Below are 57,671 nucleotides of genomic sequence, written 5' to 3'. Positions count from 1 at the left end.
TAGGTTCGTTGTTCCTTCGTTCATCGTTCGTCTTTTGTTCGTTGTAGACCCACTGTAGACCCACTGTAGACCCACTGTAGACCCACTGTAGACCCACTGTAGACCCACTGTAGACCCACTGTAGACCCACTGTAGACCCACTGTAGACCCACTGTAGACCCACTGTAGACCCACTGTAGACCCACTCATTGTTCGTCTATTCTATAAGTTTCCTATAAGCTCCATCTAATTAACCATTAATCATTAACCATTAACCATTCACCATTAATCTATTTTCAATGTCGATAAATCCAAGTGATTTTTAATATAATCTTTATCAATAGCTGAACTTATAAACTTCGATAAAACATCTTCTTTATGTCCGTATTTTTTAGATAAATTACCTATCTCAGCAATATAAGGCAGAAACAAGATTTGTCCATTCTCCAAAACTTCCTTATAAAGAATACCTACATCATTACCACAGTGAGTGTCGTCTCTTAAAATAATATCGTAAAAACATTTATCGTTTTCAGGTATACTGAAGTAATCTTTGTAATTTACATTTGTAACATCACAAGTGGCTATATATTGTAGAGCTCTAAATATAGCCATAGCAATATATACTCTCGTTTGTTCACGGTTGTAATCATTAGAAAAGTGCCCTGCTTCAAAAAGAATAGTGGGAGTACCTAATTGTGTATACTTATCTCCCGTACAATTGATATTAAAACTATCGTCAAAACGCGCTACCTGATTAGGTATATGGTGCTGTAAAGTGTTATTCATTACTACAATCACTTCCATTGCCTTCTGGCGTACTTCATTAATACTGCGCTCTTCGTTATAAGCAGGTGCTAAGAAAGAAACTGTAGCTGGCAAAGCGGTCTGTCCTACACTGAAAATAGTGCGCTGGTCGTGCAGATTAAAGCAATAATCGGGCTGTACAAGTTCATAAGCTATCCGTAAACACTTGCTCTCAGGTTGTGTAAGTTCATTGGCATCACGGTTAAGGTCTATACCGTTATGATTTACACGTGTAAACACCTCAGCACCGTCAGGATTAAGCATAGGAATGCAATAGACACTTAATTCCGATAAGAAATCAGCTGTTTTAAGCTCGTTTAAAACATCAAAAAGCGCTTTGGTAGTAGTTGATTCATTACCGTGCATTTGCGACCACATAAGTATCTTTTTATGGCCTTTCCCTACTCTGTACAGGTCAATAGGTGTCCCTTTAACTGAAGTACCTAAGGATATTACCTCCTCAAAAGGGTATTTATTTAAAAGTGGGGCTATCATCGGATAAGTGATATAACGCCCAGAAAGCTGTTTTTTCATCTGTATATTAATATTTAAAAGCAAAAGTAATAAATATTCATTAAAGTACAACCTGTAATAAAGTAAAAGTTCCTTTATATTTCAGAGTTACATTTGTATCACTTAGTATTTACACTTGTAAAAATATTAACAATACTAAATATACTAATCAACGATTATTATGCTTTATAAAAAAGCTTTTCTTTCTATTCTGAAATAGCATTTTCATAATGATTACACTTATAGATTATTCTTATAGTAGTTTTATATAATACTATAAACTAATAATTTGCGTTGTAATTATAAACAAACACTTTAATATGATAAAAAATATCCTTGTTTATACTTGTATATCTCAAAATATTGATTTACATTTGTGCATTCTTAGAAAAATAAACAAACGTTACAATGTTAAACACATCAGACTTTGCCATTCGCTTACAACAAGTGATGGATTATTACGGTTTAAATGCTGCAGCCTTTGCTGATAGCTTAGAGATTCAGCGTTCAGGGATTTCTCATCTCTTATCAGAACGCAACAAACCGAGCTTGGATTTTATCCTAAAGCTCATCGAAAAATTTCCTGAAGTAGATATGTATTGGATTACACAAGGAAAAGGAAGTTTCCCTCGTAAGGAAGATAAAGAGCTTGCCAGCGCTAAAAAAACGCAACAACCTGACCTTTTCAGTGATATTCCCGAAATAGAAATGCAAGCCCCTACTCCTGCTCCACCTTCTGTTGCAATAAAAGAAAAGCAAATAGAGACAAAAGCTTTACCATTACCCACTAATAAGCATATTAAACGAATTATTTTCTTTTATGAAGATAATCGCTTTGAGGTTTTTGAAAATTAGTAGATTGATAGTAATGAAAAAATCACTACATTTGCACCAATTTTCAATAACATAGAATGAAGAGAGATAATTCTTTATATATAAATGATACGATTGTAGCTTTGGCAACTGCTTCAGGGGTCGGTGCTATTGCTGTAATTCGCTTATCGGGAAAAGAAGCCATTGCCATTGCCGACTCGGTGTTTAAGCCTCATAGTGGAAGATCTTTACTTGAAGCTCCATCACATACAGTTCATTTAGGAACTCTCGAAAGTAAAGACCAAGTAATCGACGAGTGTTTGGCTACTATTTTCAAAGGAACTAAATCTTATACAGGTGAGCCCGTAGTTGAGTTTTCGTGTCACGGAAGTAATTATATCGTAGAAGAAGTTATCAAGTTGTGCTTGGCAAAAGGAGCTCGTTTAGCCGATGCAGGGGAGTTTACCAAACGCGCTTTTCTCAATGGTAAATTAGCGCTCAATCAAGCGGAAGCCGTTGCCGATTTGATTGCCTCCGATAGTAAGGCTTCTCATCAGGTAGCATTACAGCAAATGCGAGGTGGGTTTACTTCTGAGATAGAAGGATTACGACAAGAATTATTGAACTTTACCTCATTAATAGAACTTGAATTAGACTTTTCGGAAGAAGATGTAGAGTTCGCCGATAGAACTCAGTTTAAGTTGCTTTTAAGCACTATTAAAACCACTGTTTTATCTCTCTTACAATCATTTTCAGTAGGTAATGTACTAAAAAATGGTATTCCTGTGGCTATTGTAGGCAAGCCTAATGCAGGTAAATCTACTTTATTAAATGCCCTTCTGAACGAAGAACGCGCTATTGTATCGGATATTGCAGGTACTACCCGCGATACTATTGAAGAAACGCTTCATATAGGAGGCATTGCTTTTCGTTTTATTGATACCGCAGGAATTCGTGATACTCAAGACCAAATCGAGGCTATAGGCGTACAAAAAGCTAAAGAAAAGATAGAAAAAGCCTCTATTGTGCTCTACTTATTCGATGTAAAAGATAGCTCTGCCCAAGAGATCATCTCTTTTGTAAAAGAAAATTACCGCGAAGGAACTAAATTTGTACTATTACATAACAAAACTGACTTATCAACAGAAAGTAATATAACTCCTTTTGATAATGAGATTTTACAATCCTTGAAAGGCTATACCGATACACTACTGAGAATATCAGCTAAAGAAGGAAATAATATTTTAGCCCTTAAAGATTTTCTCTCTCACTATGCTCAAAGTCTTAATAATACAGGTAAAGCAACTATTATTACTAATATCCGCCACTACGAAGCTCTACACAATACCTTACAAAGTATTGAAAGAATAGAACAAGGATTACAATTACAACTTTCAGGTGACCTATTAGCTATTGATATCCGCGAAGCTCTCTATCATTTAGGTACTATTACAGGAGCTGTAAGCAATGATGAGGTCTTAGGGAACATCTTTTCCCGCTTCTGTATCGGCAAATAAGATATCTTGCTGAATATTATTCTTTTTTTTCTTATTCTTGAACAACAAATAATAAAAACAAGTGATAAACCACCCTACCCAAAAGAGATAAAACCCTAAATGAAAGCTTAATCTCATCATTTTGTGTGAAGTAGTTGTGAAGTCAATATAGGTAAAGTAAGCTCCTATTCCCCCTAAAACAATAAGTAAAAAGGCTAATAATCTACTAAACGATACGCTTACTTTTGTTCTAAACAGTTGTAATACAACAATAAGTACTAACTGTATTACCAATAATAAAAGAGCCGTTTTCCACCAAGTTTTGAAAATGGTATACTCACGGTACATTGTACTTATGCCTATTTTCCCTATAAACGACATTTTGGATATTAAAACCCCAGATATAAGGCTTAATAATGCTTGTGCCAAACCAAGTATAGTTACGTTTTTCATAAGTTTATTTCTTTATAATCTTCCAGCCATTTTTCTCATTGTATTTCAGCTTAAATTTCTGAGTAATAAAGGTTGTATTAGGATACGGGTCTTTACCAAAATTATAAAAAGGTGTTTTCTCTTTATCTAATACTACATTACAAATAACCACCTTTTCTGAGTTCTTCTCAATAGTAATCCCTTTATCATTTAATTTATAAATGATTGTTTTAACATTAGCACTGTTCTTGTTCTGTTTCACAAGGTAAGGAAGTGCTTCTTTAGTAAGAGTAGGAGAGATTACATATACACTATCCTTTGAAAACCATCTCTTCCTACTTTTCTCATTATTAATATCAATAAGCCCTTCATCTGCTAATTCCTGTATAGTAATTAGCAAATCTTTGTCTTTAGTACTGTCTAACTTCTGCTTATTGGTATTAAATTTCCCTGTCTCAAATAAAGGGTTCTCTTCTAAATAATCAGCAATAAGGTTAGACACCTCATCTTTACTTATTTGATTGCTCGAATTACAAGCTGTAAAAAAGCTTAAAGCTAAAACTATGAGTGAAAAATAAAACTTCATATATCTAAATTTTTAATTATTATCTTATTAAATACTTGCCATTGCCTCATAAAAGTCGGCTTCGTCTATGCCCATATTCTGGCATACCCATTTGGCTGCTTCTATATAGCTCAATTGTTCAGCACTTGTTTCACCTAAGGGTAATTCACCTTCGGGGGTAATGAGGTAAGTCTCTCCATTATGAGTTTCAAACGCAGGAGTACCATACTCCATCTTGCGAATAGGACTCTCATTATTCCCTACTAACTCATTTAATAGCAGGTCTTCTTCATTGTAAATGAGTATTCCTCCTTTGGTTATCCCCTCTATAAATTGTTTATAAATATCTTTATTTTCTTCTATCATATCGCTGATAAGAGCTACTGTGGGGTGCAACATAGCTCCCTCTTCATTGCCTTCTATAAGCACAAATTCAGTATCAGCAAAATGCACTTGCTTCCCTTCGATAGGACTTTCAAAGTAGTAGCTCACTGGTTGATTACAAAAATCCATAGTGTGAAGCACCTTTGCCAATACTTCTTTTCTTCCTTTGTTACCTGTAATTACTACACGAGTTTTGTGTTTAAAGTATTCGTATAGAAAAGAAGTAGGTGATAGAATGTTAAGTCCTAAGTGTTGCGCTTGTAATAAGTCTGGGTGTGTATGAGAAAGATGCGGGTCTACCACCACGTAATCAATTGTAGCCGTCATCTCTTCGGGGAGTGTAGTGATATGATGTCTTTTGTGTAGCTCAGCCATTAACGGACGCAAATGCGTACTGGGAGCTACTATAAAATGAATGTTCATAATTTACGAATCTACTAATTTGCTAATTTTGAATATTAAAGACTCCAAAGGCGCTATATCTACTCGCAATCTTCCTTTGCCATTTGCAATCTGTAAGGTAGTGTGTTTTTCATTGTAAAGAGCATCGATAAGCGTATAAGTACCATCGTTTAAGAACCAACTACCCAACAAGTAATCTGGCAACTGTAAGTCAAAACCAAAGTAGTCGTGCTCACTAAAGTTGCTCACAATCACCCACTGTTCGTCCTCATTGCCTCTTGCAAAACTGTACACCCTATCGTTGTAATACTCAGTATTCTGCCGATTGTATTGGTGCAAATCAATATAAGCCCCATTTACTTTTAAGTTGAGTAATCGTTGGTAGAAATTGCGTAAAGAACGTTCTGCCTCTGATAACTGACCGCCGTCAAAGCGCTTGTTATTCACCCAACGCTGGTGTGCAGGAACACCTATATAATCAAAAATAGACGTACGCGACGGACTACCAAATCCTGCTACTTCTGCTGCTTTCTCCCCTACTTCCTGACCAAAATACAGCATCACCGGCGACTCGCTAATAAACATAGAGACTGTCATCGCTGGTTTAGCTTTTTCAGCATATCCCGCAAACTCAGGCGAGGCTATGCGCTGTTCGTCGTGGTTCTCCAAGAAGTGTAACATACGATGTGCAATATCAGCAAGACTGCTTTGTATAGCCACAATGGCATCAGTGCTGTGTCCGTGAGTCACAATATTGCGCAAAGTGTCGTAAAGTTGCACTTTGTCGTATAGATAGTCCATCTTGCCTAAATGCAGATAAGGACGATATTCATTAGGATTGTATACTTCAGCCAATAAAAATGCCTTTGGATTTTGGTGCTTGATAGCCGAATTGAGATAACTCCAGAACTCTACCGGCACCATTTCAGCCATATCATAACGGAAGCCGTCTACTCCTTTCCCGAGCCAATACAAGGCTATATCTTTAAATTTTCTCCAAGTGTCGGGTACTGTTTTATCAGCCCAAAAGTGGTAATGTGCTTCAGTATCTTCATTTTCAAAGCTTGCAGGTAGTTCAGCAAAATCTTTAGTGCCGTCAGGTCGTACCCCGTAGTTGAGTTTTACCGTTTCATACCAGTCATTGCGGTCGGGTTTAGAAGCGCGTGTCCCATTGCCCGTCCATTTGGCAGGAAACTCGTGATACTCACCATAAATACCCTCAGGCAACTGAAAAGCTTCATTAGGATTGTAATAGAAATTGTTATTTACCGCATATTGTACGGTGGTATCATCGTCTTCGCCAAAACCGCGTGTGCCTTCCGGCTTGGCTATACTCTCATACCGACGCGCCACGTGGTTAGGCACTATGTCCATTATTACTTTCAGTCCGCATTGGTGGGTACGGGCGATAAGGGCTTCCCATTCCTCCAAGCGTTGTGTAGGGTCATCGGCAAGGTCGGGGTTTACAGTGTAGTAATCCTTAATGGCATAAGGCGAACCCGCACGACCTTTTACCACTGCGGTAAAGTCGTTACTGATACCATAAGCCGTATAGTCAGTAGTAAGGGCGTGGTGTAACACCCCTGTAAACCAAATATGTGTTACTCCTAATGCTTTGAGTTCTTCAAGAGCTTTTGTAGTAAAGTCAGCAAACTTACCTACACCGTTCTCTTCTATCGTCCCCCAAGGTTTATTAGTGGTATTAGTATTGCCAAAAAGCCTTGTAAGCACCTGATATACTACTATTTTATTATCATTCATTACAGCCATATTCTAAAAGTATTAACCACAAACCATTAATCATTAACTATTACAAATCGCCCGTACGGCTCGTACCCATAAGCATTAGGTAGGCTTTGAGAAACTCATCTAATTCACCGTTCATTACGCTATCTACATCAGTAGATTCGTAATTGGTGCGCACGTCTTTCACAAGTTTGTAGGGGTGCATTACATAGTTGCGTATTTGTGAGCCCCATTCTATCTTCATCTTTCCTGCCTCTATCTCATCACGCTTGGCTTGACGCTTTTTGAGCTCTATCTCATACAACTGCGATTTGAGTAGTTGCAACGCCTTGTTTTTATTATCAAGCTGACTGCGGGTTTCGGAATTCTCAATAATGATACCCGTAGGGTGGTGACGCAAACGTACAGCTGTCTCTACCTTGTTTACATTCTGCCCGCCAGCACCACTGGAGCGCATCGTCTCAAAGGTAATATCAGCGGGATTAATGTCTATTTCAATAGTATCATCTACCAAAGGATACACGTATACCGAGGCAAAAGAAGTATGGCGTTTAGCATTACTATCAAAAGGTGAGATACGTACCAAACGGTGTACGCCATTTTCACCTTTTAGGTAGCCAAAAGCGTATTCGCCTTCAATTTCTATGGTAACCGTTTTTATTCCTGCCACATCACCTTCTTGGAAATTAAGTGTTTTTACCTTATATTTTTGGTTATTGCACCACATCGTGTACATACGTAGTAGCATCGATGCCCAGTCACAGCTTTCAGTACCACCTGCCCCTGCCGTAATTTGCAATACGGCACTCATCGTATCGCCCTCGTCCGAAAGCATATTGCGGAACTCCAATGCTTCAATAGCGTGTAGGGCTTGGGTGTATTGGTGGTCTACATCCTCCGCAGTAGCTTCGCCTTCTTTAAAAAAGTCAAGTAGTACTTCTATATCCGAGGTAAGATTTTCGGCTTCCTCATAGTCTTCCACCCATTTCTTTTTAGTGCGAAGCTCGCGCATCACTTTCTCAGCTTCTTTCGCATTATCCCAAAAGTCAGGTGCAAAAGTCTTTTCTTCTTCGTTGCTTATTTCAATGCGTTTAGCATCTACGTCAAAGATACCTCCTTAACGCACCCAGGCGATTCACTAAATCCTTTACTTGTTCGTTGTTTGTCATTTCTTATTACTTATTGTATTACTATACCCTCTTACCTCTTATCTCTTACCTAAACTAAACTTTTAGGATCTCAGCTTCTTTTACAGCTAATACTTCTTCTACTTTCTTGATGTATTTGTCGGTGAGCTTTTGTACACGCTCTTCAGCTTCTTTCTTCACATCGTCCGAAGCTTCTACCTTTTTAATCTCTTTATTAGCGTCTTGGCGGGCGTTGCGCACACTTATTTTAGCGTCTTCACCTTCACCTTTGGCTTGTTTCACGAGCTCTCTACGGCGTTCTTCGGTAAGTGGTGGTACGGTAATAATCACCATTTCGCCATTGTTCATTGGGTTAAAGCCCAAATTAGCTATTTGGATAGCTTTCTCAATAGGCTGAATCATTTTCTTTTCCCAAGGTTGAATAGAGATAGTACGTGAGTCGGGAGCTGATACATTGGCTACCTGACTAAGGGGAGTTTGCGCACCGTAATAGTCCACCATTACACTGCTTACCATTTGCGGACTCGCCTTGCCAGCGCGGATATTGGCTAAAGCCTTATCTAAGTGTTGCAAAGCCTCTTGCATCGCTTCGCTTGTAGTTTCTAAGATAATATTAATTTCTTCGTTCATTGTATATTGTTTTTAATTATTTGTTAGTTGTTAGCCTTCAATTGTTAAAGAAGCATCGCAATATAACCATTAATCATTGACCGTCGTTCCTACGTTTTCGCCTGCTACTACTTTAGCGAGGTTGCCTTTTTTGTTCATATCGAATACGATGATAGGCAAATGGTTTTCTTGGCTAAGGGTAAAAGCCGTCATATCCATCACTTTAAGGTTTTTATCAATACACTCATTAAAAGAGATATGGTCGAACTTCACCGCATTAGGGTCTTTTTCAGGGTCGGCATTGTAGATACCATCTACACGAGTACCTTTAAGGATTACATCGGCATTGATTTCGATAGCGCGAAGTACTGCTGCCGAATCGGTCGTAAAGTAAGGATTACCCGTTCCCGCTCCAAAAATCACTACGCGTCCTTTTTCTAAGTGGCGTACTGCACGGCGTTTGATAAAAGGCTCGGCTATAGCTTCCATCTTGATAGCTGTTTGCAAACGGCTAAAAAGTCCTTCGTCTTCTAAGGCACTTTGTAGGGCAAGCGAGTTGATAACGGTAGCCAGCATACCCATATAGTCGCCTTGCACTCTATCCATACCATTGCTAGCACCAGCTACCCCGCGGAAGATATTCCCCCCGCCAATTACTATGGCCACTTGCACGCCTTGGTTCACTACCTCCTTAATTTCGGCAGCGTATTCTTTTAAACGTGCGGGGTCAATGCCGTACTGGCGACTTCCCATAAGGGCTTCTCCGCTGAGTTTTAGTAAAATTCGTTTGTATTTCATATATGAAAAATGTATTTTATCTAAAGAGTCTGTTTTATAACAAATCGTATATACGTACTTATTTTGGGGGCAAAGATAATGATTAATTAACAATTAACAACATACCATTGAGAATTAAATTCGCAAAATGCGTTCTTTTTTTCTTTCATTTCCACTTTATTCCCCTCTTATTCTTAATTTTTCTTCGTCTTTCCCCTATCTATCCGTGTGGCTCGCACCCTCATTTGTTCGTTTTTCCTATAAGCTCTCTATATCTACATTATTTTATTCTCCCACCCTCATTTGCTAATTTGCTAATTAACTCATCTACTAATTTTATGTGCCCGTGTGGCTCGCACCGTCATTTATATAAACTTTGCCAAAGTTTCAAATCTTTGGAAAAGTTGAAATCCACTAATAACCTTCTTTTTATCTCTGCCTTAGCTTCAACTTTCCTTCTACTTAGGTTCGTTATTCCTTCGTTCATCGTTCGTCTTTTGTTCGTTGTAGAGCCACTGTAGAGCCACTGTAGAGCCACTGTAGAGCCACTGTAGAGCCACTGTAGAGCCACTGTAGAGCCACTGTAGAGCCACTGTAGAGCCACTGTAGAGCCACTGTAGAGCCACTGTAGAGCCACTGTAGAGCCACTGTAGAGCCACTGTAGAGCCACTGTAGAGCCACTGTAGAGCCACTGTAGAGCCACTGTAGAGCCACTCATTGTTCGTTTATCCTATAAGCCTTCTTAATTTCACCATTAATCATTAACCATTAATCATTAATCAATATTTGCTTATTTAATAATTACTTCGTACCTTTGCACTATCATTTAATGAAAATAAGAAATAAAGAAGTATAATGCAACAGTCTGTTTTCAGTACTGATATTACACATCAAGATGAGAATGTACTATTGAAAAACGTTACTAATGCTAAAGTTAGCTTTTTCGTGTAAACAAATAACTAAAAATTAAATACATATGAAAAGAATTTATGTTTTATTATTCGTAATGCTCTTGTTAGCTTGCAAGAATGATGACCAAGCACAACCTCTCCCTGTTGTACCTCCTGCTCCTAACCCTCCTACCACCACTACTCCCACTACTGAGGAGCCCATTCCTCCTGTAAAGATTACAGTACCCGAGGAGTTAAAAACTTACTATAAAGGGTTTGATTTCACTAAAACGGGGACAGCTTTGTATGATGATTTAGCAGTTCTTACTATTAGTAAGCATAAAAATCAATTAGGTTATGGTGAGCGCCATAAATATCTTTATAAAGCCGATGCAAGCCTTAAAAATCCTCAAAATGTTGTACTGGTTTATACAGGAGAAGAACGTTTCTGGAGAGAGTACAATAGTGGAAGTAACACTTATAAACCCCAAACATTCAATACAGAACACATCTATCCACAATCAAAGTATAAGGGAGATGCTAAAGGTGATTTACATCATCTAAAAGCTTGTGATAGTAAACTAAATGGTAGTAGAGGAAATATTCCTTTTACCGATGGTAAAGGGAAAGCTGGTCGTACAAAAGGCGCTTGGTATCCAGGAGACGAATGGAAAGGAGATGTTGCACGAATGATTATGTATATCAACTTACGATATCACGACAGAATAGACGATGTTATTGTATTAGGAGGACTTCAAGTTCTCCTAAAATGGAATGACGAAGATCCTGTTTCTGACCTTGAACGTCAGCGTAACAATGTGATTGAAAAGGCACAAGGTAACCGTAATCCGTTTATTGATTTTCCTCAATTGGCGCGTCCAGCATACAAAGGTTATAAGCAGTAGTATTTATGGAGAATGAACCTCTGTACATACTCAAAAAGTATTGGGGGTACGACGGTTTTCGCAACTCTCAAGAAGCTGTTATCAACTCGGTATTATCCGGAAAAGATACCTTAGCCTTATTGCCTACGGGTGGAGGAAAGTCTATTACCTTTCAAGTGCCTGCTATGATGAAAGAAGGCATCTGCATAGTTATTTCTCCCTTAGTAGCCCTAATGACAGACCAAGTAGAGGCTCTTAAAAATAGGGAAATACGTGCACTATCGTTATCGGGAGGTCTCCCCTACCCTGAGCTGGAACGCTTGCTAAACAATGCTCTCTATGGGCAATACAAATTCTTATACCTGTCCCCTGAACGTCTGCAACAGGAATTGGTGCGCTCTTATCTCAAAGCAATGTCTATTAACTTAATAGTGATAGACGAAGCACATTGTGTATCACATTGGGGTAAAGATTTTCGTCCTACTTATTTACAGTGTAAATGGCTGAAAGAAGAATTTCCTAACGTCCCATTATTGGCACTCACAGCTTCGGCAACGCATCAAGTACAGCAAGATATTTTACATCATTTAGGTATAGAAAATGCTACTGTTATCAGTACTTCTTTAGCACGCCCTAATATCGCTTACAAAGTGTATAAGGTTTCCGATAAATGGCACGAGTTACTACAACTGTTAAGAAAGACCGAAGGGAGTGCTATCGTATACTTGCGCAGTAGAAATGGTTGCATACAATTGGCTGAACTATTGCAGAATCACGGTATCTCAGCAGCCTATTTTCACGGAGGTCTTCCTGCCGAAGAAAAGAATAAAAAGCTCAGTATGTGGTTGCTCAACGATGTACGTGTAATGGCAGCTACCAATGCTTTCGGTATGGGGATAGACAAACCTGATGTGCGCTTCGTAATTCATTGGGATATACCTCAAACCTTAGAGGACTATTTTCAAGAGGCTGGACGTGCAGGTCGCGATGGTAATCCAGCCGAAGCTATCCTATTCTATGGTAAAATCGACGTTGAAAATGCTAATAAACTGCTAAAAGATTACTTGGTAGACATTCCTTTTCTCAAGCTACTTTATGCAAAACTTAATGCTTATTTTCAAATAGCAATAGGTGAAGGACAAGAAGGGGTATTCAGTTTCTTCTTCCCCGACTTCTGGAAGCGTTATCAGCTATCGCCTATAAAGTCCTATAATGGTTTGCAGGTGTTAGACCGAATGTCTATTATTTCACTCAGCCAGCAATTTTACAAGAAGGTTACTTTGCATATTACAGCTCCTGCCCCTCAACTTATTACTTATTTACAAACGCATCGTTATCTAAAAAATCTTGTTATCTATCTCATAAGGTCTTACCCTCTTATCTACAGTCAGCCTATAACTTTGGAGATGGAAAAAATCACTGAACTCACAGAACTCGACTATCGTGATATCATCAAGAATTTAGAACATTTGCACAACGATGGAATGGCTATCTTAAAAAATGAAGCTTCTGATATTCAAATTGTCTTTAATGTGCCTCGTGATGATGACCGCACTATTAATAGTATTTCTAAAAACTTAAAAGAGTACAATCACACCAAGCTAACCTTGCAAGAAGCAGTATTCCGCTATCTTCAAAATGAGGATACTTGTCGCAACATTCAGCTCTTAGAATACTTCGGTGAAAAATCCGAAAAACCTTGTGGAGTATGTTCAAATTGTATTGCCAAACTACCTCCTCCAAAAGTTGATAAAAAAGAGGTTAAAGAAGCAGTTTGGAGTTTATTGAAGTCTAAACCTATAACCCCCAATGAGCTCCTTATCGCATTGCCGTTCCCTGAAAAAGATATCAATAAGGTTTTGGAAGAACTTTTGTATATGCAAAAAATAGCTTATAACAACTGTAATGAATTAGTTGTTAATTCCTAATTTATGCGTACCTTTGCACTTTGTAATCATAATCCCTATTTGTGAAAGAGTTATTACAATTATTTGCAGAAAATAGTACTTATAAAAGTTTATTAACTGAAATTAAAGCACATCATAATACCGTTGCCAATGGTTTGGCAGGGGCTTCTCTGTCCTTACTCATAGCTAATGTTTATACTAATACCAAGCGTCCGCTATTGGTACTCTTGCCCGACAAAGAAGAAAGTGCCTATTTGCTAAACGACTTAGAGACCTTAGTAGGCGAACAAGTACTCTTCTTTCCTGATAGCTATCGTCGCCCGTATCAAATTGAAGATACCGATAACGCCAACGTGTTACTACGTGCTGAAGTACTCAATCAGCTGAGCAATAGTGGGCAACCACTGATAGTAGTCTCCTACCCCGAAGCGCTCTTCGAGAAAGTTATCACTCGTAAGCAATTAGAGCAAAATACCTTAAAGATTAGCAAAGGAGACCAACTAACCATTGAGCTCTTGAACGAAGTGCTTTTCTCCTATAATTTCAATCGCACTGATTTTGTAACCGAACCTGGCGAGTTTTCAGTACGCGGGGGGATTGTTGATGTTTTTTCTTTCTCAAATAACGAACCTTACCGCATTGAATTCTTTGGCAATGAAGTAGAAAGTATTCGCACTTTCGATGTCGAAACACAGCTCTCAACAACACAGCTTTCTACGATTACCATTATCCCTAACGTCGAAAACAAAGAAGGTAATGAGGTACGTCAGTCATTTTTAGAGTATATCAGCGAACAGACTCTTTTAATATCTAAGGAAACATCTACTTTTGGAGCAAAAATTGACAAGCTCTTCACTAAAGCTACTGACATTTACGAAAAGCTCACTAATGAAGTAAAACACAGTACACCCGATGTGCTATATTGTCAATCAGGAGATTTATTAAACCAAATGGGGAGATTTCAGCAAATAAATATAAATCTTCCCTCATCTTTCTCCAAAGGCGAAAAAGAGATTGTTTTCCGCACTACACCACAGCCCTCATTTAACAAGCAATTCGAGCTTCTTATCAGTTATTTAAACGATAAACACACTGAGGGATACCAAAACTATATCCTCTGTGGTAGTGAGCAACAAGCCAAACGCTTCCACGACATCTTTGAGGAGATGGAACAAAAAGTGCATTACAAAACACTACTGATTTCTCTACACGCGGGCTTTATAGATAATGAGCACAAGCTGAATGTCTTTACTGACCATCAAATATTTGAGCGTTACTACAAATTCCAGCTGAAGAACGGATATGCTAAAAAGCAAGCGATTACGCTCAAAGAGTTAATGCAATTAGAAGTAGGCGACTATGTAACCCATATCGACCACGGTATTGGTAAGTTTGCTGGATTACAGAAGATAGAGGTTGAAGGCAAGCAACAAGAGGCTATCAAACTGATTTACGGCGACCGCGATGTCCTATTTGTAAGCATTCACGCCCTACATAAAATCACTAAATACAACGGTAAGGACGGCAAGCCACCCAAGATATACAAATTAGGTTCTGGAGCCTGGAAGGCACTCAAGCAGAAGACAAAAACAAGAGTGAAGGAAATAGCCTTCAACTTGATTCAGTTGTATGCTAAACGTAAGGAATCTAAAGGGTATGCATACTCTCACGACAGCTATATGCAGAACGAACTGGAAGCCTCTTTCCTATATGAAGATACACCCGACCAAAGCAAAGCTACTGCCGATGTAAAAGCTGATATGGAGAGCCCAAAACCTATGGACAGATTGGTATGTGGTGATGTTGGGTTTGGAAAAACCGAAGTAGCTATTCGCGCTGCCTTCAAAGCGGTAGACAACGGCAAGCAGGTAGCGGTATTGGTACCTACTACGGTACTCGCTTTTCAGCACTTTCAAACCTTTAGTCAGCGTATGAAAGACTTCCCTGTGCGCATCGATTATCTCAACCGTTTTCGCACAGCTAAAGAAAAGAAAATCATCTTAGAAGAACTTGCAAATGGTCAGTTAGATATCATCATCGGAACTCATCAGATAGTAGGCGAAAAAGTAGCTTATAAAGATTTAGGTCTACTGATAGTAGACGAAGAGCAAAAGTTTGGTGTAGGCGTGAAGGATAAGCTCAAAACGCTCAAAGAAAACCTTGATGTGCTCACCCTCACTGCTACACCTATCCCCCGAACCTTACAGTTCAGCTTAATGTCAGCCCGCGACCTATCAGTAATCAATACACCTCCCCCTAACCGCTACCCTATCGATTCTCAGGTAGTACCTTTCAGCGAAGAGATAATACGCGATGGTATTCGTTATGAAATTCAGCGAGGCGGACAAGTGTTCTTTATGCACAACCGTGTAGAGAATATTCAGGAAGTAGCAGGTATGATTCAACGCCTATTACCCGATGCACGTATAGCCATTGGTCACGGACAAATGGACGGAAAAAAATTAGAAGAAACAATGTTAGCCTTTATGAATGGTGCTTACGATATATTAGTAGCTACTACTATCATTGAAAATGGTTTAGATGTACCCAATGCTAATACCATCTTTATCAATAATGCACATAATTTCGGCTTATCCGATTTACACCAAATGCGTGGACGTGTAGGTAGAAGTAATAAAAAAGCATTTTGTTACTTCATCACCCCTCCGTTGGTAGCGATGAGTGATGATGCCCGCAAGCGTATTGAAGCTATAGCTCAGTTCTCTGATTTAGGAAGCGGGTTAAATATTGCTATGAAGGATTTAGAAATTCGTGGAGCTGGAGACCTCTTAGGCGGGGAACAAAGTGGATTTATCAATGAGTTAGGCTTCGAAACTTATCAGAAAATATTGCAAGAAGCTATAGTAGAGCTCAAAGAAAATGAGTTCTCAGAACTATATCACACTGCCGAAGAAGATAAAACTTACCTCACCGATACTCAAATAGACACCGATTTTGAATTGCTTTTTCCTGATACCTATGTCAATAGAGTGGCAGAACGGCTCAATCTTTATAACGAACTGAGTAATTTACCCAATGAGGAAGCTTTACAGCAGTACCAACGCAATCTTACCGACCGTTTTGGCAAACTTCCTCCCCAAGCTATCGACTTGCTCAACAGCGTGCGAGTGAAATGGATAGCTACTCGTATGGGAATTGAAAAGCTCGTGATGAAAAACGGTAAGATGACAGGCTATTTTATCTCCGACCAAAACAGTCCATTTTACCAAAGTGAGCGTTTTCAAAAGGTGCTACTCTTTGTACAACGTTACCCTAACAAGTGTCGTATGCAAGAGAAAGAAACCCGTAACGGGTTGCGTTTGCTCCTTATTTTTGAAGGAATCAATACTGTGTATCAAGCCTTAAAAGTAATGCAGTTATTAGATGCATAGAAAGATTAGTATCACCTAATTATTTAATCATAGGCTACTTATGGTAGCCTCTATAATAGTCACTAAATGAAAAAGAAAACGAATAATGTAGCTCCCACTGATGTACTTGAAGTTCAAGGCGCAAGGGTGCATAACCTCAAAAATATAGACCTTTCCATACCTCGCGAAAAGCTTGTAGTCTTCACAGGGCTTTCTGGTAGTGGCAAGTCCTCATTGGCATTCGATACTATCTATGCCGAAGGACAACGCCGTTATATCGAGACTTTCTCGGCTTATGCTCGCCAATTTCTCGGGGGATTAGAGCGCCCCGATGTAGATAAAATCGACGGACTCTCGCCTGTAATCGCTATCGAACAGAAAACTACCTCCAAATCACCGCGCTCTACAGTGGGTACAATCACCGAAATCTACGACTTCTTGCGCCTGCTATTTGCCCGTGCTTCCGATGCTTATAGCTACGTAACGGGCGAAAAGATGGTAAGTTATACCGATAGCCAAATTCAGGAACTCATTACCAAGGAATACAAAGGCAAACGCATTAACCTATTAGCTCCTGTGGTACAATCGAGAAAAGGACATTACCGAGAGCTTTTTGAGCAGATTGCCAAACAAGGCTTTGTAAAAGTGCGTACCGATGGCGAAATTCGTGATATCGAAAAAGGTATGAAGCTCGACCGTTACAAAACACACGATATTGAAATCGTGATCGACCGTATGCAAATTGATGATACTGATGACACCCAAAAACGCCTGCAAGAAAGTATCAAAATTGCAATGAACTACGGCGACGATGTGCTAATGGTTTTAGAACACGACCAAAAAAAAGCTCACTATTTCAGCAGACATTTGATGTGTCCTTCTTCGGGCATTTCATATCCTCTTCCTGAACCTAATACCTTCTCTTTCAATTCTCCCAAAGGAATGTGTCCGCACTGCAATGGGTTGGGTGAAGTGCAAGAAATCAACCTCTCCAAGATTATCCCTGATCCTTCTATCTCTATCAAGAACGGCGGGATTACAGTAGTAGGAGAGCAAAAGAACACTTGGATATTCAAACAATTAGAGCTCATTGTACAAAAGTTCGGTCATAAACTCTCCGACCCTATTGAAACACTTCCTAAAGAAGCGATGGATATTATTCTCTATGGTGGTAAAGATAAATACGCTATCAAATCGGATGTATTAGGCATTACGCGCAATTTTGAAATTGATTTCGAAGGTATCATCAACTTCATCAAAAGCCAGCACGAAAATGCCGATATGGTAGCTATCAAGCGCTGGGCTGAAGAGTTTATGGATACCATTCCTTGTGAGGAATGTCACGGCACTCGCTTGCGCAAAGAGGCGCTTTACTTTAAAATAGCTGATAAAAATATAGCTGAACTATCTGCCTTAGATATTACAGATTTATTGGCGTGGTTCAAATCTCTACCTGAGCATCTCTCTACCAAACAGCGCAAAATATCTGAAGAAATCATCAAAGAAATCACCACCCGACTCCAATTCCTCATAGATGTAGGGCTTACTTATTTAGCTCTTAACCGAAGTTCTAAATCGTTATCCGGAGGGGAGGCACAGCGTATCAGACTGGCAACACAGATAGGTTCACAACTCACTGGAGTACTCTATATACTCGATGAACCTAGCATCGGTTTGCATCAGCGAGATAACAAAAGACTTATCAACTCGCTGAAATCGCTCAGAGATATTGGCAACTCAGTAATTGTGGTAGAACACGATGAAGAAATGATACAAGAAGCCGATTATGTAGTAGATATAGGACCTAAAGCGGGCGTAAATGGAGGGGATATCATCTTCCAAGGAACGCCTAAAAAGTTGCTAAAAGCAAATACCATCACCGCCGACTATATGAGTGGGAGAAAAAAGATTGAAATACCTACCCAAAGGCGCAAAGGCAATGGCAAAGAAATTATCTTAAAAGGCTGTACGGGCAACAACTTGAAGAACATAACTGTAAAGTTCCCTTTAGGGGTAATGATAGGGGTAACAGGTGTATCGGGAAGTGGCAAATCAACACTTATTAACGAGACTCTGTATCCTATCTTGAATGCTCATTTCTTTAATGGCGTAAAAAAACCGATGCCTTACAAGAGCATTGAGGGCTTAGAATATATTGATAAGGTAATCGACATCGACCAGTCACCTATTGGGCGTACTCCACGTTCAAATCCTGCTACCTACACAGGTGTTTTCAGTGAGATACGCAACCTCTTCACCCAAGTACCCGAAGCGCAAATACGTGGCTACAAACCAGGTAGATTTAGTTTCAACGTGAAAGGCGGTAGATGCGAAACTTGCGAAGGCTCAGGCTTAAAGGTGATTGAAATGAACTTCCTACCCGATGTCTATGTACCTTGTGAGACTTGTAAGGGAAAACGTTTTAACCGTGAAACGCTTGAAGTGCGATACAAAGGAAAATCTATTGCCGATGTACTGGATATGACTATAAGTGAGGCAGTAAAATTCTTTGAACCTATACCTAAAATATACCGCAAACTAAAAACTATTGAAGAGGTAGGTTTAGGCTACATCACTTTAGGGCAACAATCTACTACTCTTTCAGGAGGGGAAGCCCAACGGGTGAAGTTAGCTACTGAGCTATCGAAAATTGATACAGGAAATACTTTTTATATATTAGATGAACCTACTACAGGACTACATTTTGACGATGTGAAAGTACTCCTCGAAGTACTCGACCGTTTGGTAGATAAGGGCAATACTGTTCTGGTGATAGAGCACAACCTCGATGTTATCAGAAAAGTAGACTATATCATAGATATAGGGCACGATGGAGGTAAAGCAGGTGGCGAAGTAATAGCCTTTGGTACTCCTGAAGAAGTAGCTAAAAACAAGAAGAGTTTCACTGCTGAGTATCTGATTAGTTTTCTTACTCTCTTACTTTCTTTATTCTACCTCTGAAAATCGTATTTAGTAATAAGTAATAGAGCTTATATTTAAAAAAATGTGTAAAAATTTTGTATAAGTGAATAAAAGTTGTACCTTTGCAGGGTATATTTATATGTAAACGCTATGAAACAGAAAATACAACTTGTGTTAGTCTTGCTATTCTTATTTGCAGGAGTAGTTCACGCCCAGATGAAAAGCATTACTGGGGAAGTTCTCGATGAGAACAATCAACCTATGCCATCGGTTGCAGTAATTATTAAAAACACACGTTCAACAAAAGCTTCTAAAGGTGTTTCAACGAATACTGATGGTAAGTTTGAACTCAAAGCCAAAGTAGGTGATGTACTTGAGTTTAGTTTTTTAGGATATGAATCCCAGCAAAGAAAAGTAGAGGGTAAAAATAAGAATATTAACTTTAAGGTAGTCTTAAGACCCCAAATAATAGAGCATATTGATCATATCCTAATAGGTAAGCCAAAATATTCTACTGCTCTAGGAATTTATCAAGAAGAGGAAGTTTTACCCTATCAACAACAAAAAGTTTCAGACAAGGACCTCACTCAAGTCAAGCAAGCAAATTTTGTGAATAGCCTTGATGGAAGAATAGCAGGGTTGCATAGCCAGCGAAGTGCTACGGGTATTGGTGGGGCTACTAAAGCTACTATGCGTGGAGTTCGCTCACTCTTTGGTGATAATAATGTACTGTACGTGATAGATGGAATGCCCATCGCTAACCAAGCTGAAAGAGGTATTGGAGGTGATGGTAGAGATACCAGCGAAGGTATTTCCGACCTCAATCCTGAGGATATTGAAGAAGTAGTTGTATTACAAGGAGCGCAAGCAACGGCACTCTATGGAGCTTCAGCTGCCAATGGTGTGCTACTCATTCGCACTAAAAAAGCTGAAAGTAACCAATTTAAAATTAACCTTTCTTCTTCAATAGAGTTTGTAAATAAACTCACAAAACCTGAGTTCCAAGAAACCTATGGCAATGAGTTAGGGCAATACACTTCACTGTCCACTCGTGTTTTGCCTAAGGGTACTTCTTTTAATATAAATGATTTTTATAAAACTGGACACGTGTACCAGAATGCAGTAAGCATTTCAGGAGGTATAGATTTTAAAGGAGGTAAAAATAAAACTTACGCTTCATTAGCTTCTTTACAATCAGGTGGTATAGTGCCCAACAGCGTATATAACCGTTATAATGCTTATTTGCACAATACAACTTCTCTGTTAAATGATGCTTTACAAATAGACCTTTCGGGGAATTATATCCGTCAGTATGAACGCAACCAGGTAGCCTCCGGTATCGCTTTCAATCCTATAGTGGGCTTGTACTTATACCCAAGAGGGGAACAATTTGGTCAAGAACGTTATTTTGAACGTTATGATGCTATCGCAGGTTATGCTAAGCAATATTGGATTGCAGGTTCAGGTACGCCCGATACACCAGCTAACTTAGGTGAAAATGTCCAAAATCCTTATTGGATAGCGTACAGAAATTTACGTCCTACTACTAAAGACCGCTATATGTTTTCAGGTAAAGTAAGCTATAAAATTATAGGAGATTTAGACGTAGTAGCACGCTTCCGTATAGATAATACAGCCTCTACAATGGACGATAAGTGTTATGCTTCTACGCTTCCTGCTTATGCAGGCATTAATGGTTATTATGCTCATTGGAAAGAGACTTTCAAACAACAATATGCCGATGTACTCTTACATTACAATAAAAATCTATCGAATGACTTCAGTTTAGATGCTCATTTAGGAGCTTCGTATGAAGGGTACAATACTCAAGTAGAAGGTTACAAAGGTAATCTGCATAACGTAAATAATTTTACTCAAAGCAATATCACAGCTCCTACAGCTATAACCCACCCATTATGGGGAAAACGGAGTAACACGGCCTTCTTTGCAATGGCTGAAGTAGGTTGGCAATCTAAGATTTATCTCACTCTCACAGGTCGTGCTGATAAACCGTCCGATTATCCTTCTACAAATAAAAATATGGTCTTCAGTCCATCAGTAGGTGTTTCAGCTTTGTTACATCAATTTATAGGTATAGATAAAGATATATTAAGTTATGCAAAATTGCGTGGAGGCTATAGTCAAGTAGCAGCTCCTATGAGTTATGCGGGCTTAGGGGTAGCTGAAACGTCTCGCGCTTGGTTAGGTGATGCGTATAGTTTGCCTAACTACCCTACTGATTTACAGTTAGAACGTACTACTTCTTATGAAGTAGGCTTAGATACCCAATGGTTTAACAATCTTTCTTTTAACGCTACTTTCTATCATACTCGTACTAATAATCAATTAGTACCTGTTGTATGGCAACAAGCAGGTGAAGTGCAAAATCAAGGAGCAGAAGTTGCTTTAAGGTATACTTATCCTAATACTTCTAAAGGGGTAAATTGGGAAACTCAGCTTGTTGTTTCTACTAATAAGAACAAGATTGTGAGTTTACCTCACGAGATAGCCAACGGTATGTATACCTTACGTGAAGGTGGTGAAATAGGTGATATATACGATGCAAATGGCAACAAATTAGGCTCTACCAATCCCGATTGGCTATTAGGCTGGCAAGGAAAGATTAGCTATAAGAATTTCGATTTGAATTTCTTGTTTAAAGCGCGTTTGGGAGGAATAGTTCTTTCAGAAACAGAACGTTATTTCGATCGCTATGGGGTGTCTAAAGCCTCTGCCGATAACCGAGCTAACTATGCTACTTTCATAGCTAATAGAACGGCTTCTGATTATCAATATTCGGCTACCAATATTCGTCTACAAGAAGCTGCCCTTACCTATCATTTTAGAGAAGGATTCATTGTAAAAGGCTTAAAAGACCTCAGTGTATCATTAGTAGGCAACAACCTGCTAATGCTCTATAACAAAGCACCTTTTGACCCCGAAATAGTGCCTTCTGTAGGTACTTATGGCAGTGGATACGACAAATTTATGTTGCCTTCTGTAAGAAGCTATGGACTTAATGTGAAAATGCAATTCTAAAATTCTACAAAGATGAAAAAGATATTTTTAATACTTGGCTTACTAAGTGTAATAGCTTGTCAAGACGAAACTACCGACAAAACGCCTCAAGCTCCCAATGTATATCAGGGAGTATTTCTTGATGGTAATAACGTCGTTGAAGTGTACGTACAAGAATACCAAGATAACAAGATTCAAAACTTAAAGGTGAAACTGATAAGAGCTGCAGGTAAGATAGTATCAGCTCAGCTTATCACAGGTGATGCTCAAACCTTAACCGACTATAATGCACAATATGGTACGGATTACAAACTCTTACCTACTGATAAATATAGTATTGATGAAAATGCTATCTTCAATACTTATGAAACAGAAACTCCTATTGATATTACCATTAGTGAACTAACGTTTCCTAACAACGAAGTGTATGCACTCCCCATACAAATAAGAGGTAGAAATAATATTGAAGCTATTGCAGGACAAGACCGTTTGCTTTTAGTAGTCCATAAAGAAACAAGAACAAAGGTATTGAGTATGGCAACTACAAAAGCTACTACGGGAGAAGTTGTATCTAATAACGAGCTTCCTCAATGGACTTTTGAAGCTACAATTAATTGCTCAAATCTCATAGGAAGCAACCCAATAGTAGGAGTAACATCTAATACTCATCAAGTTGAGATAGGCTTTACAAACAATCAATTAGACATAAAAGCTTCGGATATTTCAATATTAATACCTACTGAGGTATTTAAGGCACAAACTAATAAATGGTATCCTATTGCAGTAACCTGTGACGGCAATACCCTGCGTGTATATGTTGAAGGAAAAGAGGTAAGTTCTAAAACAGCAAATACTAATAGTAGAATTTATGTAAAAGATTTATGGTTTGCGGGAGCTAATGTGCTTCTCAGAGAGGTGCGTTTGTGGAAACGAGCCCTAACCCAAAAAGAAATACAATTACAGTTGTGGAGTACTCTTAAACCTACAAATGATTTACTGCTTTATTATCCTCTCAATGGTAAGAAATATAATAAAACTTCTAATACCATTACAGATGATGAAACAAAACTATGGGATTGGTCTCCCACAGACACCTCAATGGAACTTCCCTCAGGAGCAACTTTTAATAACGGTACAGGTTATGGTATTGTTTTTCCTCCTAGATGAACGGATATAAAGAAGATTTTACTATTTTTAAGTATTTGATAATTATTAGATTGATAAAAAATGTACAAAAAAGTTTCTAAAATATTTGTGCAGAATAAAAAGTTGTTATACATTTGCAACCGCAAAAGCAAAGGAGCTTTCAAAATTGGAGAGGTGCCGGAGTGGTAACGGAGCAGATTGCTAATCTGTCGGCGGGTAACCGTCGCCTGGGTTCGAGTCCCAGTCTCTCCGCATCTAATACAAATTGTTAGATATAAATTCGGGGCGTAGCGTAGTCCGGTCATCGCGCCTGGTTTGGGACCAGGAGGTCGCAGGTTCGAATCCTGCCGCCCCGACAAAATAAGATATTTCATAAATGTTTCCTTTTGTGTGGCATTTTTGAAATATTTTTTTTGGAATAGAGGTCACGTAGCTCAGCTGGATAGAGCATCTGCCTTCTAAGCAGACGGTCACAGGTTCGAATCCTGTCGTGATCACGAGAATTTGTTTCATTTTGTATTAAAATTTATGTTCGGAATAACGCAGGATTTACGTCCTGCGTTATTTTGTTTATATACTTACTTAACGTCAGCTCGAAACAACAAAATACTATTTTTCAATCTCCTTTGCGTTGCTACAATTTTTATCTAAGAAATCTTCCTTCATCTCTTCTTTGCTTTTATTTCGTTTTATTACTCTAAAATCACCCCTAATTCTTCACTCTTAACTATTCATTTTTAGTCACTTACATAGTCTTTGTATACCAATCTTCCAAGATTCGTATAAGCTTCCTATAAGCTCTCTATAAGCTAACCATAAGATTTCCTCAAGCAAAAAGCATCTTTCTTTGTTATTTATAATTTCGTTTTTTTATCTTTTATAAAAGTTCTAATCTACTTTGTAATTCCTTGCCGTGCTACGGCTTCCTATAGTGCAAGAGCTATATTCTCTTATCTTGAACTTTTGTTAACTATATTGCAGATTATTTTTTGAAATAAAATTGCTTATTTACAAAGAATGTTTTACCTTTGTGCAAAAATTAGCCACAGAAATGTTAGTAAAAATTTACGGAAGTGCTGTATTTGGTGTAGAAGCCAGCACAATTACTATTGAAGTAAATATCGATAAAGGTATTGGCTATCATTTGGTTGGATTACCCGATATAGCTATTAAAGAAAGTAATTATCGTATAGCAGCTGCTCTGCAAAACAATGGATATAAAATTCCAGGTAAAAAGATAACCATCAATATGGCTCCTGCCGATATGCGTAAGGAAGGTTCTGCCTATGATTTAAGTTTTGCAATTGGTATTTTAGCAGCTAACGGGCAAATACAAAGTGAAGAATTAGAAAAATATATCATTATGGGAGAACTATCCTTAGATGGCAGTTTGCAACCCATTAAAGGAGCACTACCCATTGCTATTCAAGCACGCAAAGAAGGATTCAAAGGATTTATTCTTCCTAAGCAAAATGCTAAAGAAGCTGCTATAGTAGATAATTTGGACGTTTATGGTGTAGAAAATATAAAAGAAGTCATAGATTTTTTTAATGGAGAAAAAGAATTACAACCTATCGAAATAGATACACGCAAAGAGTTTTACAGAGATTTAGAATCTCCTGAATTTGACTTTGCAGATGTAAAAGGTCAAGAAACTGTAAAACGTTGTATGGAAATAGCTGCTGCTGGTGGACATAATGTTATTTTAATAGGCCCTCCTGGTTCAGGAAAAACAATGCTTGCTAAGCGTTTACCTAGCATTCTTCCTCCGATGACACTTCACGAAGCTCTTGAAACTACTAAAATACACAGTGTAGTAGGACGCATTAAGGACACAGGCTTAATGAGCCATCGCCCTTTCCGTAGTCCTCATCACACTATTTCTGACGTAGCTCTCGTAGGAGGAGGTACTTATCCTCAACCAGGTGAAATTTCTCTCGCACATAATGGAGTACTTTTTCTTGATGAGTTACCAGAGTTCAAAAGAGCTGTTCTCGAGGTAATGCGACAACCTTTAGAAGATAGAGAAGTTACTATTTCTAGAGCAAAGTTTTCAGTTACTTACCCCGCTTCATTTATGTTAGTAGCAAGTATGAATCCAAGTCCAAGCGGGTATTTTAACGACCCCGATGCTCCTGTTACTTCTACACCTGCTGAAATGCAACGCTATTTAAGTAAAATTTCAGGACCTCTATTAGATAGAATAGATATTCATATAGAAGTAAATCCTGTACCCTTTGAAAAACTTTCAGATGATAGAAAAGGTGAAAGTAGTCATGATATCCGTAAACGGGTGATAGATGCTCGAAATATCCAAACAGAACGTTTTAAAGAATATGAACATATTCACTATAACGCTCAAATGAATACTAAACAAATACAGAAATTTTGTAAAGTAAATACGGATTCTTTAACCCTACTAAAAGATGCTATGACGCGTCTCAATCTTTCTGCACGTGCCTACGACCGTATTTTAAAAGTAGCGCGTACAATAGCCGATTTAGAAAAGTCAGAAGAAGTTCAACCTCATCATATAGGTGAAGCTATTCAATATCGTAGTTTAGACCGTGAAGGTTGGTTTGGAGGATAAAAGTAGATATTATAAAAAACAAAAAAGCAGGTTACAATAACCTGCTTTTTTGTTACTTCAACCCACGTGCTTTGAGTAGTGGCTCAATAGCAGGAGCTTTCCCTCTGAAGGCTAAATACATTTTTTCGTAATCCATTGTATTGCCTTTGGAGAGTATCAAATCTCTAAAACGTTGTCCATTAGCACGAGTGAGTCCGCCATTTTCTTCAAACCATTGGTAGGCATCGTGGCAAAGCATTTCTGTCCATTGGTAAGAGTAATAGCCTGCTCCATAGCCTCCGCCAAAAATATGAGCAAAATAAGATGAACGGTATCTTGGGGGCACTTCTTTCACCCATAAGCCTGTTCTTTCAAGGGCTTTCTTCTCAAAATCACTTACATTATTGATGATAGTATCTGAAGAAATAGTATGCCATTGCAAGTCTAAATTGGCAGCAGCCAAAACTTCGGTAAAAGCATACCCCTCATTGAAGGTACTCGCTTTTTTTATCTTATCAATAAGTGCTTGTGGAATAGGTTGTTTGGTCTCGTAATGTACTGCATAGTTTTTAAGTACCTCAGGATACAAAGCCCAATGCTCATTGAATTGCGAAGGAAACTCCACAAAATCGCGTGCTACTGCTGTTCCTGATAAACTTGCATACTGTTGGTTAGCAAAGAAACCGTGCAATGCGTGACCAAACTCGTGGAAGAGCGTTGTAAGCTCGTCGTAAGTAAGCAAAGCAGGTTTACCTTCGGCAGGTTTCACATAATTGCACACATTGTAGATAACAGGTTTAGTGCCTAATAACTTCGATTGGTTTACAAAGTTGCTCATCCACGCACCACCGCGTTTGCTCTCACGAGCAAAGAAATCGCCATAGAAGAGTCCTAATGGCGTACCATCTTCTTCAAAAAGTTCATACACTAATACATCGGGGTGATATACAGGTATATCTTTGCGTTCTTTAAAGGTAATGCCATAAAGTTTGGTAGCTGCATAGAATACACCATTTTCAAGAGCATTTTTCAATTCAAAATAAGGTTTGATTTCGTTCTCATCGAGGTCGTATTTAGCTTTGCGAACTTGTTCGGCATAGAAGTTCCAATCGTAAGGCTCTAAAGTAAAATTACCTCCCGTTTTGGCAATTTGTGCTTGTATTTCTTTAGCTTCAGCTTTGGCTTTACCTACTGAAGCAGGCACTAAATCTTTAAAGAATTGAGCAATAGCAGCAGGCGTTTTTGCCATAGTGCGTTGCAAACTCCATTCGGCATAGTTTTTAAAGCCTAAGAGTTCAGCTTTTTTAGCACGTAGTAAGGCAATGCGTTTTAAAATATCATTAGTATTATGAGCTCCCCCATCGGTACGATTCCAGCTTGCTTCAAACAATTGTTTACGAGCGTTGCGGTCGGCTAATTCACTAAGGAGCGGTTGCTGAGTAGTATTCACAATCGCTACTTTCTGACCATTGATAGTTTGAGCGGCTGCCAATGAGCCTTCTAAAAGCGTTTGGTTGAAATCAGTTTCTAAAGAAGCTAACTCACTATTGTACTTTTTAAGAGTTTCTTTATCAGTAGCCGATAGGTTAGCACCTGCTACTACAAAATCTTCGTAGTAATTTTCTAACAATTTAAGCGATTCAGCATCTAATTTCAAGCTCTCACGTTTATCGTATAAGGCTTTGATACGCGCAAAGAGTTTTTCGTTCAGGTGAATGCCATCAGCGTGTTCAGCAAACTTAGGTGATAGTTCTTTTTGCAATACTTTTAAAGTATCATTAGTATTTGCCTCAGTTAAGGCATTGAATACCGCTGAAGCACGTTCTAATTCTACCCCACTTTTTTCTAAAGCGATAATCGTATTCTCAAAAGTAGGTGCTTCATTACTATTAGCGATAGCAGCAATACGTTCGTTTTGCAAAGCCATTCCCTTGAGCAAGGCAGGACGGTAATGCTCGTCTTTAATTTTTGAGAAGTCGGGAGCACCATAAGGCAAAGTGCTTTCTACCAATAGCGGATTGTTCTCTGTGTTTTCTGTCATTTTTGAAGTCTTTGAATCGTTGCAGCTTACCAAAGCAGTGAGTAATATAGCTGCTGAAAATAAAGGTAATTTCATAGTTTTTAGGTGATTATAAAAAGGGTGTTCAAGGAAAGAACTTCCTCAAACACCCCTTTTGAGGTTATATAGTAACTAAAATATTTTGCTATTTAGCAGTCAAACGTATGTCGATACGTCTGTTTTTAGCTTTGCACTCATCGGTGTCGTTAGCTTCGCAAATAGGGTGTTCTTGACCGTAACCTTGAGCGCTCAATTGTGCTTTGTTAGCACCCAATGCTACCAATTTGTTTAACACTGAATTAGCACGTCTTTCTGAAAGTTTCAAATTACCTTCAGCACTACCTGTGTTATCAGTGTACCCTCCTAAACGAATAGCCGCTTTAGGATAGGCTTTCAAAATAGCTACAATGTTCTTTAATTGTTGTTCTGAACCTTCAGTAAGTTCATCGCTACCTGTTTTGAAGTAAGTTCTATCCAAAGTAATCCAGTTTTCTTTGAACTGTTCTGGAGTAGTAAGACTTTTATCTTCTATCAATTTCACGAGGTGAGCTTCAGATGAGTTCTTTCCTACTTCTAACATTGTATTATCGAAAAGGCTCAATTGGAATAAATCACCTACATTGTACTCGAAGTTACCATCGGCGTTAAGCATACCATCTATTACTACTACTTCGTCTACAGGCATCATTTCCTCACCTTCACCTTGGCTGATTTGAGCTTCTATAGGAGTACCTGAAGCATCAGCAGTGTGTCCGCCCAAGATAGGAGCGATTACTAAACCTACCAAGCAAGTGAGTTTGATAAGGATATTCATTGAAGGACCTGAAGTATCTTTGAATGGGTCACCTACAGTATCACCAGTAACAGCAGCTTTGTGAGCGTCAGAACCTTTGTAAGTCATTTGTCCGTTGATTTCAACACCTGCTTCAAATGATTTTTTAGCGTTATCCCAAGCACCACCAGCGTTGTTTTGGAAGATAGCCCATACAACTCCTGATACAGCTACACCAGCCATATAAGCACCAAGAGCTTCAGCACCCATCACAAAACCGATAATAATAGGAGTGATGATAGTAATGGCACCAGGTAACATCATTTCGCGTAAAGCAGCTTTGGTAGAAATATCTACACATCTGCCGTACTCAGGAGTACCTTTACCTTCCATAATACCAGGAATTTCACGGAATTGGCGACGTACTTCGTTCACCATATCCATAGCAGCTTTCCCTACTGATTGCATTGCCAAGGCTGAGAAAATTACCGGAATCATACCTCCGATAAACAAGGCAGCTAATACATTCGCTTTGAAAATATTGATACCAGAAATGCCTGTAAAGGTTACATAAGCAGCGAACAAAGCTAAAGCAGTAAGAGCTGCTGAAGCAATGGCAAATCCTTTACCTACCGCAGCAGTAGTATTACCTACTGAGTCTAAAATATCAGTACGTTGACGTACTTCTTTTGGCAATTCACTCATTTCGGCTACACCACCAGCGTTATCGGCAATAGGACCAAAAGCATCGATAGCCAATTGCATAGCAGTAGTAGCCATCATTGCAGATGCTGCAATTGCTACACCATAGAAGCCAGCTAAAGAGTAAGAACCCCAAATAGCTACAGCAAAAAGCAATACAGAACCAAAGGTAGATTTCATACCAGTAGCTAAACCTGCAATAATATTGGTAGCAGCTCCAGTAGATGAATTGCGAACAATATTCAATACCGGTTTTTTACCCAAAGCAGTAAAGTGTTCAGTAATAGCAGAAATGAGTAAGCCTACTGCCAAACCTACGATAGTAGCGTAGAATACATTGATACTTGCGATTTCTTTTACGCCTTCACCAAAGAAACTCATTTGGATAGTTTCGGGCAACATATATTTGATAAGGAAATAGCAAGCTACTAAAGTAAGTGCTAAAGCTACATAGTTACCTGTATTTAGTGAACTTTGTACTTGTTTTTCTTTAGCGTCGTTGTTTTTGATACCTACACAGAAAGTACCAATAATTGAAGCAATGATACCTACACCAGCAATTACTAACGGCAATAAGATAGGTCCTAAACCACCGAAAGCATCGGTGAAAGCACCACCATTGGCAGTTGCTATATCTTTAATCACATAGTTACCCAATACCATTGAAGCAAGTACAGTAGCCACATAAGAGCCAAACAAGTCAGCACCCATACCAGCTACGTCACCTACGTTATCACCTACGTTATCAGCAATAGTAGCAGGGTTACGAGGGTCGTCTTCAGGGATACCAGCTTCTACTTTACCTACGAGGTCAGCCCCTACGTCGGCAGCTTTGGTGTAAATACCACCACCTACACGAGCAAAGAGCGCAATAGACTCAGCACCAAGTGAGAAACCTGCTAAGGCTTCGAGTACGAGAGTCATTTCGTCGTAGAAAGGTTTGCCTCCTCCTACAAAAGTGTTTACAAAAAGAATGAAGAACAAGCTCAAGCCCAATACAGCTAAACCTGCTACTCCTAATCCCATTACAGTACCACCTCCAAAGGATACTCTCAAAGCTTTTGGCAAGCTAGTGCGAGCTGCTTCGGTAGTGCGTACATTAGCATTGGTAGCAATACGCATCCCAATATTTCCCGCTAAGGCAGAGAAGAAAGCTCCACACACAAAAGCTACTACAATAAGCCAGTGAGAAGTTTCTACCATACGAGAAACAATAAATAGAGCAATAGAAGCAATAATCACAAAAATACCCAAAATGCGGTACTCAGCATTGAGGAATGCCATTGCCCCTTCTTTGATACTTTTGGAAATACTTTGCATTCGCTCATTGCCTGTGGTTTGTTTGTTCACCCACGAAGCCTTCACAATCATAAAGATAAGTCCAAGAATAGCAAGGACTAACGGTAAATATAACATCATTTTATCCATACAAATATTAGTAATTAGTTAAATTTAGGGCGTAAAAGTACGAAAGATAATTGTAATGAAAAAATAAAAAAAGGATTTTTTTAGTACCTGCCCATTCCACTATCAAACACTACTCCTATAATCCAGTTGCCTTTTGCCTCATAGCATCATATAAAACATACTTTGCAGAATATCTTTAAGAAAGTTAATCATCATACTCTTTCGTAACTACTTGAATGGCACGATTTTTGAACCCGTCCCTACCAAGTGGCAACATCATTATTACATTATAAATTCAGAGTTTAGAGTAGAGACTTTTGTTTTTCATAGTGTATGCGTTTCCTATGTGTTTTGTTTTTTGTAAATTCAGGCATAAAAAAAGAGTGATTTACAAATATAAACCACTCATTTTCTTTTGTTTAATCTTAGTAGCGAAGACGGGATTTGAACCCGTGACCTTTGGGTTATGAATCCAACGCTCTAACCACCTGAGCTACCTCGCCATCTATTTTGTTATGTCTTATTCTGACTTTGCGGGTGCAAATGTACTACATTTTTTTATACTACCAAATTTTTATAACTATTTTTTACTTTTTATGAACATCATTACCTTAAAAAGCATTGATTCTACTAATCAGTACTTAAAAAATTTAATACATATTCAGGATTCTCTTCCTAATTTTTTAGTAGTCTGGACTCCTCAACAAACTGCAGGTATAGGACAATATGGAACAAAATGGACAAGTGAACCCTATCAGAATCTTACTTTTAGTATTTTATTCCTTCCTGAGCATTTAGATTTAAAAGATGCTTTTTTGCTCAATATGCTTGTACCTATTGCAATAATGAAAGTATTAGAGAAATTAAACATTCCTAATATAAATATTAAATGGCCTAATGATATCCTTTCTCAACGTTACAAAATAGGCGGAATATTAATAGAAAATACTATTAGAAAAACTAAAATTGAGAAATGTATAATCGGTATTGGGCTCAATCTTAACCAAACAAGTTTCGATGGCTTACCTAAAGCCTCTTCTTTAAAAAAATTAACTGGCAAAGATTTTCAAGTAGAACAAGTGATGAAACTAATCTTTTCTGAATTAAAATCAAACCTTTCTACACTTCCTCAACAGTCTTTCGAAAGCATTTATACTATTTACCAGAAGTACCTATTCCAACTAAATAGAGTATCCGTTTTCCGTTCTTGCCAAGAAAAGAACTTTTCAGGCATTATAAGAGGTGTGGAACCTTCTGGGAAATTAATTGTAGAAACGGAACAAGGGGTTATAAAGACTTTTTCTCTTAAAGAAATAACTTTATTATACTAAATTCTTTCTACACCTAAATACACCTAACAAATGAAATATATGAGAGTGACAATAGCTTCACTTGATTTAACATTAATTTCATCATAGCTTAGCAGGGTTTCCTTTTTGTTATCCTCTTCTCTCCTATTTTTTGCTTTTCTTAAAATAATTTGTACCTTTGCCCCCGTAAATGGAAAACCAATCAGTTACAAATTTACTAAAACAAGATAAGCGAAAATAGCTCAGTTGGTAGAGCGCAACCTTCCCAAGGTTGAGGTCGCGGGTTCGAGACCCGTTTTTCGCTCTTTTTAATTTTCAATTATTAATTGTTAAATGAATATCACGCCACAAGCCCTCCCTTGTACCCCTTTAAGCAGTACTCTCAAGAGATACGGTGGGATATTCTTTTCTAATAATACAATAGCTATGTTTTTCTTTTGAAAAATGTAGCTATTTTTTTAATAAAACACACAATATCTATATAAAAATGCCTAAAAGAAACGACCTACATTGTGTTCTGCTCATTGGGTCAGGACCTATTATCATCGGACAAGCCTGCGAGTTTGACTACTCAGGCTCGCAATCGTTGCGCTCTTTGCGCGAAGATGGTATCAAAACCATACTTATTAACTCTAACCCTGCTACCATTATGACCGACTCGTCTATGGCTGATGTGGTCTATCTGAAACCTCTCACCACTAAATCATTAGTGGAAATTCTAAAAGCTCACCCCGAAATAGATGCTGTTCTCCCTACAATGGGCGGACAAACAGCCCTCAACCTTTGTATTGAGGCTGACGAAAAAGGCATCTGGAAAGACTTTGGGGTTGAAATCATCGGGGTAGATATTGATGCCATACAAATCACTGAAGACCGCGAGAAGTTCCGCGTGTTGCTCGATGAAATCGGTATCCCTATGGCTCCGTCTGAAACGGCTACTTCTTTCCTTAAAGGAAAAGAAATCGCGCAACGCTTTGGTTTTCCACTCGTAATACGTCCGTCCTTTACTTTGGGCGGTACAGGAGCTTCTATCGTCTATAAAAAAGAAGATTTTGATATGCTTCTCAATCGCGGTTTGGAAGCCTCGCCTATCCACGAGGTGCTTATCGATAAGGCGCTTTTAGGCTGGAAAGAGTACGAGCTTGAACTTTTGCGCGACAAAAACGACAATGTGGCCATTATCTGTACCATTGAAAATATGGACCCTATGGGTATCCACACTGGGGATTCTATTACCGTAGCCCCTGCGATGACTCTATCAGACCGCACTTTCCAACGTATGCGCGATATGGCTATTAAGATGATGCGCAGTATAGGCGATTTTGCCGGCGGTTGCAATGTGCAGTTTGCGGTATCGCCTGATGAAAAAGAAGATATTATCGCTATTGAAATTAACCCACGTGTATCGCGGTCTTCGGCTTTGGCTTCTAAGGCTACAGGTTATCCTATTGCTAAGATTGCTACCAAACTGGCTATTGGTTACCATTTAGATGAACTGCAAAACCAAATTACCAAATCTACCTCAGCTTTCTTTGAGCCTACATTAGATTATGTGATTGTGAAAATACCGCGTTGGAACTTTGACAAGTTTGAAGGCTCTGACCGCACTATTGGCTTGCAAATGAAGTCGGTAGGTGAGGTAATGGGTATTGGGCGTTCTTTCCAAGAGGCTTTGCAGAAAGCAACCCAATCGCTCGAAATCAAACGCAACGGTTTGGGAGCTGACGGCAAAGGCTATAAGAACTACGAACAGATTATTGAGAAACTAACTTACCCAAGCTGGGATAGGGTATTCGTGATATACGATGCGGTACAGATGGGTATTCCGCTGAGCCGTATACACGAAATCACCAAGATAGATATGTGGTTCCTTAAACAATACGAAGAACTATGTGCGCTCGAAAAAGAAATATCACGCTACAAAATAGACACTCTACCTAAAGAACTCCTTTTTGAAGCCAAACAAAAAGGCTTTGCCGACCGACAAATTGCCTATATGGTGGGCTGTTGGGAGAGCGAGGTGCACAAGAAACGCGAGGAACTGAACATACGTCGCGTGTTTAAATTGGTAGATACTTGTGCTGCTGAGTTTAAGGCACAAACCCCTTATTATTATTCTACTTTCGAGGCACCTATCCGCACCGCTGACGGCAAGGAATACGTAGCCAACGACAGCGTAGTAACCGACCGCAAAAAGGTGGTAGTACTCGGTTCAGGTCCTAATCGCATAGGACAGGGTATTGAGTTCGACTACTGCTGTGTGCACGGGGTATTGGCTGCCGAAGAGTGTGGTTATGAAACCATAATGATTAACTGCAACCCTGAGACCGTTTCTACCGACTTTGATACCGCTAATAAACTCTATTTTGAGCCTGTGTTCTGGGAGTACATCTATGATATTATTCAACACGAAAAGCCAGAGGGGGTAATTGTACAACTTGGCGGACAAACAGCACTGAAATTGGCTGAGAAATTAGATAAATACGGCATTAAAATTATAGGTACTAGCTTCCAGTCGCTCGACTTGGCAGAAGATAGAGGTAGTTTTTCAACTCTGCTGAAAGAGAATAATATTCCTTATCCACGTTTTGGTGTAGCTGAAACTGCTGATGAGGCGCTCAAACTCGCCGATGAACTCGACTTCCCATTACTCGTGCGTCCTTCGTACGTTTTGGGTGGGCAAGGTATGAAGATTGTGATTAACAAAGAAGAATTAGAAGCCCACGTGGTAGACCTCTTGCGCAAGATACCTAATAACAGGCTTCTACTCGACCATTATCTTGACGGCGCCATAGAAGCTGAAGCTGATGCAATATGCGATGGCGAGAATGTGTATATCATTGGTATTATGGAGCATATAGAGCCTTGTGGTATTCACTCAGGCGATAGTAATGCTACCTTGCCACCATTCAATTTGGGTGAGTTCGTGTTGCAACAAATAAAAGACCATACTCATAAAATAGCCTTGGCACTCAATACGGTAGGACTTATCAATGTGCAGTTTGCCGTAAAAGACGATGTCGTGTATATCATTGAGGCAAACCCACGAGCTTCGCGTACGGTGCCGTTTATCTCTAAGGCCTACCAAGAGCCGTATGTGAACTACGCTACCAAGGTAATGCTTGGCGAGAAGAAACTCACTGATTTCCATTTCAATCCGCACTTAGAGGGTTTTGCTATTAAGCAACCTGTGTTCTCGTTCAACAAATTCCCGAATGTAGATAAGAAGCTAGGGCCTGAAATGAAATCTACTGGCGAAAGCATTTTATTTATAGATAGCCTTAAAGATGATGCTTTCTATGAGATTTATACGAGGAGGAAGATGTATCTTTCAAAATAAAGAACTAAAAGGGCAAGCTAAGGCTTGCCTTTTTGGTTTTTAGTTGTATATTTGCAGAAAAATAAACAGATATGAAAGATATAGTTGTTTTAGATACAAGTATTTTTATAAAAGAAAACTTTCTTCACGGAAATAAAATAAAAAGTCTGAATAATTTAAGCAAAAAGGGAGAAATTGATCTATATATTACTGAAATAACTTATGAAGAAATATTAGCTAATTTTGCCAAAGACATAGGTTTAGCTCTCTCTGCAAAAAGAAAATTTGAAAAAGAGCACAGAGTTCTGAGGAATAATGATTCTTTTGATACCTTCTTTTCTAAATTTGATAAAAAAGAACTTATTGAGTCATTCAAAAAAGAAATAGATGAATTAATCAATAAAAACATAATAAAGAAAATTCCATACACAAGTTTAAATATTGGCAATGTATTTAAGAAATATTTTAATACGATTCCTCCTTTTAGTGATGGAAATAAAAAAGCAGAATTTCCTGATGCTTTTAGTATAGAGTTAATAAAGGAATATTTTAAAGGGCAGAAATTAACTACTCCTATAAAAGTTTTTTCAACAGATAGAGATTTCTTGAATTGTAATGAAAATAATTTAAATTTTTCTGATAATTATGAAGATTATATCAATAATATTAATCTATTATTATTACAGAGGAAAAAAATTATTATTGAAAAAATGTTTGAAGATACTAAAGATGAATTTGAGAATGAGTTTAAATCATGGTTTGAGAATAATTTAGATGATGTGTCTTTATACTATGGGACTGTTATTTTTACTGAAAATATCTATGATATAGAAATAGAAAAAGTAATAGTTAATGATTTACAGTATAAAATTATTGATATAAATGATGATATTGTTACAATAGAAGTCTATGCAGATGTCTTTGTATCTGTTGATATTTTAACAGATGATGAAGACACAATGTACTATGATAGTGATGATAAAGAATATCATTATTTTGATACAAAAAATATAAGTGTAGAAAGGACATTTAAGTCATCAATAATATCAACTGCTAAAATTATATCGGAAGAAGATTTTTCTGATTTTGAGATTGAATCTATTAATGAAGATTTAGTGCTTGATTTTAATTATAGATATGATAATAAAGGGATTGAATATTGATAATAAAAGGTCGTCTTTATTCTGAATATATAAATCTCTTGTTTTAACTTAATTTACAGATTGTGACATACGAACAATTTCAACAATGATATCAATACAATCCTTCAACTGATTTGTTTACAGAAAAAAGAAACATAAGTATTTATAAAGCCTATGCTCCGTTTATTCTTATTCCTTCTCCCTTGTATAGTATTAGCGCAATATCCTAAAGCAATGGATTTTAGCAAACTCTATCAGGGTAAAATAGATAGTGTCGCAGTTATACATCGTACAGGCTGGACAAAAGAAACTTCGTGGCCTGGTGCTCCTGAAGAAGAACGTATCACTGAAGAAAGGAGGAGACTTCCTCTATCCAAAGGAAAGCGATTGCTTAAAATATTGCAGGATAAAACAGTTTATAAAGAAGAATATCCTTGGGTAATTGATGTTGTAAGTAGTTTCCTTTTCTATGCAAATGGCAATGAAGTACTTACCTTGCATTTTTCAACAGCAAACAAACAGCTGACAATGTATAGAGGTGATGAACTTATCTTTGCAGGAATGAGCAAAGGGAAACTTACTAAAAAGCTCATTCGTTATCTGTATCCTAAACTTTCTGCTAAGGAACTGTATATGAATTTCTTTATCCTATGGGAGGAAATTTAGAAAAATAGCAGTATTTCTTTACAAGCAGTCAATGCAAGCAAAAAAAACCAAACCAAGTGTGAACTTGCTCTTTTGTTTTTAATTGCATTTCTGGAGAGAAAAATTTTTAACCCTAAGAAGAATTAGATAAATAGAAAAGAAAAAATAAACACAACTTGGTAAATAAAAAATTAATAGTTACTTTTGCGCCCTCAAAACTAAAAAAATAATCACTAATGAAAAAGATTTTTATCAATATGTTGTTAGGCATTAGCACACTAACTACTTTTGCTCAAAACGCTTCTACTGAGCGTTACACTACCCACAATAAGGGTAAATTTTTCTTCTATTGGGGCGGTAATCGTGCGTATTATACCAATTCCGATATTACTTTCTCGGGTAACAATTACAACTTTACTATCAAAGATGTAGAGGCTGTAGATAAACCGAAAGGTTGGCATATAGATTATATTAATCCTTTGCGGATGACCATTCCTCAAACTAACTTCCATATTGGTTATCATATTTCCGACCATTATACTATTTCTGCAGGCGTAGACCATATGAAATACGTAATGAAAAATGGACAAACTGTAAAAATGAACGGTTACATCAATGGTTCTAACACTTCTCATGATGGTACTTATAACAATACTGACAAGTTACTTAGCGAAGATTTTCTCACCTTTGAGCATACTGACGGTCTGAACTATGTAGTAGTTGAAGGAGCTCGTATAGACGATATTTCTCGTTTATTTGGTATCCGCAACACCGATATATTACAGGTAAATCTTACTGAAGGTCTCGGTTTTGGAGCACTATATCCAAAAACGAATACTAAGTTACTTAATAAAGAACGTTATGACGAGTTTCACATTGCAGGGACAGGCGTAAATGCTAAAGCAGGGTTGCACCTCACTTTTTTTAAATACTTCCTTATAGTTGGTGAACTCAAAGGAGGTTACATTAATATGTATGACGTTCGAACTACTTATGATATTGCCGATAAAGCCGAACATGATTTCTTCTTCTTTGAAACTGTTTTAGGTATAGGAGGAACTTTTAGATTTTAGCTAATAAAAGAAATAAGAGTATAAAATAATATTGCCCCAAAAGTTTTGGGGCAATATTAATTATTTAATATCAGTTCGATATAACAAAATATTAACTATTCTTCCATTTCCTACGGCAGTACAAGTACGCTTTTATATCTTATAATTTGTTTTTTCTTTTAGAAAAGTTGTATTTTTAAAACATATAAGTAACTCCAAAGTGAAACCCTATAGAAGAATAAGGGGCATCAGGAGCTCCTTTACCTTCCCAACTATAACTATCTTCAAGTAATGGTGCTACTTGAGTAGCCAATTGTTTAAGGCGTTCTTTTCTAGGGGATGGCGGTACATTTTGTAAGGCTAACATATATCTCTTAAACTCTTGAAGTGTAAGTGCTAGAGATGTTCCTCCTACTGTGCGAGTAGCCGAAAAATCCTTAAGTTTAGATTCCTTTCGAGGCACATTAATATTCAGATATTCACCTTCTATAAAAAAAGCTACTTTATCACTAACCTTAAAGCGGTAGCCTATCCCTCCTATAAAACCAAAGGGAATTTTACCGTGAAAATTGTTTTGAAAATTAGCTTTCATATCTACAGTTGACCCAGCTGGTGCTGTTGGATTAAACAAGCTCAAGGGTAAACCGAAAGCATTGAGCTCTGTTTGTATTTCTGTTCTGCCCCCTATTTTGGTAACACCTCCAGCACGCAGATATAAATTATCAGTAATATTAAATACTAACGAAAGAGAAGCTCCAAAAGCCCTCCCATGTCCTTTCATATTCAATATTTGGTTTTTATTAGTGTCCATATCTTCACCATGAAGATATCCTAAAGCTAATTCACCTCCCCAACGCTTATGGAAAAAATATCCTCCTCGTAATTGTGCTTGGTATCCTTCTCCATAACTCCCTTTGAGCTCGGTTATAGCTGTTGGGTCAGTAGCATCTCTACCCAATACCTTCTGGTGGGTTTTAAAACCATACCCTCCACTCACTGACAGATATGCCTGCGAGTACATAGCTGTTGCTCCAAAAATGAAAGCAATAGCGCTTAATAGCGTTCTTCTCATTCTTATTTATATAATTTCTTTTATTCTTTCAGTAGGTCGTCCTATCACAGCTTTATCACCAACTATTACGATAGGTCGTTCAATAAGTTGAGGATATTGTATCATTGCCTCTATGACCTCATCATCAGTAAGCGTTTTTCCTTTGAACTGCTCTTTCCAAATATTTTCTTTAGTACGCACTAATTCAATAGGAGACATCTGTAACTTAGCAAGGAGATTTTTTAGTTCTTCTTTAGAAATACCTTTTTTAAGATAATCTACTATCTGATATTCTTTCCCCAAATCTTTTAAAAGCTCCAAACCACAACGTGATTTGGAGCATTTAGGATTGTGATATATAGTTATATTCTTATATGTGTCAATCATTTTGATAATTAAGAAATAATTACTTCTACACCGCGTTTTTCAAGTTCTTCTACAAACTCAGGGTCAGCACCTGCATCAGTGATAAGCATATCTATTTTCTCTACATAACAGATAAAACCAAAGCCTCGTTTGTGAATCTTAGAGGAGTCGGCTAAAACAATAGTTTTGTCTACACGTTCCATCATCTTCCGATTTAGATGAGCTTCTCCTACATTGGTAGAACTCAATCCATAATCAAGGTCAATACCCTCAACTCCTAAAAATAAAGTAGTACAAGAGAAGTTACTAAGAGTTTCTTCAGCAAGTACGCCAATAGTGGAGGTAGAGTTTTTACGAACTTCTCCTCCTAAGTGAATGGTATTTACACTAGGATTTTTGCAGACTTCTAAAGCTACTCTAAGGGAAGGAGTGAGTACTGTAAGGTTGCGTATGCCATAAATTTTTTGAGCTAAAAGATTAGCTGTAGTTCCTGATGAAAGTATGATAAACTCATTTTCTTTAATAAAGTCCAACGCTTTAGTAATAATACGCGTTTTCTCTTCTACATTTTGAGTTTCTTTCTCAGTTATTGTTTGCTCAAACACATAGCGCATTTGTTTACTAGCTCCACCGTGAGTACGATGCAAATAGCCTTCCTGTTCCAAGAGATTAAGGTCTTTACGTATAGTAACTACCGAAACTTTAAGCTTATCACTCAATTCATTTACACTGACGTACTTTTTAGTTTCTAAGCTCTCTAAAATCTTTGATTGTCGTTCATTAAGTACTTTCATATTTTATTAATTTTATTAATATTCAACTGTTTAATGTACCTCTTGTCTATACTTATCTAACCATAGACAAAACATCTTATTAAGATTATTTTCGGCAAAATTAGGCATTATATTGAAAAAAACAAAAGAATTAGAAAATAAAAAACACTACTAACTATAAATTATGTAGCACTGAGTTTTAAAAATACTGTTTTTCTATCCTTTTAAATTTAGTTCAAAAGCTCTTCTAAACTCTTGTAAGATAGGATTTTCTTCTAATAATTTCTCGTATTTATCTTCGGGAGTTACTACTATTCTTTTAGCTATTTCTTCATTTACACTTATCTCAATAGTAAGATCATAATTCTGCAAAGATTTGTGCAAATAATTTAAGAGTTTATGCTCCATCTGAACAATATCATTTTTAGCTGTATTACTTGATACTTCCAAATGAATAGTAGTTCCTTCTAATCTTAATATTGCAATTTTAAGAATAGAAGCTTGTATGCGTTCACCTTTAACAAGTAATTCATCTATATAACGTTCCCAAAACTGATTAAAAGCATCTTCTGAAAAACTCTCACGAGGTAGCGTATTAGGATCTATTACCACCTCTTTGAAATTCCTTTGATGTTCTGTTTTTAGATGTACACTTTTAATTGAAAAATTAGAAACAGCCTCTGTACGTTCCGTTTTACTAATAATAGGTATATTAGGATTAAGTGTAGCCGTGGTAGTATTTGTATAATTTATAGGAGGGGCAACGATAGGTGTTTGTGAATTGAGCTGCATTTCTGTTGTATGACTTTGCCCATTAAACACATAAGCAGGAATTATGAAGCGTTCATCATTTTTTTTTTATCCCCCTCATAGGTCAGAGAGGCAAGTTGCATTAGGGCAACCTCCACTAACAAACGCTGATTTTTGCTGGTGCGATATTTTAGGTCGCAGTCATTGGCAATAGCAATAGCTTCCATTAAAAAAGGTACAGTAGCACGAACGCTCTGCTCAGCATATTTCTTCTGGGTCTCCTCCCCTACTTCCATTAAGGAAATGGTTGTAGGATTCTTGCATACCATTAAATCACGAAAATGACTTGCCAAGCCTGCAATAAAATGATTACCGTCAAAACCTTGTGCAATACTATCATTAAATGCTATCAATAGTTCAGGGAGTTTATTGTCTAAAATAAGATCAGTTACTTTAAAATAGACCTCATAGTCTAAAACATTCAGTATTTCGGAAGTAGCTTGTCGTGTTATTTTTTCTCCTGAAAAGCTCACCACACGGTCGAAGATAGAAAGGGCATCACGCATCGCACCGTCGGCTTTTTGTGCTATGATTTGCAAAGCTTCATCTTCTGCTTCAATTCCTTGTTGTTCTGCAATATATTTTAGGTATTCTCGAATGTCATTGATAGTAATACGCTTGAAATCGAATATCTGGCAACGTGACAATATGGTAGGAATAATCTTATGTTTTTCAGTAGTTGCTAAGATAAAGATAGCGTGTTTAGGAGGCTCTTCTAATGTTTTGAGAAAGGCATTAAAAGCCGCAGTAGACAGCATATGCACCTCATCGATGATATACACTTTATATTTGCCTACTTGAGGCGGAATACGCACTTGTTCAATTAGTTTGCGAATATCATCTACACTGTTATTAGAGGCAGCATCTAACTCAAAAACGTTAAAAGCAAAATCGTTTTCATCTTCTACCCCAGAAGTTTGTTCATTTATCTTTTTCGCTAAAATACGGGCACAAGTAGTTTTTCCTACTCCACGAGGACCAGTGAAGAGAAGTGCCTGTGCCAAGTGATTATTTTCAATGGCATTGAGTAGGGTATTAGTAATAGCTTGCTGTCCCACTACATCACGAAATGATTGTGGGCGATATTTGCGTGCTGATACTACAAAGTGGTTCATTTCTACTGTTTGTTAGTTTTATAAGTCCCAAAAACAAAATTAGAATCTACTATTTTATTGCCATCTTGATTTACGAGTACCAAATCAGTGATGCTTATTTGATGGTCATAACGCAACAAAGCACCTGTTGTTTCATTATAAATGGGACGTGAGACAATTGTAACAGTTCCTCCTGTCGCTTCAATTTGCGAAGTAACATTAGGGGTAGCAGGAGGATAAGCATTACAAAAATAATTGGTAGTTACCGCATCGCTGAAAGTACGGTAATAAAGTTTAAAATTAGTGGGTATAGTGCCTGAAACAGTCTTTTCTTTATTTTCTAAAATATTAGCAGGTAAATTAAGAATAAGTGCTTGCTTTTGACTATATTTGAATAAAAAAGTAGCCGTAGTATCATTGGTCGTACAAGATAGCACATCAGAATTTTCAAATGAAATGGTATCTACTTCCAAATTACCATCATTGCAAGCTATTGCAAATAAACCTATCACAAAGGCAAAATAAAGTGTCTTTTTACTCATCAAGTATAAATGTTTTTGCAAATGTACGAAAAAAATATGAACCTACAACAAGAGGTAATACATTTTGCTATTTAGGAGCCCAATAGAGATACAACCTTTTCTTTGCATAATCTATCACAGCTTTTCTCTTTTGGAGTACTTCAGCTCCTATAATACCATGAACAGGGGGTGTTTGAAACTCTGCTAATGCTTCGTTTACGTGAGTTAAATCAAAAAGCACTAAAGGAAGTTTGTGCATACTCATTCCTCCTATCTCTAAGTGATTTTTTGTGGCAACTTGTGTTTCCATACCACTTGCCCCTGCTCCTGCTGCTTTTATTTCGGAGGCTTCGGCTTGCAGATTAAAATAAGTTATCCACTCTACTCCTACACAGGTGTTAGAAGCCCCCGTATCCAAAATAAAACGTCCTTCTACTCCATTGATTTTAGCTTGTAGAACAAAGTGTTTGGTAAGCGTAAATTCAAGAGGAACAGAGGTGTATCCCTTCTCGGTGAGTAACTTCTTTAATGTAATCCCCATTTATTCTTTACTTCGTTTACTATCTCTTTAATGTTTTGTTCTTTTGCCTTGGGATAAATCAACAATACATCGTCTCTATCTACCACTATGTAGTTCTTGAGCCCATCTATTACCACACATTTATCACCTTCGGTGCGGATAATATTGTTTTCGGCATCTTTGAGTAATACTCTTGCATTAATTACGGCATTTTGGGCACTATCCTTAGGGGTCTTGTCGTGTAGAGAGCCCCAAGAACCTAAGTCGTTCCAATCGAAATTAGCGGGCAGTACGTAAATGTTAGTAGATGGCTCTAAAATAGCGTAATCTACCGATATATTTTCAGCTTTCGGATAGGCTTTGGCTATAAAATCGACTTCGTTTTCAGTATTATAAGTAGCTTTACCTTTCTCAAAGAGTTCATACATCACCGGTTGATAGGTTTTATAAGCAGTAAGTACCGTTTGTGTACTCCATATAAAGATACCCGCATTCCACAAAAAATTACCTTGTTTTAAAAACTCTTTGGCGGTATCGTAATCAGGTTTTTCACGAAACTGATTTACTTTTTTGATATTAGTATTATCGTCTTTGTCATACTGAATGTAACCATAACCAGTGTTAGGGAAAGTAGGTACTATACCCAAAGTAAGAATATTGTCGGCTTTCTGTGCAGCATTAAAACAAGTAATCACATTGTGCATAAAAGCTTTTTCGTCTTCAATCCACGCATCGCTGGGGGCTACTATCATCACGCCATTGGGGTTGCGTTTGTTCACTTTCATTGCGGCATATAGTATACACGGAGCTGTATTGCGCATACAGGGCTCTAATACCAAGTTTTTAGGCAATATATTAGGAATTTGTTCCTCTACAATCTCTTTGTAACGTTCGTTAGTAAGAATGAGAATATTCTCTTGCGGAATAAACTTCTGCAAGCGAGAATAAGTGCGCTGTAAAAGCGTTTGCCCTGTACCGAGCATATCGTGAAATTGTTTAGGATATTCAGTTGTACTTACAGGCCAAAAGCGCGAACCTATGCCTCCTGCCATAATTACTGCATAATAATTGTTCACCATATATTTGTAATATTTTAATTCAAGATTTTAAGTTTTTATGAGCTCTACTTCGGCGTGAGGTTGAAAGATATACTTCTTGCCTGAGCCAAGTTCCACACAATCATAACATTTCACACGGCGTTGTCCTTTGCGAAATACGCGTCCGTCTTTGATACGAAACGTACTACCTAAAGGAATCTCATAAATAAAGCTCATATTTTCATTGATATCAAACTGTTTTAGGGCGATTGTCAATGCGGGGTCTACATCACTAGTAGACATAGGGTTGAGAAAGTGCCGTTGTAATACTCCTAATAATTGCTGAGGAAATATCTCAGGGATGATAAAAGGTTTCATCAGTTGTTGGAAAGTGTATTTCCATTCGTTACCGTGAGGTTTGATAAGCCGTCCAAAGCGTTCAAAAGCTACCAGATGAGCTACTTCGTGAATAAAAGTTATCAAGAAACGATACTTATTAGCAGTAGCATTCATTGTAATGAGATGTTGCCCGTTAGGAAGTTGCCGATAGTCGCCGTGCCTTGTTTTTCGTTCGTTTACAATTCTCAAATAGATGTTGTTTACTTTTATCAGTTCGAAACAAGGTGTTACTGCGTTATCAGGTAAATATTTAACAAGAATTTCTCTCATAGCCTGCAAATGTACAAATAATATTTTATACCCACAAATAAAATTTGCCAATTTACTAATTTTCTCTACCTTTGCCGTGTTTGTTTGAAGATAAAGAAAAGATGCAATTTAAAAGTTATTTAAAATTCCTTTTAAAATCTACCAATGAGCACGGGGTGCATTCACCTTTTGTCTACAACTTTGTAACTCGTTGCTTGTACAATAAACAATTAGTAAATCGTCAAGAAATCAAGGGTTTTCCTCCTACCCTATCGAAAAGACAATTAATGTTATTGTTGAAGATTATTCGCTATTTAGAGGTAAAAACTATTTTCACTGATGAAGATATGCTAAATAGTATAACTGCTATAAAAGAAACCTGTAACATTAGCTTTCAGTTACAACCTTCTGTTACATACGACTTGCTTTTTATCAATTACCCAAAAGAAGATTTAAGTTTTTATCTAAACTATATGCACAATGATAGTATTCTTATCATCAACAATATTTACCAAAAAGAAAAAGCCTCCCTATGGCAAGCTCTTACTGCTAATGAAAGGGTTACGGTGTATATAGACGTCTACTCCCAAGGCTATATTTTCATAAGAAGAGAACAAGGAAAAGAAGGGTTTTATATAAGATAAAAGGTAAAAGGTGAAAGATAAAAGGGAACGAGTATAGTGGTACTTGTTCCCTTTTACCTTTTAGTTGAAATTACTTACCTAAAAGATAAGCAAAAATAAGAGGTGCTACAATGGTAGCATCGGATTCTACTATAAATTTAGGGGTGTCAATATCTAATTTACCCCAAGTAATCTTCTCATTAGGCACTGCTCCTGAATAAGAACCGTAGCTGGTGGTAGAATCGGAAATCTGACAGAAATACGACCAGAAAGGTACGCCTTCCCATTCCAAATCTTGATACATCATAGGTACCACGCAGATAGGGAAATCACCAGCAATACCGCCTCCTATTTGGAAGAAACCTACGCCTTTACCCGCTGAATTGGCACGATACCATTCGGTGAGATAAATCATATACTCGATACCTGTTTTCACAGTAGAGGCTTTCAAGTTTCCTTTGATTACATTGGCGGCGAAGATGTTACCAGTAGTTGAATCTTCCCAACCTGGACATACGATAGGCAAGTTCTTTTCGGCTGCTGCCAATATCCAAGAGTTTTTAGGGTCGATTTCATAATATTGCTCCAATACCCCCGATTTCACTACTTGATATAGATATTCGTGAGGAAAATAGCGCTCACCCTTACTTTCGGCTGCGTGCCATACGTCTTCTAAGTGTTTTTGTAAACGACGGAAAGCTTCTTCCTCAGGAATACAAGTGTCGGTTACACGGTTGTAATGACCGTCGAGGAGTTCTTTTTCTTGCTCAGGAGTGAGGTCGCGGTAATGAGGAACACGCTTGTAATGAGAGTGTGCTACAAGATTCATCACATCTTCTTCGAGGTTCGCCCCTGTACAAGAGATAATATCTATTTTTCCTGCGCGAATCATCTCGGCAAGCGAAATACCTAATTCTGCCGTACTCATTGCTCCAGCAAGTGCTACGAGCATTTTTCCGCCCTCAGCGATATGGGTTTCATATCCTTTGGCAGCATCAACTAAAGCTGCTGCATTAAAGTGTAAAAAGTTTTTCTCGATAAATTGAGAAATAGGTCCTTTACTCATTATCTTTACTTTAAAATCTAAATTGTTGGTGCAAAGATAATACATTTAAATTTACTGACAAATTATCACGCACAAAAATATTATAATGATGAAAACGAGCTTAATAGTATAGGGCAAAATTAGGCATAAGAAATAAGAAAAGAAAACGAAATTATAAATAACAAGGAAATGTACTTTTGGAAGAAAAAATCTTATACTTAGCTTATAGGGAGCTTATAGGAAGCTTATACGAATCTTGGACGATTGGTATAGAAAGGGTATGTAAATAGTTGATAATAAGAAGTTAAGAGTGAAGAAAAAAGGTAATTTTGAGGGTAATAAAACGAAAGAAAAGCAAAGGAGTAACGAGCTAAGATACACGGACAAGAAAGAGCCAAATAAAGAGATGTGAGGTACAGAAACTTTCTTGTTTGATTAATTATTAAAAAATTCCTTATCTTTGTGCTTTCAACTGATATTCTTATAAGAACGATGAAACGACTACTTTTTATCTTTACTTTATTATTTTGCTCTTATGTGGTAAAAGCTCAAGAGAACGCACAAGCTTACAATCAAGTTATCAAGACTTTGGGAATTCCTAAAAACAAGATTGATAAAGACTTGTATACCGAAAAGGTATTGCCTTACGACACTCATAAATTGGTAATGGTATTTCCTATAAGAAAAGGGAACGACGAAAACGAGGCAACATTTGACCTTTATGTGGTGGTGTATGACTTCTTACAAAAACGAATAACACAGTCGTATAAGGGAATTGATGAGTATTATTCGGATGCTGTTGAATTACAAGAGCTTTCTATTGATACGGCTAAGTTTATACTTACCGAAGGAATACGTGCTTTTGGCATTCGGGCTTTCTATAAAAATGGTAGCAAAGTAAATCCTTATTCTGAAGAAACATTTAGTTTGTTTTTACCAGAAAATACCTCTCTTAAAAAAATACTGCATCAATATCAATTAAGTACATATAACGGGGAATGGAACTATAACTGTGAAGGAAGTTGGTCAGATGAGAGTAATTCTATGTTTATAATGGATAGTAAAAAAACAAATGGCTATTTCAACATTAAGGATAAACAGACTTTTATTAAAAAAGCTACAGATAAAAATTGCGATGATAAAGTAGTGGAAAAAAGCACTAAAACTGTATTCTTGAAATATAATGGCAAGGAGTATAAAGAAGAATAGATATTGATTATTGAGGTATTAAAAATAAAAATATCTTTTTTATGTTGCTTTCTTAAATTATATTGTTACCTTTGCAACTTAATATATAAACACTAAAAAGTAAATAAAAAAATGAATAAATCTGTTTATATCATCGCTACCAATGCACACAGCGGTAAGTCGGTGGTGAGTTTGGGTGTGTTGCAAATGATTATGCGCAACACTGCCAAGGTAGGTTATTTTAGACCTATTGTAGAAAGTAAATCTAAAAAAGACACTTTCATCGAGACTGTCTTGGAGCACTTTCAGCTCGATATGAGTTACGATGAAGCCTATGCCTACACACGTCAGGAGGTTATCGCTCTTAAAAACGAAGGCAATATAGGGGAAGTATACGACACTATCATCAAAAAATACAAAGCCTTAGAAAGCAAATTCGACTTTGTTTTAGTGGATAGTTCAAGTACTATAGACGATAGCTATTTCGACCCAAACTTCAACGCTTCGGTAGCACAAAGCCTCAACATTCCTGCTTTGATAGTGCTTAAAGACAACTTTTCATCAGAAGATGAATTGGTGAACCAAGTACAGGCAGATCTTAACAACTTCTTGGAAAAAGATTTGCGCGTACTTAGCGTATTTGTAAACAAGGCTACTAATGCCACTGCTGATACGCTCAGCAAATTAGAACAACGTTTTAAAGATATAACCTTCACTTTGATTCCGCGCAAAGAAGAGCTTTCACGCCCTACTATCCGCGAGATAGCCAATGCACTCAACGTTGAATTTCTTTACAAAGGCGACAATATAGACGTTACCACCAAACGTACCATTGTGGGAGCTATGCAGCTTTCTAACTATTTAGCCAAACTGAACGAAGATACTTTGGCTGTACTCCCTACTGACCGTATTGACCTCATAGCAGGTTCTTTGGTGGCTAACTATTCCAATTTCTCTAATATCAAAGGGGTAGTACTATACGGCGACTTAACCCCAGACCCTTCAATGAGTAAGATTTTAGATGGTATCCAAAAGAACATTCCTATAATGATAGCTAAAACAGATACTTTTGAAACTGCTAATATCATTGGGAATACAAAATCAAGCATCTATCCTGAAAATACTGAAAAGGTAAAAATGCTTCTTCAACTATTTGATGAAAATGTAGATGCTGAGAAACTCAACAGCAGTATAGCCTCTTTCAAATCGGAAACTATTACCCCTCGTATGTTTCAATACAATATGGTACAAAAAGCACGTGCAGGACAAAAACGCATTGTGTTACCAGAAGGTACTGACGACCGTATTCTTACTGCGGCTTCTCAATTGGCAGAGGACGAACTCGTTTACCTCACTATCTTGGGAGAACCCGAAGCGATTAAAACACGAGCTAAGAACATTTTGGGCTTGAAATGGAACGAAGAACGTATCAGTATTATCAATCCTGCCGAGAGTGATAAATATGAGGCGTATGCCGAAAAACTATACGAATTGCGCAAGAGCAAAGGATTGGAGCTTTCGCAAGCCAAAGACTTAATGCTTGATGCGTCTTATTTCGGTACAATGATGGTATTCTTAGGCGATGCTGATGGTATGGTATCAGGGGCTGTAAATACTACTGCTCACACTATCCGTCCGTCTTTGCAATTTGTAAAGACCAAACCAGGGGTAAACACCGTTTCCTCTGTATTCTTTATGCTTTTGCACGACCGCGTATTGGTATATGGCGACTGTGCCGTAGTGCCTAACCCTACCGCTGAACAATTAGCCGATATCGCTATTAGCTCTGCGGACTCAGCTATTGCTTTTGGTATTGAACCTAAGGTAGCCCTTCTTTCTTATTCTTCTGGCAACTCAGGTAGTGGTGCCGATGTAGACAAAGTGCGTGAAGCAACAGCACTTGTAAAAGAGCGTCGCCCAGAGTTACTCGTAGAAGGGCCTATACAATATGACGCTGCGGTAGACCCAAAAGTAGGGAAACAAAAGATGCCAAATTCACCTGTGGCAGGACAAGCCAATGTGCTTATTTTCCCTGACCTTAACACCGGTAACAACACCTATAAGGCGGTGCAACGTGAAACAGGAGGTTTAGCCATAGGGCCTATGCTACAAGGATTAAAGAAACCCGTAAATGACCTCAGTCGTGGGGCTCTTATTCCTGATATTTACAACACTGTACTTATCACTGCGATACAATCAGAGTTTTAGTATCCTCCCCTACCCCTTCTCCAAAGGAGGGGAAAACTAACGACTAATAACAAAAGACTAAAATGGAAATATTAATCATTAATTCAGGGAGTTCATCTCTCAAATATCAACTTATCGACTCTAAAACAGGAGAATCGAAAGCAAAAGGAATTGTAGATCGCATCAATATTGACGGTAGCTACGTGAAATATGTGGCTGTAAAAAACGGCAAAGAGATAGAAGTGAAGAAAGAGCAACCTATTCCTACTCACGAAGTGGGTATGAATTTGGTAGCTGAGCTTCTTACAGACCCCGAAGTAGGCGTTATCCACAACCCTAGAGATATTAAAGGGGTAGGACACCGCGTAGTACACGGAGGTGAAAATTTCGTACAACCTACTGTAATTACTGATGAGGTAGTAGCCGAAATCAAACGCCTCATTCCGCTATCGCCTTTGCACAACCCAGGACATTTAGAAGGGATACGCGTAGCACAAAAACTCTTTAATAAAGCTACTCACGTAGCTGTTTTTGACACTGCTTTCCACCAAACAATGCCTGCTAAAGCCTTCCGCTATGCCATTCCTAATGAATACTATGAAAAATACGGATTGCGCGCTTATGGATTCCACGGCACTAGTCATAAGTATGTAGATGCACAGGCTCGTAAACACCTTAATAATCCACATATTAAGAACATTACCATTCACTTGGGCAATGGGGCGAGTATGGCTGCTGTAAACGAAAAAGGACAATGTGTAGACACTTCAATGGGACTTACACCACTCGATGGACTCATTATGGGAACGCGCACTGGGCAGATAGATGCCTCAGTAGTTTTCTTCTTAGGACAAGAATTAGGTATGAGCTATGAGGAAGTGAAAACACTATTCAACAAGAAGAGTGGTATGCTTGGACTTACAGGACACTCTGACGCTCGCGATGTGGCAGCTCTATATCGTTCAGGTGATGCCAACGCAGCCCTTTGCTACGAGATGTACGGCTACCGCATTCAGAAGTTTATAGGCGCTTACACAGCAGCACTTAATGGACTGGATAGCATTGTATTTACCGCAGGTTTGGGCGAAAACGATGCTCTTACCCGTTCATTTGCTTGTAAGCACTTAGATTTCTTCGGTATCAAGCTCGATGAGAAGAAAAACGAAGAGCTCAATCATCCTACTAAACCCGTAGAGATACAAGCTGCTGATAGTCGCGTGAAGATACTTATTATCCCTACTAATGAAGAATTGCAAATAGTAAATGAGATAGTAAATTTGGTTAAATAACAAATTATTAGACTATACACTTTGCCAAAGGAACGAGTCGCATAGGCAATTCGTATCTTTGGCAAAGCTTTTTAAAACAACTCTCAGTAATGAAAAACTTATATAACGAAGTCGATAAAAACGAAATACTACATCGTTTAGAAAATTTAAAAGTAGATGCTGAGCGTCAATGGGGGAAAATGAACATTGTACAGATGTTAGCTCATTTGAACGCCTCTATAGAAACACCCTTAGGTAAGAACTTTCCGAAGAGAATGTTCATTGGTAGAATCATAGGAAAATTGATGAAGAAAAAGTTTCTAAACGACCAACCAATGGCAAAAAACGCTCCAACCGATAAAATGTATGTCGTTACCAATATTTCTATTGATGATTTTGACAAGGAAAAGCAAAAAACTAAAGAGCTCATCACCCTTTTCTACACCAACGGAAAAGAAAAATGTAGCACTCACCCACATTCTTTTTTGGGAAACTCTCTCCTGACGAATGGGGTATTCTTCAATGGAAACACTTCGACCACCACTTGAGACAGTTTGGAGTATAAAATCAATGGTAGAGAAGCGCAAACTATGGTAAAATGTTTTTTATACCGATGAAGGATATATAAAAATAGAAATCTGGAATGGGCTCACAATACTTTTTTCTATCGAATGTATTTGTAATTTAAAAATAATAATTACTTTTGCATTCTGATAAGTAATGATACACTATCACCGAACTATAAAATAATTTAATTACTAAAAACCTTTGGTTGCTGAAAATGAACACCTTATTTTTAAGTTATTTTCACTCTGCACGTACTCATTCCTTGCAAATTAAGTTTAAGGCAAAGAGCCTTTCACCGCTTCGTATTTGAATCAGGTGTAATTAGGTAATATGGATAGATAGCCAAGATGTTATCTGAATATTTTTTACTAAAAAATTACTCATTATTTAAATTACACTGTACAAATGAAAAATAAATATATCGACCTAATTGACCAAACCTATTACTTCCCACAAGACGAATTTACCTTAGATGGCGATGAACTTCGCTTTCACAATATCGATTTAATGGAGCTCGTACGCAAGTATGGAGCACCGCTTAAATTTATGTATCTTCCGAAAATATCTGAGAATATTCAGCGCGCCAAAAGATGGTTTGAAAAGGCTATCAAGAAGCACAAGTACAAAGGAGCGTACAACTATTGTTATTGCACTAAAAGTTCGCATTTCAAACACGTAATGGTAGAAGCATTGAAGAACGATATTCATATGGAAACCTCTTCAGCTTTTGATATCAATATCATCAATAATCTTATCAATGACGGACTTATTAGTAAAGAGACTCACATTCTATGCAACGGTTTCAAGCGCGATGCTTATATCGATGGCATAGCTGACCTTATCAATCGTGGCTACCACAACTGTATTCCTATCATTGATAACTATGAGGAAATTAATTTATTTGAAGAAAAAATAAAAGGTTCATACAGTATAGGTATTCGTATTGCTTCTGAAGAAGACCCTCGTTCAGAGTTTTATACCAGTCGTTTGGGAATTGGTTATAAAAATATTGTTCCTTTCTACAACCGTGAGATTAAGGACAACCCTAAAGTACAACTCAAAATGTTGCACTTTTTTATCAATACGGGGATTAAAGACAATGCCTACTATTGGAATGAGCTCCTCAAGTGTTTGCGTGTGTATATCCAACTCAAAAAGGTTGCGCCTGAACTCGACAGCCTTAATATAGGCGGTGGTTTTCCTATCAAGAGCTCGTTGGCTTTTGAATTCGATTATGCTTATATGGTAGACGAGATTATCCGTCAGATAAAAATCACTTGTGATCAAGAAAAAGTGCCTGTACCAAATATCTTTACTGAATTTGGTAGTTTTACAGTAGGCGAAGCTGGAGGGGCTATTTATGAGATAATGTATCAAAAGCAGCAAAACGACCGTGAAAAATGGGATATGATAAACTCCTCTTTCATTACTACCTTACCTGACTCTTGGGCTATCAACAAGCGTTTTGTACTATTGCCTATTAACCGTTGGAACGATGAGTACGAACGCGTACTGCTCGGTGGACTCACTTGTGATGGTGACGATTATTACAACAGCGAACAGAATATGAACGCTATCTATTTGCCCAAGTACAACAAAAATAAGCCACTGTATATAGGTTTCTTCAACACAGGGGCTTATCAAGATAGTATTGGAGGAGTAGGAGGCTTACAACACTGTTTGATTCCACAACCTAAAATAGTACTTATTGATAAAGATAAAAATGGGAACCTTACCTCTCGTCTCTTTATGGAGCAACAAAAAGCTGACGAAATGCTGAAGATTTTAGGCTACTAAATGCAGTATATACTTTGTCAAACTCTTAGGACTTTGACAAAGTATTTCTAATAATACCTAAACATTTAATTCCTAGTTCTTAAAATCTAATATCTAACAAAATGAAATACATAATATTATTTTTCTTATCAATCACTACTTTATGGGCACAAGACACCACTTCCACTAAGAAGCATTACTATAAAATGTGGATAAAACCTTCTTTAAGTATCAATTATCTATCAATAGATATAGAAGATGAACCATTAAATCCTGCTTTGAAAAATAAGTCGTTATTGCCCAACTACCCACTTACAGTTGGGTTAGGATTTGGTATCCACAATACTTATATTAACCTTGATTATGCTCAGAGTGTTGCCCCTTTGCGCAATGAGAGCAAATACGGAAAAACAAGATATTTTGATTTTCAGTTACATTCATTTGTAAGTCAAAAGATTTTACTTGATTTCTATTATCAAAGTTATAAGGGTTTTTACTATGAAGAAGGCAAGAATAATATTCAGATATTGGCAGATACTCGTATACAACAAATAGGTTCTGAAATGTTATATTTCTTCAACTTGAAAAACTTTTCAGTAAAGAATATTTTCAACCCCGATGGAGACCCTTTGCAACCTACTTTCAGTTGGTACGCAGGAGCTGGAATCTATTATCACAAAGTAGCAATTCCTGCTATTTCACTTGATGAGGATACTTTTAGACATATACAAGGAGGCTTCAGTGGAGGCGTTTCGGGAGGTATCGAAATATTGCCTCGCCTTACCTTTACAGCTTTAGCGGGTATGGGATTCTATTTTGGAGGTGAAGTTAATCCACTAAGCAAAATGAAGTTTAATCAGTACGTAAACTTTAGGCTTAATACTTCGTTGTCTTATACACAAAAAGACTGGTCACTTGCCTTTTCAATTCTTTACAACAACAAGAATTTGTACTTTAAAAATGTTGATTTACTGGGCATTAATACTGCGAATTTTAAACTTACATACATAAAACAAATCAGATTCTCTACTCGCCGTAGTAACAAAGTAACTCGTTATTTAGGAATGTAAAATTTAAGTAGAAGATTATCTTCTTCTCTTTACATTTTTTATAGTATCATCTATCACTCGGTCATAGATTTTACTCTTACCCGAATGTTCCTTTTGATAAGCAGTCAAATGTTGTATTAGAGCTTCTCTCTCTTGTTTATTATTAGAAGATTTCAAAAACAATCTATATTCTGACATAACCTTATAATACGCCAATTCATAAGAAGGTATATAACCATTTTCACTATATATTGCTACTAAGTTTAGTACCTTTTCAAATTGTAATCCGTCAAAAGCCTGCTTCAAAGTGGTTAGCTGATGTTGTTTTGCTTTTTGAGAGCGAATGTTTAAAAATATTTCTTCAGTATCAGGATATGATTTCAATGAATCACTCAATAATTTTATATTACTTAAATCTGCTCTTTTATCAATATGAGAGAGATAATAAGCTATTTGTTCTCTTATTCTGATCACTCTATTGAAGTCGAACTCAGCAATGTGTTCTTCATAATCTTTGGTAATTAAATCATACTCTGTTTGAATTAACAAATATAATGAATCTAAGTCCTTATAAACCTCTCTTGTCTTTTGTGCGTTTACTTCCCAAAAGTAAAATATACATAAATATAATAAAACTCGTTTCATAATCTTTATTGTTGTTTGATTAATGTCCTTGAATAATATCTGCATATTTATCCCAAGCTCTAGCTATCCTATATTTTTCTACAAATTCAATAGGTACATAAATAGCTTTCAATTTCTCATCATTATATGCCAAATAACCATCCAATATAGGAGGTTCTTCAGCCTCAAGTGTTATACTTTCTGGACAATTCTTCCCAAAAATACAATTACCTATCTGTAAACATTTACTAGGGAAAGTCACCGAATGCAAATGCTCACAATCATCAAGAGCAAAATCACTAATAAAGTTAAGATGTTCTGGAAAAATAATATAAATGAGCTTATTGCAACCATAAAATACATCTCTTCCTATAGAACTCACTTTATTAAGTATTGGGTCAGCAGACATATTGATAGACTCTACCTCAGTATCAAGCCATTTCTTCAGAATAGTATCATCTTTTGTAACTACAAAATCATACCTATGAGAAGTACTATCCTCAGAAGTATGTTTAGCTATGGGTTGATATGCTCTAACTAAGGGCGGTTGTAAAATAGATGAAGAAAAGGTTGATGCATTGAAAAAATTTACTCTCTTTTTAGGATCTTCTCCGTATTCATTTTTTCCCGATACACCTTCTGAAAAAAGTAAAAAGAAAGGATTATAGAAAGGTAAAAGCACATACCAGCCGCTTTGCCCCAAGTCGTGTGAACGTTTCACTGATTGAGCTAAAATAAACCAAAACAAAAATGTAAAGAATAAAAACTTTATTACTATTCCTAGAGTTACTACGGCATCTATTACACCCAAAAATATAAGAGCAAAATAATCTATAATAATAGATAGTCCAAACTCTGTACGCCTAATACGTCCTTCAAAAAGAAAGATATTCTTAAACATATATCACTAATTTATAATTATCTTATCTTTCTTATTCCTAACTTTATAGTTATTACTGCTGAATAGCATTTAAATACTCACAAGCTTTAGGACTATTATTCCTACACCCCTTCTCAAACCAGTAAATAGCCCTTTTTTGTGATTTATCCACACCAGTACCAGCATAATAGCAAAATCCTAAAATAGTTTGAGCCTCCTTGTCTCCTTGGTTAGCTGCTTTTTCAAACCAAAAGATAGCCTTAGTATACGACTGAGGTACTCCCTGCCCCTTGAAATAATAAGAACCTAAATTGCGTTGTGCCTCAACATCACCTTGATTAGCAGCTTTCTCATACCAAAGTACCGCATCACTATCTGATTGTGCTACTCCTAAACCTTTGTAGTAACAATATCCTAAAAAACTCTGTGCCTCTGCAAAATCTTGATCAGCTGCTTTCTGAAACCACAATACAGCTTGTTCATCCGATTGTTTTACTCCTTGCCCTTTGTGATAGCACACACCTAATTTCGATTGAGCCTCAGCATACCCCTGTTCAGCTGCTTTCTGAAACCAATAAGCTGCTTTTTCATAAGACTGTACAACTCCTTTCCGATAGTAATAACAAAATCCTAATTTCGTCTGTGATTTTACATCACCCTGTTCTGCTGCTTTTTCATACCAAGCAACAGCTTTAGGAAAAGACTGAGGTACTCCAATACCTTTTTCATAATTAGTCGCCAAGCGCACTTGAGCTTCCATATCACCCTTTGTGGCCTTCTCTATCAAAGTCTTAAAATCTTCCCGTTGAGAATAACTCATACCAAAGAAAAATAGCAAGTACACAAACAAAACTTTAA

Annotated in this window: 45 protein-coding genes, 5 tRNA genes and 1 pseudogene (1 of these 51 cut by a window edge); 25 read left to right on the top strand and 26 right to left on the bottom strand. The window is 37.5% G+C overall.

What is annotated here, in order from left to right:
- Nucleotides 1–20 precede the first annotated feature (20 nt).
- The gene (locus AM608_RS11970; RefSeq protein WP_157466225.1) at nucleotides 21–185 is read right to left on the bottom strand and encodes a hypothetical protein; all 165 of its coding nucleotides are present in this window, start codon (nucleotides 183–185) and stop codon (nucleotides 21–23) included.
- A gap of 79 nt (nucleotides 186–264) precedes the next feature.
- A complete protein-coding gene (locus tag AM608_RS02080; protein ID WP_053580607.1) occupies nucleotides 265–1,320 on the bottom strand; it encodes a M14 metallopeptidase family protein in 1,056 nt (351 codons plus the stop codon).
- A gap of 387 nt (nucleotides 1,321–1,707) precedes the next feature.
- On the opposite strand from AM608_RS02080, the gene AM608_RS02075 reads away from it, so the two are divergent.
- Nucleotides 1,708–2,154: a helix-turn-helix transcriptional regulator gene (locus tag AM608_RS02075; protein ID WP_048746356.1), complete on the top strand. Its 447-nt coding sequence runs from the start codon at nucleotides 1,708–1,710 to the stop codon at nucleotides 2,152–2,154.
- Between the two features lie 56 nt (nucleotides 2,155–2,210).
- Nucleotides 2,211–3,629, top strand: coding sequence for a tRNA uridine-5-carboxymethylaminomethyl(34) synthesis GTPase MnmE (gene mnmE / locus AM608_RS02070; protein ID WP_053580606.1), 1,419 nt, complete (start codon nucleotides 2,211–2,213; stop codon nucleotides 3,627–3,629).
- Here the strand turns inward: mnmE and AM608_RS02065 are convergent.
- The 8 genes from AM608_RS02065 to AM608_RS12375 form a co-directional block, all read right to left on the bottom strand.
- Nucleotides 3,591–4,061, bottom strand: a complete 471-nt coding sequence (locus AM608_RS02065) for a hypothetical protein (protein WP_053580605.1) — start codon at nucleotides 4,059–4,061, stop codon at nucleotides 3,591–3,593. The two genes, mnmE and AM608_RS02065, sit on opposite strands and share 39 nt — an antisense overlap.
- Before the next feature lie 4 nt (nucleotides 4,062–4,065).
- The gene (locus tag AM608_RS02060; protein ID WP_002671901.1) at nucleotides 4,066–4,626 is read right to left on the bottom strand and encodes a hypothetical protein; all 561 of its coding nucleotides are present in this window, start codon (nucleotides 4,624–4,626) and stop codon (nucleotides 4,066–4,068) included.
- A 27-nt stretch (nucleotides 4,627–4,653) separates the two neighbouring features.
- Nucleotides 4,654–5,412: a hypothetical protein gene (locus AM608_RS02055; protein ID WP_053580604.1), complete on the bottom strand. Its 759-nt coding sequence runs from the start codon at nucleotides 5,410–5,412 to the stop codon at nucleotides 4,654–4,656.
- 3 nt (nucleotides 5,413–5,415) lie between these two features.
- Complete coding sequence (locus AM608_RS02050) at nucleotides 5,416–7,161, bottom strand: alpha-amylase family glycosyl hydrolase (protein WP_053580603.1); 1,746 nt, start codon at nucleotides 7,159–7,161, stop codon at nucleotides 5,416–5,418.
- A gap of 40 nt (nucleotides 7,162–7,201) precedes the next feature.
- A protein-coding gene (gene prfB / locus AM608_RS02045) for a peptide chain release factor 2 (protein ID WP_111973254.1) occupies nucleotides 7,202–8,306 on the bottom strand; the annotation gives its coding sequence in 2 pieces (ribosomal slippage) (nucleotides 7,202–8,245 and nucleotides 8,247–8,306; 1,104 coding nt in all).
- A 54-nt stretch (nucleotides 8,307–8,360) separates the two neighbouring features.
- Nucleotides 8,361–8,915 carry a ribosome recycling factor gene (gene frr / locus AM608_RS02040; RefSeq protein WP_009750469.1) on the bottom strand — a complete coding sequence of 185 codons (555 nt, stop codon included), beginning with the start codon at nucleotides 8,913–8,915 and terminating at the stop codon, nucleotides 8,361–8,363.
- Nucleotides 8,916–8,984: 69 nt separating this feature from the next.
- Nucleotides 8,985–9,692: a UMP kinase gene (pyrH, locus tag AM608_RS02035; RefSeq protein ID WP_002671891.1), complete on the bottom strand. Its 708-nt coding sequence runs from the start codon at nucleotides 9,690–9,692 to the stop codon at nucleotides 8,985–8,987.
- A 462-nt stretch (nucleotides 9,693–10,154) separates the two neighbouring features.
- On the bottom strand, nucleotides 10,155–10,385 hold the full coding sequence (locus AM608_RS12375) for a hypothetical protein (protein ID WP_253273500.1): 231 nt from the start codon (nucleotides 10,383–10,385) through the stop codon (nucleotides 10,155–10,157).
- A gap of 262 nt (nucleotides 10,386–10,647) precedes the next feature.
- Here AM608_RS12375 and AM608_RS02020 point away from each other — a divergent pair, with 262 nt between their 5' ends.
- The 10 genes from AM608_RS02020 (at nucleotide 10,648) to AM608_RS01975 (ending at nucleotide 26,399) form a co-directional block, all read left to right on the top strand.
- Nucleotides 10,648–11,466 carry an endonuclease I family protein gene (locus AM608_RS02020; RefSeq protein WP_053580602.1) on the top strand — a complete coding sequence of 273 codons (819 nt, stop codon included), beginning with the start codon at nucleotides 10,648–10,650 and terminating at the stop codon, nucleotides 11,464–11,466.
- A gap of 5 nt (nucleotides 11,467–11,471) precedes the next feature.
- Nucleotides 11,472–13,373: an ATP-dependent DNA helicase RecQ gene (locus tag AM608_RS02015; RefSeq protein ID WP_053580601.1), complete on the top strand. Its 1,902-nt coding sequence runs from the start codon at nucleotides 11,472–11,474 to the stop codon at nucleotides 13,371–13,373.
- A gap of 41 nt (nucleotides 13,374–13,414) precedes the next feature.
- On the top strand, nucleotides 13,415–16,744 hold the full coding sequence (gene mfd / locus AM608_RS02010) for a transcription-repair coupling factor (protein ID WP_053580600.1): 3,330 nt from the start codon (nucleotides 13,415–13,417) through the stop codon (nucleotides 16,742–16,744).
- 66 nt (nucleotides 16,745–16,810) lie between these two features.
- Nucleotides 16,811–19,684 carry an excinuclease ABC subunit UvrA gene (gene uvrA, locus AM608_RS02005; protein WP_053580599.1) on the top strand — a complete coding sequence of 958 codons (2,874 nt, stop codon included), beginning with the start codon at nucleotides 16,811–16,813 and terminating at the stop codon, nucleotides 19,682–19,684.
- A 111-nt stretch (nucleotides 19,685–19,795) separates the two neighbouring features.
- Entirely contained in the window at nucleotides 19,796–22,684 is a 2,889-nt protein-coding gene (locus tag AM608_RS02000) for a SusC/RagA family TonB-linked outer membrane protein (protein ID WP_053580598.1), read from the top strand.
- Between the two features lie 12 nt (nucleotides 22,685–22,696).
- Nucleotides 22,697–23,830 (top strand): DUF1735 and LamG domain-containing protein, encoded by a 1,134-nt coding sequence (locus tag AM608_RS01995; protein ID WP_053580597.1) that lies wholly within the window; start codon nucleotides 22,697–22,699, stop codon nucleotides 23,828–23,830.
- 147 nt (nucleotides 23,831–23,977) lie between these two features.
- Nucleotides 23,978–24,061, top strand: a tRNA-Ser gene (locus AM608_RS01990).
- 29 nt (nucleotides 24,062–24,090) lie between these two features.
- A tRNA-Pro gene (locus AM608_RS01985) sits at nucleotides 24,091–24,165 on the top strand.
- Nucleotides 24,166–24,232: 67 nt separating this feature from the next.
- Nucleotides 24,233–24,306 (top strand) — tRNA-Arg (locus tag AM608_RS01980).
- Between the two features lie 554 nt (nucleotides 24,307–24,860).
- Entirely contained in the window at nucleotides 24,861–26,399 is a 1,539-nt protein-coding gene (locus AM608_RS01975) for a YifB family Mg chelatase-like AAA ATPase (protein WP_053581818.1), read from the top strand.
- A 52-nt stretch (nucleotides 26,400–26,451) separates the two neighbouring features.
- Here the strand turns inward: AM608_RS01975 and AM608_RS01970 are convergent, their stop codons facing one another.
- From AM608_RS01970 to AM608_RS01960, 3 genes are all read right to left on the bottom strand, one after another.
- Nucleotides 26,452–28,494 carry a M3 family metallopeptidase gene (locus AM608_RS01970; protein WP_053580596.1) on the bottom strand — a complete coding sequence of 681 codons (2,043 nt, stop codon included), beginning with the start codon at nucleotides 28,492–28,494 and terminating at the stop codon, nucleotides 26,452–26,454.
- 88 nt (nucleotides 28,495–28,582) lie between these two features.
- The gene (locus AM608_RS01965; protein WP_053580595.1) at nucleotides 28,583–31,339 is read right to left on the bottom strand and encodes a sodium-translocating pyrophosphatase; all 2,757 of its coding nucleotides are present in this window, start codon (nucleotides 31,337–31,339) and stop codon (nucleotides 28,583–28,585) included.
- Nucleotides 31,340–31,747: 408 nt separating this feature from the next.
- Nucleotides 31,748–31,821, bottom strand: a tRNA-Met gene (locus tag AM608_RS01960).
- Between the two features lie 93 nt (nucleotides 31,822–31,914).
- On the opposite strand from AM608_RS01960, the gene AM608_RS01955 reads away from it, so the two are divergent.
- From AM608_RS01955 to AM608_RS01930, 6 genes are all read left to right on the top strand, one after another.
- Nucleotides 31,915–32,649: a biotin--[acetyl-CoA-carboxylase] ligase gene (locus AM608_RS01955; RefSeq protein ID WP_009418261.1), complete on the top strand. Its 735-nt coding sequence runs from the start codon at nucleotides 31,915–31,917 to the stop codon at nucleotides 32,647–32,649.
- Nucleotides 32,650–32,859: 210 nt separating this feature from the next.
- Nucleotides 32,860–32,932, top strand: a tRNA-Gly gene (locus tag AM608_RS01950).
- 183 nt (nucleotides 32,933–33,115) lie between these two features.
- Nucleotides 33,116–35,968, top strand: a complete 2,853-nt coding sequence (gene carB / locus AM608_RS01945) for a carbamoyl-phosphate synthase large subunit (RefSeq protein WP_053580594.1) — start codon at nucleotides 33,116–33,118, stop codon at nucleotides 35,966–35,968.
- Nucleotides 35,969–36,039: 71 nt separating this feature from the next.
- Complete coding sequence (locus AM608_RS01940) at nucleotides 36,040–37,110, top strand: PIN domain-containing protein (RefSeq protein WP_053580593.1); 1,071 nt, start codon at nucleotides 36,040–36,042, stop codon at nucleotides 37,108–37,110.
- 153 nt (nucleotides 37,111–37,263) lie between these two features.
- The gene (locus AM608_RS01935) at nucleotides 37,264–37,755 is read left to right on the top strand and encodes a hypothetical protein (RefSeq protein ID WP_053580592.1); all 492 of its coding nucleotides are present in this window, start codon (nucleotides 37,264–37,266) and stop codon (nucleotides 37,753–37,755) included.
- A gap of 215 nt (nucleotides 37,756–37,970) precedes the next feature.
- The gene (locus AM608_RS01930; RefSeq protein WP_053580591.1) at nucleotides 37,971–38,807 is read left to right on the top strand and encodes a hypothetical protein; all 837 of its coding nucleotides are present in this window, start codon (nucleotides 37,971–37,973) and stop codon (nucleotides 38,805–38,807) included.
- A 175-nt stretch (nucleotides 38,808–38,982) separates the two neighbouring features.
- Here AM608_RS01930 and AM608_RS01925 read toward each other — a convergent pair whose 3' ends face one another.
- The 9 genes from AM608_RS01925 to AM608_RS01885 all read right to left on the bottom strand — a co-directional run bounded on the left by AM608_RS01925 (nucleotide 38,983) and on the right by AM608_RS01885 (nucleotide 45,627).
- The gene (locus AM608_RS01925) at nucleotides 38,983–39,858 is read right to left on the bottom strand and encodes an outer membrane beta-barrel protein (RefSeq protein ID WP_053580590.1); all 876 of its coding nucleotides are present in this window, start codon (nucleotides 39,856–39,858) and stop codon (nucleotides 38,983–38,985) included.
- Nucleotides 39,859–39,864: 6 nt separating this feature from the next.
- Nucleotides 39,865–40,224 carry an arsenate reductase (glutaredoxin) gene (gene arsC, locus AM608_RS01920; protein ID WP_053580589.1) on the bottom strand — a complete coding sequence of 120 codons (360 nt, stop codon included), beginning with the start codon at nucleotides 40,222–40,224 and terminating at the stop codon, nucleotides 39,865–39,867.
- Between the two features lie 8 nt (nucleotides 40,225–40,232).
- Nucleotides 40,233–40,997, bottom strand: coding sequence for a DeoR/GlpR family DNA-binding transcription regulator (locus tag AM608_RS01915; protein WP_053580588.1), 765 nt, complete (start codon nucleotides 40,995–40,997; stop codon nucleotides 40,233–40,235).
- A gap of 195 nt (nucleotides 40,998–41,192) precedes the next feature.
- Nucleotides 41,193–41,768 (bottom strand): hypothetical protein, encoded by a 576-nt coding sequence (locus AM608_RS01910; RefSeq protein WP_053580587.1) that lies wholly within the window; start codon nucleotides 41,766–41,768, stop codon nucleotides 41,193–41,195.
- A gap of 41 nt (nucleotides 41,769–41,809) precedes the next feature.
- Complete coding sequence (gene dnaX, locus AM608_RS01905) at nucleotides 41,810–42,901, bottom strand: DNA polymerase III subunit gamma/tau (protein ID WP_053580586.1); 1,092 nt, start codon at nucleotides 42,899–42,901, stop codon at nucleotides 41,810–41,812.
- A 2-nt stretch (nucleotides 42,902–42,903) separates the two neighbouring features.
- Entirely contained in the window at nucleotides 42,904–43,422 is a 519-nt protein-coding gene (locus tag AM608_RS01900) for a hypothetical protein (RefSeq protein WP_048746395.1), read from the bottom strand.
- A 67-nt stretch (nucleotides 43,423–43,489) separates the two neighbouring features.
- Nucleotides 43,490–43,942 carry a retropepsin-like aspartic protease gene (locus AM608_RS01895; protein WP_009750444.1) on the bottom strand — a complete coding sequence of 151 codons (453 nt, stop codon included), beginning with the start codon at nucleotides 43,940–43,942 and terminating at the stop codon, nucleotides 43,490–43,492.
- Nucleotides 43,927–45,000: a mannose-1-phosphate guanylyltransferase gene (locus tag AM608_RS01890; protein ID WP_002671844.1), complete on the bottom strand. Its 1,074-nt coding sequence runs from the start codon at nucleotides 44,998–45,000 to the stop codon at nucleotides 43,927–43,929. The genes AM608_RS01895 and AM608_RS01890 overlap by 16 nt, the downstream gene beginning before the upstream one ends.
- A 27-nt stretch (nucleotides 45,001–45,027) precedes the next feature.
- A complete protein-coding gene (locus tag AM608_RS01885) occupies nucleotides 45,028–45,627 on the bottom strand; it encodes a SprT-like domain-containing protein (protein WP_053580585.1) in 600 nt (199 codons plus the stop codon).
- Between the two features lie 101 nt (nucleotides 45,628–45,728).
- On the opposite strand from AM608_RS01885, the gene AM608_RS01880 reads away from it, so the two are divergent.
- Complete coding sequence (locus tag AM608_RS01880) at nucleotides 45,729–46,250, top strand: hypothetical protein (RefSeq protein ID WP_053581817.1); 522 nt, start codon at nucleotides 45,729–45,731, stop codon at nucleotides 46,248–46,250.
- Nucleotides 46,251–46,320: 70 nt separating this feature from the next.
- On the opposite strand, the gene AM608_RS01875 is transcribed toward AM608_RS01880, so the two are convergent.
- Complete coding sequence (locus AM608_RS01875; protein ID WP_053581816.1) at nucleotides 46,321–47,295, bottom strand: deoxyhypusine synthase family protein; 975 nt, start codon at nucleotides 47,293–47,295, stop codon at nucleotides 46,321–46,323.
- Between the two features lie 471 nt (nucleotides 47,296–47,766).
- Here AM608_RS01875 and AM608_RS01870 point away from each other — a divergent pair, with 471 nt between their 5' ends.
- The 6 genes and pseudogenes from AM608_RS01870 (at nucleotide 47,767) to AM608_RS01845 (ending at nucleotide 55,330) form a co-directional block, all read left to right on the top strand.
- Nucleotides 47,767–48,483 carry a hypothetical protein gene (locus AM608_RS01870; protein ID WP_053580584.1) on the top strand — a complete coding sequence of 239 codons (717 nt, stop codon included), beginning with the start codon at nucleotides 47,767–47,769 and terminating at the stop codon, nucleotides 48,481–48,483.
- A 111-nt stretch (nucleotides 48,484–48,594) separates the two neighbouring features.
- Complete coding sequence (gene pta, locus AM608_RS01865; protein ID WP_053580583.1) at nucleotides 48,595–50,670, top strand: phosphate acetyltransferase; 2,076 nt, start codon at nucleotides 48,595–48,597, stop codon at nucleotides 50,668–50,670.
- 62 nt (nucleotides 50,671–50,732) lie between these two features.
- The gene (locus AM608_RS01860) at nucleotides 50,733–51,938 is read left to right on the top strand and encodes an acetate/propionate family kinase (protein WP_053580582.1); all 1,206 of its coding nucleotides are present in this window, start codon (nucleotides 50,733–50,735) and stop codon (nucleotides 51,936–51,938) included.
- A 490-nt stretch (nucleotides 51,939–52,428) separates the two neighbouring features.
- Nucleotides 52,429–52,482: pseudogene (locus AM608_RS12370) on the top strand (hypothetical protein); the annotation flags it as partial.
- Nucleotides 52,483–52,889: 407 nt separating this feature from the next.
- Nucleotides 52,890–54,281, top strand: a complete 1,392-nt coding sequence (locus AM608_RS01850; RefSeq protein WP_009422080.1) for a decarboxylase — start codon at nucleotides 52,890–52,892, stop codon at nucleotides 54,279–54,281.
- A gap of 101 nt (nucleotides 54,282–54,382) precedes the next feature.
- Nucleotides 54,383–55,330: a DUF4421 family protein gene (locus AM608_RS01845; RefSeq protein ID WP_053580581.1), complete on the top strand. Its 948-nt coding sequence runs from the start codon at nucleotides 54,383–54,385 to the stop codon at nucleotides 55,328–55,330.
- 15 nt (nucleotides 55,331–55,345) lie between these two features.
- Here the strand turns inward: AM608_RS01845 and AM608_RS01840 are convergent, their stop codons facing one another.
- The 3 genes in view from AM608_RS01840 to AM608_RS01830 are tightly spaced (at most 52 nt apart) and all read right to left on the bottom strand, a layout consistent with a single transcriptional unit that may run on beyond the window.
- Nucleotides 55,346–55,999, bottom strand: coding sequence for a hypothetical protein (locus AM608_RS01840; protein ID WP_053580580.1), 654 nt, complete (start codon nucleotides 55,997–55,999; stop codon nucleotides 55,346–55,348).
- The gene (locus tag AM608_RS01835) at nucleotides 55,974–56,834 is read right to left on the bottom strand and encodes a DUF805 domain-containing protein (protein ID WP_053580579.1); all 861 of its coding nucleotides are present in this window, start codon (nucleotides 56,832–56,834) and stop codon (nucleotides 55,974–55,976) included. The genes AM608_RS01840 and AM608_RS01835 overlap by 26 nt, the downstream gene beginning before the upstream one ends.
- Nucleotides 56,835–56,886: 52 nt before the next feature.
- Nucleotides 56,887–57,671 carry the 3' portion of a tetratricopeptide repeat protein gene (locus tag AM608_RS01830; RefSeq protein ID WP_053580578.1) on the bottom strand. Its footprint extends 52 nt past the window's final position, so 785 of the gene's 837 nt are visible here — the last part of the coding sequence; its start codon lies off the right edge, out of view; it ends in the stop codon at nucleotides 56,887–56,889.

Source organism: Capnocytophaga sp. oral taxon 323, assembly GCF_001278825.1.
Lineage (GTDB): Bacteria > Bacteroidota > Bacteroidia > Flavobacteriales > Flavobacteriaceae > Capnocytophaga > Capnocytophaga ochracea.
Note: the sequence above shows the minus strand (reverse complement) of the source record. Positions and strands in the feature narration are given on the sequence as shown.

What these genes read in the sequence shown, in the direction of transcription:
- AM608_RS01840 (WP_053580580.1), bottom strand. Translation starts at nt 55,999, where the DNA reads ATGCAGATATTATTCAAGGACATTAATCAAACAACAATAAAGATTATG.
- AM608_RS01835 (WP_053580579.1), bottom strand. Translation starts at nt 56,834, where the DNA reads ATGTTTAAGAATATCTTTCTTTTTGAAGGACGTATTAGGCGTACAGAG.
- arsC (WP_053580589.1), bottom strand. Translation starts at nt 40,224, where the DNA reads ATGATTGACACATATAAGAATATAACTATATATCACAATCCTAAATGC.
- AM608_RS01875 (WP_053581816.1), bottom strand. Translation starts at nt 47,295, where the DNA reads ATGAGTAAAGGACCTATTTCTCAATTTATCGAGAAAAACTTTTTACAC.
- AM608_RS01930 (WP_053580591.1), top strand. Translation starts at nt 37,971, where the DNA reads ATGAAAAAGATTTTTATCAATATGTTGTTAGGCATTAGCACACTAACT.
- AM608_RS01870 (WP_053580584.1), top strand. Translation starts at nt 47,767, where the DNA reads ATGAAACGACTACTTTTTATCTTTACTTTATTATTTTGCTCTTATGTG.
- AM608_RS02065 (WP_053580605.1), bottom strand. Translation starts at nt 4,061, where the DNA reads ATGAAAAACGTAACTATACTTGGTTTGGCACAAGCATTATTAAGCCTT.
- frr (WP_009750469.1), bottom strand. Translation starts at nt 8,915, where the DNA reads ATGAACGAAGAAATTAATATTATCTTAGAAACTACAAGCGAAGCGATG.
- uvrA (WP_053580599.1), top strand. Translation starts at nt 16,811, where the DNA reads ATGAAAAAGAAAACGAATAATGTAGCTCCCACTGATGTACTTGAAGTT.
- AM608_RS01955 (WP_009418261.1), top strand. Translation starts at nt 31,915, where the DNA reads ATGAACATCATTACCTTAAAAAGCATTGATTCTACTAATCAGTACTTA.
- AM608_RS01915 (WP_053580588.1), bottom strand. Translation starts at nt 40,997, where the DNA reads ATGAAAGTACTTAATGAACGACAATCAAAGATTTTAGAGAGCTTAGAA.
- AM608_RS02080 (WP_053580607.1), bottom strand. Translation starts at nt 1,320, where the DNA reads ATGAAAAAACAGCTTTCTGGGCGTTATATCACTTATCCGATGATAGCC.
- AM608_RS01910 (WP_053580587.1), bottom strand. Translation starts at nt 41,768, where the DNA reads ATGCAGCTCAATTCACAAACACCTATCGTTGCCCCTCCTATAAATTAT.
- mnmE (WP_053580606.1), top strand. Translation starts at nt 2,211, where the DNA reads ATGAAGAGAGATAATTCTTTATATATAAATGATACGATTGTAGCTTTG.
- AM608_RS01885 (WP_053580585.1), bottom strand. Translation starts at nt 45,627, where the DNA reads ATGAGAGAAATTCTTGTTAAATATTTACCTGATAACGCAGTAACACCT.
- AM608_RS01895 (WP_009750444.1), bottom strand. Translation starts at nt 43,942, where the DNA reads ATGGGGATTACATTAAAGAAGTTACTCACCGAGAAGGGATACACCTCT.
- AM608_RS01845 (WP_053580581.1), top strand. Translation starts at nt 54,383, where the DNA reads ATGAAATACATAATATTATTTTTCTTATCAATCACTACTTTATGGGCA.
- AM608_RS01925 (WP_053580590.1), bottom strand. Translation starts at nt 39,858, where the DNA reads ATGAGAAGAACGCTATTAAGCGCTATTGCTTTCATTTTTGGAGCAACA.
- AM608_RS01880 (WP_053581817.1), top strand. Translation starts at nt 45,729, where the DNA reads ATGCAATTTAAAAGTTATTTAAAATTCCTTTTAAAATCTACCAATGAG.
- AM608_RS01975 (WP_053581818.1), top strand. Translation starts at nt 24,861, where the DNA reads ATGTTAGTAAAAATTTACGGAAGTGCTGTATTTGGTGTAGAAGCCAGC.
- AM608_RS02075 (WP_048746356.1), top strand. Translation starts at nt 1,708, where the DNA reads ATGTTAAACACATCAGACTTTGCCATTCGCTTACAACAAGTGATGGAT.
- AM608_RS01995 (WP_053580597.1), top strand. Translation starts at nt 22,697, where the DNA reads ATGAAAAAGATATTTTTAATACTTGGCTTACTAAGTGTAATAGCTTGT.
- pta (WP_053580583.1), top strand. Translation starts at nt 48,595, where the DNA reads ATGAATAAATCTGTTTATATCATCGCTACCAATGCACACAGCGGTAAG.
- AM608_RS01900 (WP_048746395.1), bottom strand. Translation starts at nt 43,422, where the DNA reads ATGAGTAAAAAGACACTTTATTTTGCCTTTGTGATAGGTTTATTTGCA.
- carB (WP_053580594.1), top strand. Translation starts at nt 33,116, where the DNA reads ATGCCTAAAAGAAACGACCTACATTGTGTTCTGCTCATTGGGTCAGGA.
- pyrH (WP_002671891.1), bottom strand. Translation starts at nt 9,692, where the DNA reads ATGAAATACAAACGAATTTTACTAAAACTCAGCGGAGAAGCCCTTATG.
- AM608_RS01970 (WP_053580596.1), bottom strand. Translation starts at nt 28,494, where the DNA reads ATGAAATTACCTTTATTTTCAGCAGCTATATTACTCACTGCTTTGGTA.
- AM608_RS02060 (WP_002671901.1), bottom strand. Translation starts at nt 4,626, where the DNA reads ATGAAGTTTTATTTTTCACTCATAGTTTTAGCTTTAAGCTTTTTTACA.
- AM608_RS02015 (WP_053580601.1), top strand. Translation starts at nt 11,472, where the DNA reads ATGGAGAATGAACCTCTGTACATACTCAAAAAGTATTGGGGGTACGAC.
- AM608_RS01935 (WP_053580592.1), top strand. Translation starts at nt 37,264, where the DNA reads ATGCTCCGTTTATTCTTATTCCTTCTCCCTTGTATAGTATTAGCGCAA.
- AM608_RS02000 (WP_053580598.1), top strand. Translation starts at nt 19,796, where the DNA reads ATGAAACAGAAAATACAACTTGTGTTAGTCTTGCTATTCTTATTTGCA.
- AM608_RS02050 (WP_053580603.1), bottom strand. Translation starts at nt 7,161, where the DNA reads ATGGCTGTAATGAATGATAATAAAATAGTAGTATATCAGGTGCTTACA.
- AM608_RS02020 (WP_053580602.1), top strand. Translation starts at nt 10,648, where the DNA reads ATGAAAAGAATTTATGTTTTATTATTCGTAATGCTCTTGTTAGCTTGC.
- AM608_RS01860 (WP_053580582.1), top strand. Translation starts at nt 50,733, where the DNA reads ATGGAAATATTAATCATTAATTCAGGGAGTTCATCTCTCAAATATCAA.
- AM608_RS01890 (WP_002671844.1), bottom strand. Translation starts at nt 45,000, where the DNA reads ATGGTGAACAATTATTATGCAGTAATTATGGCAGGAGGCATAGGTTCG.
- AM608_RS01850 (WP_009422080.1), top strand. Translation starts at nt 52,890, where the DNA reads ATGAAAAATAAATATATCGACCTAATTGACCAAACCTATTACTTCCCA.
- AM608_RS01965 (WP_053580595.1), bottom strand. Translation starts at nt 31,339, where the DNA reads ATGGATAAAATGATGTTATATTTACCGTTAGTCCTTGCTATTCTTGGA.
- AM608_RS02055 (WP_053580604.1), bottom strand. Translation starts at nt 5,412, where the DNA reads ATGAACATTCATTTTATAGTAGCTCCCAGTACGCATTTGCGTCCGTTA.
- AM608_RS01940 (WP_053580593.1), top strand. Translation starts at nt 36,040, where the DNA reads ATGAAAGATATAGTTGTTTTAGATACAAGTATTTTTATAAAAGAAAAC.
- dnaX (WP_053580586.1), bottom strand. Translation starts at nt 42,901, where the DNA reads ATGAACCACTTTGTAGTATCAGCACGCAAATATCGCCCACAATCATTT.